Origin of the sequence: Caballeronia sp. Lep1P3, assembly GCF_022879595.1 — a bacterium.
Classification (GTDB): Bacteria; Pseudomonadota; Gammaproteobacteria; order Burkholderiales; family Burkholderiaceae; genus Caballeronia.
The window spans coordinates 626556-680409 of record NZ_CP084265.1; the positions used below are offsets into that span (position 1 = coordinate 626556).

The following is a 53854-nucleotide window of genomic DNA, read 5'->3' on the forward strand; positions in this document are numbered from 1 at the left end:
CCGCGCAATCGCAGATCGCGGACATGGCGCTAGACGACGTTTCGTCGTGGCTCGCGCGCCGTGAACACGCGCTGGCTGCGTCGCATACGCTCGACAAGCACAGCGAGGAACTCGCGCGCGAATCCGCCGACGCCGACGCACGCCGCGACGAACTCGCCCGGCAACTCGCGCTCGCGGGCGTTCCCGCCGATGCGCTCGCCGCCGTCGACACGCTATGCGACATCGCGGAAGGCTATATCGGCGGCATCGACGAAGCGGTGGTCACGCGTCGCCATGTGAGCGAGCAACTCGACGCGGCGCGTACCGAGCGCATCGCGCGTCAGGGCGCGGCGAAGGCCGCGCGCGAGGCGTTCGAGCGCTGGCAGCAAGCGTGGTCGGCGGCGGTTGCGAAGGCGAGGCTCGCGGTCGCGGCGGACTCGCAATCGGCGGCGGAAACGGCCATCGGCATCGCGAAGAAAGTCGGCGAGCGGCTCGCGCAGATCGACGCCATTCGCGGCGGCCAGATCGATGTCATGCGCGCGTCGCTGGCATCGCTGGAATCGAACGCGGCGCGGCTCGCCGCGCACATCGACAGCGCGATCTCCGCGCTCGATGCGAGCGGCATTTCGGTCGAATTGTCGTCGCGGCTCGAAAGCGCGTGCGCGGCGCGCGGCGAGGCCGAGCGCATCCGCAAGGAACTGGCGAGCGCGAACGAACAGGCGAGCGCCGCGAAAGCCGCAGTCGAGGAAGCGCGCGCGAGCTTGCAGCCGCTTTATGAACTCGCGCGCGTCGATACGCCGGATGCGCTCGCGGCACGCATCGCGCAGTCGCAGAAGAAGCGCGAGCTGAACGCGGCCGTGAACGAGGCGCGCGACGCGTTCATCAAGGGCGGCGACGGACTCGCACTCGACGCGCTCATCGCGGAAGTGGACGGCGCGGACATCGCGGGCGTGCAGGCAGAGCTTTCGCTGCTGAGCGGCGCGCTCAACGATTCCGTGCATGCGTCGACCGCGCTCGCCGCCGAACTCGATGCGGCGCGCCGCGAACTCGACGCCATTTCCGGCGAGGCCAACGCCGCGCGCGCCGAAGCGAGGCGTCAGGAAGCGCTGTCCGTCATGGCCGATGCCGCCGAGCGCTTCGTCAAAGTGGAGACGGCATCGACGCTGCTGAAATGGGCGATCGACCGTTATCGCGAACGCCGCCAGGGACCGATGCTCTCACGCGCGAGCACGATCTTCTCGGAACTGACGCTCGGCGCGTTCTCGCGGCTCGTCGTGGATTACGACCGTCAGCCGATGGCGCTCGCGGCCGTTCGCGCGGCGAGCGGCGAGCATGTGGAAATCGGCGGCATGAGCGAGGGCACGCGCGATCAGCTCTATCTCGCGCTGCGGCTCGCGGCGCTCGAGGAGCACGGCGAGAAGGCCTCGACGCTGCCGTTCGTCGCGGACGATCTCTTCATCAATTTCGACGATGGCCGCGCCCGCGCCGGCCTGCGCGTGCTTGCGCACGTCGCGAAGCGCACGCAAGTCATCTTCCTGAGCCACCACGACCATCTCGTCGGCATGGTGCGCGACGTGTTCGGGCCGCAGGTCAACGTGCGTTACATGGCCTGAAGCGCGCGATCGAGGCGCAGGAGCGTCTCCTTCGCGCCGCTCGCGATGCCGACGCCGGCGTTGGGCGCGATCGCATGCTCGCGCGGATTGATGCGAATGACGCGCGGCCCGTGGCGCTCGCTGAAGCGGCGCACCGTCGGCAAGGCGCGGCCCGCGCCAAGCTCCACGACCACGAGCCGCTGCACGCCGCCGAGCCATGCGGCAAGCGCGCGCTCCTGACGCGCCGAGCGTGTATCGATCCAGTTCCAGTCGCCGAACATGAGGATGTTGGGCCGCGCGATTCGCCCGCAATTCGGGCAGAGCGGCAGGTCGCTCACGAGTTCGCAGCGGCTTTCATCGACGATGGGCTCGAAGCCGTCCGCCGGCCAGATGTCGTTCGTGCAGGCGTCGGTGCATTGGATCGCGCCAATTGCGCCGTGGCATTCCGCGACGCCGCCGGGCGCGAACCCCGCGCGCTGGAACTGGCCGTCGACGTTGCTCGTGAACACGAACGCGCCGTGCGGCATGCGCGCGGCCCAGCGCTGCAGCACACGAAAACCTTCGTGCGGCTGTGTCGCCCGGTACAGCGCCAGCCGATGCCCGTAAAAGCCCCACGCGAGCCGCGGATGCGCCACGAAGCCTTGCGGATTGGCCATGTCCTCGAACGAAAAGCCGAGATGCCGCAGCGCCGGGTACGCGCGCCAGAAGCCTTCCGGTCGGCGAAAATCCGGCAGGCCGGAATCGACGCCCATGCCCGCGCCCGCCGTGACGAGCAGGCCGTCGGCGTCGCGCAGCCACGCGGCGGCCTGTTCGACGAAGGCTTCGTCGTTCATGCGGCGTCTCCCGTCTTGCGATAGCGGTTCGCGAGCTTCAGATAATCCTGCGCGAATTCGTCGCGCAACGCTTGCGGCGCGAGAATTTCGACGCCCGCGCCCAGCGCGCGCAGCCACCAGCGCAGCTTGAGACTCGGCGTGACGGTGCCCGAGACTTTCATGCGGCCGTCGGGCAGCGTGCCGATTTGCTGATCCTTCGACATCGGCGATTCGCGCAACTGATTGCCCGCGCTGCCTTCGAACGCGAGTTCCAGGCGCACGGCGGGTTCCGGCAGGAAGTCGAACGCCTGCTGCGTTTCGATGTACTTGCGCAGCTTGAAATCGTCCGGATACGTGAAGGACTCGCCGGATTCCGTCACCGAACGAATCCGGTCCAGCCGATACAGCGCGCGCGCCGACTGCGCCGACTCGCTTTCGCCTTCGCCGGCGCCCGCACGCGGTGCGCGGCGCGGGTCCTGCGCGACCATATACATGACGCCCGCCGATTCCACGAGCGCGAGCGGCCAGAGGCGCTTCGGCTCCTTGCGCTCGCCGCTTTCCGTCTTGTAGGCCGCGCGGTATTGCACGAGCAGCTCGCGCTCGAAAAACGTCGCGGTGGCGACGGTCTGGAATATGTCCGGGCGCAGCTTCGGGCGGATGAGCGTGAACGCGCCATCGACGGAATCGATCTTGTCGGCCCACGCGCGATAGATGCGGCTGTCCGCCTTCTCCTGCGACAGCCGCGCTTCGGCGGCCTTGAAAAGCGGATCGATGTCCTTCGTCACCGCGTTGGGCAGTTTATTGCCCGCGAACCGCTGGAGAATGTGAAACGCGACCGCCTCCGACGCGCTCATCAGCCCGACGCCTTCCTGCAGGCCGTGCAGCCACGGCTTGCGCTGCCAGAGCAGTTCACGTCCGTTGATCGTCGAGATGACGCGCGAATCGGCTTCGAGCGCGCTCAAGTGGCGCTGCACCTTTTTCGTATAGCCGACGCGATGCCCGCGCTCTTCCAGCCGCCGGCGCACTTCGGGCGTGGAGAGCCACGCGACGGCGTCGCGTTCGGTGGGCAGCACGCGGAGAATGGCTTCGTCGAGGCTGGAGGTCATGGCATCGGAGCGGGCGGGAATACGCGCCGATTATACGGACGACCCGGACATAATCTGTCCTGGTGGCGCATTGCGGGTGCGGGCAAGGCATCGCGCGCGGGACCGATCGCACGATGTATCGTCATATGGACGCGCGGCGCCCGCCCCCTAGAAACGAGGGGTGTGACCGGGGGGGGGGCGTGCCTATGATGGTCCGGTGCCGATTCGCACGGCGTGGTGACGACAACCCAAGGAGAACATATGACGCGCAAAGTGGTGGTGGCGGGCGTGGGCATGGTGCCGTTCAGAAAGCCCGGCGCCAGCGAGACTTACGACGTGATGGGCGCGCAGGCCGCGCGCCTCGCGCTCGACGACGCGCGCGTCGCTTACGAGGCGGTCCAGCAGGCATACGCCTGTTTCGTCTACGGCGATTCCACGGCGGGCCAGCGCGCGCTCTATCACGTCGGCATGACCGGCCTGCCGATCTTCAACGTGAACAACAACTGTTCCACCGGCTCGACGGGGCTGTTCCTCGCGCGGCAAGCCATCGAATCCGGCGCGATCGACGTCGCGCTCGTCGTCGGCTTCGAGCAGATGAACCCCGGCGCGCTCGGCAGCTACTTCAACGACCGGCCGCTGCCATCGGAGCTTTTTCTCGCGCAGTGCGACAGGCTCGGCGTGCCGGTGGACATTCCGCCCGCGCTGCGCATCTTCGGCGGGGCCGGGTTGGAGCACATGAAACGCTTCGACACGCCGGTCGAATCGTTCGCGAAGATCCGCGCGAAAGCGAGCCGGCACGCGGCGAACAACCCGCTCGCGGTGTTCCGCAAAGTGGTGAGCGCCGAAGAGGTGATGGCGGACCAGCTTCTGTGGCCTGGCGTGATGACGCGCCTGATGGCATGCCCGCCGACCTGCGGCGCGGCGGCGGCCGTCCTCTGCAGCGACGACTACGCCCGGCGCCACGGCCTCGACACGCGCGTGTGGATTGCCGCGCAGGCGCTCACGACCGACCGCCCGGAATCGCTTTCCGGCGACGACATGCGCTACGTCGCGGGTTACGGCATGTCGCGGGATGCGGCGCGTCAGGTGTACGAAGCATCGGGGATCGGCGCGGAAGACGTCGACGTGATCGAACTGCACGACTGCTTCGCGCACAACGAACTCATCACCTACGAGGCGCTCGGCCTGTGTCCGGAAGGCGGCGCGGCGAAGTTCATCGACGACGGCGACAACACCTACGGCGGGCGCTACGTGGTGAATCCGTCGGGCGGGCTGCTGTCGAAGGGGCATCCGCTCGGCGCAACGGGACTCGCACAATGCACCGAGCTCGTTCAGCAATTGCGCGGCGCGGCCGGCGAACGTCAGGTGCCCGATGCGCGTGTCGCGCTTCAGCACAACGTCGGGATCGGCGGCGCGTGTGTCGTCACGATGTATCGCAACTAAGCGGAGCGTTCGATGGATTTTCGACCCGATGCGGACCTGGCCGCGTTCCGCGCGCAAGTCCGTGCATTCCTGCGCGAAAGCCTGCCGGCCGATCTCGCGAACAAGCCCGTCGGCAGCGTGCGTTCGATGCGCGCCGATCTCGTGCGCTGGCAGCGCATCCTGAACCAGCGAGGCTGGGGCGCGCCGTACTGGGCGAAGGAGCACGGCGGCACCGGCTGGTCGGTGATGCAGCGCCTCGTTTTCGACGAGGAATGCGTGGCCGCCGGCGCGCCGACGCAGGACGGCTTCGCGCAGAAGCTGCTCGGGCCGGTACTCAATGCATTCGGTTCGGTGCGGCAGCAGGCCGAACACCGGCCGCTCATCCTCAACGGCGAGCGTCTGTGGTGCCAGGGGTTTTCCGAACCGGGCTCAGGTTCGGATCTGGCGTCGCTCTCCACGCGCGCGGAGCGCGACGGCGATCACTACGTCGTGAACGGCCAGAAGATCTGGACGAGCTACGCGCATGAATCCGACTGGATCTTCCTGCTCGTGCGCACCGACGCGGGCGCGAAGAAGCAGGCGGGCATCAGCTTTCTGCTCGTCGACATGGCGACGCCCGGCATCACCGTGCGCCCGATCCGCAGCATCGACGATTGCCATCACCTCAACGAGACGTTCTTCGACAACGTGCGCGTGCCGGTCGCGAACCGCGTCGGCGAGGAAGGCGAGGGCTGGAAGATCACCAAGTTTCTGCTCAACAACGAGCACGCGTCGGCGGCGGAATTGCCGCTGCTCAGGCGCTTCATCGCGCAGATCAGGACGCTGGCTTCGAGCGAACGCGCGGGCGGCAAGGCGCTGATCGAGCTGCCCGAGTTCGCGATGAAGCTCGCGCGCTTCGAGGCCGAAGTGAGCGCGATCGCCGCGATGGTCCAGCGCGTCGCCGCCCTGGAACACGACCATAGCCCCGCCGCGCACGCGCTCGGATCGATCCTCAAGGTGCGCGGGACCGAGTTGCAGCAGCGCCTGTCGGAATTCATCGTCGATGCGCTCGGCGATTACGGCGCGGTCGCGTATCCGGAGCCGCACGACGCCGGGTTCGGCCAGCCGATGCCGCATCAGGACATCGCGCGCGGCATGGCCAACGAGATGTTCTTCCGGCGCGCGTCCACGATCTACGGCGGAACGAGCGAAGTGCAGCGCGGCATCATCGCGAAGATGCTGTTCCAACTCTGAGTGGCCTGACATGAACTTCAAACTGGATTCGGAGCAGCAACTGCTGCAGGACAGCGTGCGCCGCTTCGTCGACAAGGAATGCGCCTTCGAAACGCGCGCGGCGCAGCTCGAAAGCGGTCCGTCCTGCGAGCCGAAGCACTGGCGGACCTTCGCGGACAACGGCTGGCTCGCCGCCGCGTTGCCCGAAGCGGTTGGCGGACTCGGCGGCTCGGTGATCGACACGGCGCTGATCGCGCAGGCATTCGGCCGTGCGCTCGTGCTCGATCCTTTCCTCGGCTGCGCGGTGCTGGGCGCGCAGACGCTCGTGGCGGCCGCGACGCCCGCGCAGCTCGATCATTACGTGCCGCAACTCGCCGACGGCTCGCTGCGCCTCGCGCTCGCGTACAGCGAAGCGCAATCGCGCGGCTTTCCCGAGCCGGTCGGAACGCGCGCGACGCGCACCGCCGACGGCTATCGGCTGCGCGGCACGAAAACGCTCGCCATCGGCGCGGCGGGCGCGAACGCGTTCATCGTGTCGGCGCTTACGGGCGATGACGAGCCGCTCACGCTCTTTCTCGTCGGCGCGTCGAGCGCGGGCGTGACGTGCCGCGACCTGCCGTTGCACGACGGAAGCCGGGCGGCGGAAATCGTGCTCGACAACGTTCTCGTGCGCGAAGACGCCGTGCTCGGCGCGGAAGGCCACGGACTGCCCGCGCTGCGGCATGGACTCGCGCACGGCACCGCCGCGCTGTGCGCCGAACTGGTCGGCGGGATGGAGAAGGCCATCGAGTTGTCCGCCGACTATCTGAAGATGCGCAAGCAGTTCGGCGTGCCGATCGGCAGCTTTCAGGCGTTGCAGCATCGCATGGCGGACATGGCGGCTGAAATGGAAATCGCCCGGTCGATGCTTTACGCGCTCTTCGCGTCGCTCGAAAACGACGACGCCCGCACACGCGAGCGCGCGGTATCGCAGGCGAAATCGCTGATTGGCCGCGCGGCGAAGTTCGTCTGCGCGCAGGCGATTCAGCTTCACGGCGGCATCGGCATGACCGAGGAGTACGCGGTCGGCCATTACTACAAGCGCGCGGTCGTCGCGGACGTCCTGTTCGGCAGCAGCGACCGTCACGATGCGGCCTGCGCCGCGCAACTGCAACAGGACCTGCTGCAAGGAGACACGACAGCATGAGAACTTTCGACAGAATCGCGGAACTGGAAGCGCTCGTGGGCGAAGGCATCGGCACGAGCGACTGGCTCACGATCGACCAGTCGCGCGTGAATCTGTTCGCGGACGCGACGGGCGACCATCAATGGATCCACGTCGACGTCGAGCGCGCGAAGGCCGGCCCGTTCGGCGGCACCATCGCGCATGGCTTCCTGACGCTGAGCCTCATGCCCGCGTTTCTCGCGACGGCCTTTCAGATTCGCGAGACGAAAAGCGGCCTCAACTACGGCCTCGACAAGGTGCGGTTCATCGCGCCCGTGAAGGTCGGCACGCGCGTGCGGGCGCATTTCAGGCTGCTTGCGTGGGACGCCATCGGCAAGGGCGGCGCGCAGCTGAAAGTGGAAATGACCGTGGAATGCGAAGGATCGGACAAGCCCGCGTGCCTCGCGGAATCGATCATCCGGCTCTTTCCCTGAGTTTGCTTTCTCGACAATTGAACTGGAGTGTGAAGCATGAGTATTCGTTTCGATGGCAAAGTCGCGATCGTCACCGGCGCGGGCGCGGGCCTTGGCCGCGCGCATGCGCTTGCGTTCGCGGCACGCGGCGCGAAAGTGGTCGTCAATGACTTCGGCGGCGCGCGCGACGGCAGCGGCGGTTCGTCGGACGCGGCCCTCGCCGTGGTCGACGAAATTCGCAAGGCGGGCGGCGCGGCCATTGCCGATGGTGCGAACGTCGCGGACTTCGCCCAGGTACAGGCGATGGTGCGCCGCGCCGTGGCCGAGTTCGGGCGCGTGGACATCCTCGTGAACAACGCGGGCATACTGCGCGACAAGAGCTTCGCGAAGCTGGAAATGGCCGATATCGAAGCCGTTCTCGACGTTCACCTGATGGGCGCGATCAACTGCTCGAAGGCCGTGTGGGACATCATGCGCGAACAGGGTTACGGGCGCATCGTGATGACGACTTCGTCGTCGGGCATGTACGGCAACTTCGGCCAGGCCAACTACGGCGCGGCGAAGATGGCGGTGATCGGCCTGATGAACGCGCTGACGACCGAAGGCAAGAAGAACAACATCAAGGTCAACACGATCGCGCCCGTCGCCGCGACGCGCATGACCGCCGACATCCTTCCCGAGGCCATGCTCGCGCGCATTCAGCCGGAGCGCGTCACGCCGGCCGTGCTGTTCCTCGCGAGCGACGACGCGCCGTCGAAGACGATCATCGCGGCAGGCGGCGGCGCGTTCGCTGCGGCGACCGTGGTGGAAACCGCGCCGGTGTTGCTGCCCGAAGCCGACGTGACGCCCGAAGGCGTGGCGGCGCACTTCGGCGAGATCGCGAACTGGAGCACGGCGCAGGCTTACGAGGAGTCGGGCCATCAGGTCGGCGCATTCCTGAAGCTGGTCTGCGGCTGATCCGGCTGATCCTGCTGATCCTGCTGATCCCGCTGATCCCAATAGCGCGAGACAGAGACCAAAAGAGCGCGCCCGGCAGAACCGGGCGCGCTTTTTCGTTTCCGCGATTGAAAGCTGCGGTCTAGCCGAGACTGCGCGCGATGATGAGCTTCTGAATATGGCTCGTCCCTTCGTAGATCTTGCAGATTCGCACGTCGCGCAGATAGCGCTCGACCGGGAAGTCGGTGAGATAGCCGTAGCCGCCGTGAATCTGCAGCGCGTCCGAGCAGACCTTTTCGGCCATCTCGCTTGCATGGAGCTTCGCGATGGACGCTTCCTTCACGCAGTCAATGGCCGCATCGCGCAGACGGGCGGCGTGCAGGCAGTACTGGTACGTGATATCGACCTGGGCGGCCATGTCCGCGAGATCGAACGCCACGCCTTGCAACCTGGCGATGGGCGCGCCGTAGGCTTCGCGCTCGTTCGCGTAGCGAATCGCGGCGTCGAGCGCCGCGCGCGCCACGCCCGCCGCGATGAACGCAATGCCGATGCGCCCATCCGACAAACCGCCCATGACGGTGCGATACCCGTCGCCTTCGCCGCCGAGCAGGTTCCCCGCCGGCACGCGGTAATTGTCCAGCGTGATCTGCGCGGTGTGCGCCGTGTGCTGGCCGAGCTTGCTCTCGATGCGCGTGATCTCGTAGCCGGGCTGTCGCGGATCGACGATGAACGTGCTCGCGCCGCGCTTGCCCGCGCGCTTGTCGGTCATCGCATAGACGACGCCCACGCCCGCTTCGCTGCCGTTCGAGATGAACTGCTTCGCGCCGTTGAGCACGTAGTGGTCGCCGTCGCGGTGCGCAGTGGCGCGCAAGGCGGCGGTGTCCGAGCCGGCTTGCGGTTCCGTGAGCAGGAATGCGCCAATCGATTCGCCGCGCGCCATCGCGGGAAGAAAGCGGCGTTTCTGCTCCTCGGTGCCGTTCTCCGCAATCGTGAGCGCCGTGAAATTGTGGACGTGGTTGATGGTCGCGAGGCCGGCATCGGCGGCGGCGATCTCGTGTTGAGCGAGGCAGAAGTCGAGCACGCCGGCTCCGGTGCCGCCGTATTCCTCCGGAATGAGCATGCCGAGATAGCCGAGGTCCGCGAGCGCCCTCAATTCGTCGCGCGGCCACGCCGATTCGCGGTCGCGCGCGGCTGCCGTCGGCGCGACGATCTCGCTCGTGACGCGGCGCGCGGAGTCGCGAATCAGACGCTGCTCTTCGGTCAGGAAAAAGTCGGATGAAGCGGTCATCGTGCGTGTCCCTTGTTTGCGGTGATGGAGTTGGGGCAGGGCGCCCAGTCGCGCAGCACCGCTTCCGTGTGTTCGCCGCGGCGAGGAATCGCGCCGGGCGCCTGTGCGGGCGTTGCGGAAAAGCGCGGCGCGGCAGTCGGCTGCAAGATGCCGTGTTCGCGCGAATAGACGCCGCGCGCGCGCATGTGCGGGTGTGACGCCGCTTCGTCCGGGGTCAGCACCGGGGCGAAACAGACATCGGTGCCTTCGAGCAGGCGGCACCACTCGTCGCGGCTGCGGGTCGCGAAGATGCCCGCAAGACGCTCGCGCAGCGCGGGCCAGTTTTCCGGGTCGTAGGGGCGGTCGAAGGCGGGATCGTCGGCGAGGCCGAGCTTTTCGCGCAATAGCCGGTAGAACTTGGGTTCGAGCGCGCCGACCGAGACATACGCGCCGTCCGCGCAGCGATACGTGTGGTACCAGTGCGGGCCGTCGAGCAGGCTCTTGCCGCGCGCGGCCACCATCTGCTGCGACGCCTGCAACGCGAGCAGCAGGCTCGTCATGTGCGCGCTTCCATCGACGATGGCGGCGTCGATCACCTGTCCCTCGCCGGTGGCGCACGCGTGCACGACACCCGCGAGAATGCCGACGGCGAGATACATCGCGCCGCCGCCCACGTCGCCGACGAGACTCGGCGGGCTGACCGGCGCGCTGCCGGGCTCGCCCGCGTACCAGAGCGCGCCCGAGAGCGCGACGTAGTTCAGATCGTGCCCGGCTGCGTGAGCGAGCGGTCCGTGCTGGCCCCAGCCGGTCATGCGTCCGTAGACGAGGCGCCGGTTGCGCGCGAGGCATACGTCGGGGCCGAGGCCGAGCCGCTCCATCACGCCGGGGCGCATGCCTTCGATGAGCGCGTCGCAACGCTCGACGAGCCCGAGCACGGTCGCGACGCCCTCGGGCGATTTGAGATCGACGGCGATCGATCGCTTGCCGCGATTGGCAATCTGCGCATCGCCGAGATCGAGCGCGTCGGCGGCGGCCTCGACGCGATCGACCACGACGACATCCGCGCCGAGGTCCGCGAGCAGCATGCCGCAGAACGGCCCCGGCCCGATGCCGGCGATCTCCAGCACGCGCAGTCCCGCGAGCGGCCCGCGCCTTTTCGCCGTGATAGCGGTCGTCGCTGTCATGGCTGTCTCCCTGTGATTGTCTGCGGGCCATGATAGTGAGCGGCCCGCGCACGCACGCCCCCTCGTCGAGAGGGGGCGCGTGTGCCCGCGCCGGCGCGCTGGCCGCCCAACGGGCGTCCCCCCGTTTACGAGGGGGCGGCGTTCGTCCGGATCGCGAATATTCTGGGTGACGTGCCCGCAAAGCCGGCCGCAGGCGGACGAGGACATCGGCGAGATCGGCGCGCTCAACGAGGAGACAAGCATGAAACTGGAGAACAAGGTTGCGATCGTGACGGGGGCCGCCTCCGGCCTCGGGCTCGCGACGTGCCACGCGCTCGCGGCGGCCGGCGCGAAAGTCGTCGGGTTCGATCTCGACGGCGACAAGCTCAAGGAAGCGCTCGGTCGAGACATCGCGTCGATCGCCGTGGATGTCGCCGACGAAGCGAGCGTCGCCGATGCGGTCCGCGAGGTTGTCGCGCGGCACGGCGGCGTGCACATCGCGGTGAATTGCGCCGGCATTCTCGGGCCGTGCAAGACGATATTCAAGGGTCAGCTCTTTCCCGGCGAATTGTGGAACCGCGTGCTGGCCGTCAATCTCACCGGCACGTTCAACGTGGTCCGTCACGCCGCGCTCGCCATGACGCGGAACGAACCCGAAGACACCGGCGAGCGCGGCGTCATCATCAATACGGCATCGGGCGCGGCGAAGGGCGGGCAGATGGGCCAGGCCGCGTACAGCGCGAGCAAGGCCGGCGTGATCGGCATGACGGTTCCCGTCGCGCGCGATCTCGCGGAACACGGCATTCGCGTGCTCGCCATCGCGCCGGGGCTTTTCGAGTCCGGCATGTCGGCCGGAATGCCGCAGAAGGTGTCGGACGGCCTCATCGAGAAGATGCTGTTTCCGCGCCGCATGGGCCGCGCGAGCGAGTTCGCGCAGCTCGTGCTCGATCTCATCGGCAACGCATACATGAACGCGACCACCGTCGACATCGACTGCGGCACGCGCTAGGCATTGCTTCACGAAAAGCCAATTCAGAGGACTTCAGCATGACAGCGATGTATCACCTTGAGCACGACGTGGCCGTCATCACGCTCGACCATCCTCCCGTCAACGGTCTCTGCCACGCCACCCGCATCGGCATCATGAATGCGCTGAACCGCGCGCTCGACGACGCCTCCGTGAAGGCGATCGTCGTCACCGGCGCCGGCAACGCGTTTTCGGGCGGCGCGGACATCCGCGAGTTCGGCACGCCCGCCGCGTTCGCGGAGCCGAGTCTCGCGACGGTGATCGGCGCGATCGAGGCATCGGCGAAACCGGTTGTCGCCGCCATTCACTCGGTCGCGATGGGCGGCGGCCTGGAACTCGCGCTCGGCTGTCACTATCGGCTCGCCACGCGAGACGCGAAGATCGCGCTGCCCGAAGTGAACCTCGGTCTATTGCCCGGCGCGGGCGGCACGCAGCGCCTGCCGCGCGCGATCGGCCTCGAAGCGGCTCTGAACATGATCGTCTCGGGCAAGACCCGGCTCGCGGGGCAGTTCGCGGGCGCGGGGCTTTTCGACGAGATCGTCGCGGGCGCCGCGCTCGCCGCCGCCGTGAGCTTCGCGCGCGCCGCAGCCGAAAGCGGCGGGACGCATCCGCGTTTGCGCGACATCGACGTGCGCCATGAGAACGCCGAGGCGTATCTAGGTTTCGCGCGCAGCACTGTCGCGGCGAGCGCGGGACCGTATCCGGCGCCGCTCGCGTGCGTGGATGCGGTCGCGGCATCGCTCAAGCCGTTCGACGCCGGTATCGACGCGGAGCGCGACGGCTTTTTCTTCCTGATGAACACGCCCGAATCGCGCGCGCTGCGGCACGCGTTTCTCGGCGAGCGCGCGGCGAGCCGCATTCCCGACGTTCCCGCCGATACGCCGGTGCGCAACATCGCGCGCGTCGCGGTGGTCGGCGCGGGCACGATGGGCGGCGGCATCGCCATGTGCTTTCTGAATGCGGGATTGCCGGTCACGATGCTGGAGACGAAAGCGGACGCGCTCGAACGCGGCGTGAGCGCCATTCGCCGCAACTACGAGAACTCGGCGAAGAAAGGCAAGCTCACGCAAGCACAACTCGACGCCCGCATGGCGCTCTTGCGAACCACGCTTTCCTACGACGACATTCGCGACGCCGACCTCGTCGTCGAAGCCGTGTTCGAGGACATGGCCGTGAAAAAGGCCGTCTTTCAGCGTCTCGACGAAGTGATGAAGCCCGGCGCGATCCTCGCCTCGAATACCTCGACGCTCGACGTGAACGCGATCGCATCGTTCACGCGGCGTCCGCAAGACGTGGTCGGCACGCACTTCTTCAGCCCCGCGAACGTCATGCGGCTGCTCGAAGTCGTGCGTGGCGCGCGCACCGCGAACGACGTGCTCGCAACCGTGATGCGGCTCGCGAAGAAGATCGGCAAGGTCGCGGTAGTCTCGGGCGTGTGCGACGGGTTCATCGGCAACCGGATGGTGGAGCAGTACAGCCGTCAGGCGGGCTTTCTGCTCGACGAGGGCGCGCTGCCGCAGCAAGTCGATCGCGCGATCGAGCGCTTCGGCTTCGCGATGGGTCCGTTCCGCATGATCGACATGGCGGGCAACGACATCAGCTGGGCCATCCGAAAGCGCCGCGCGGTCGAGCAGCCCGAGTTCAACTACTCGAAGACGGGCGACCTCTTGTGCGAGATGGGGCGCTTCGGCCAGAAGGTCGGAGCCGGCTGGTACGACTACAAGCCGGGCGAGCGCAAGGCGCATCCGAGCCCGCTCGTCGACGAGATGATCGTGCGGCACTCGAAGGCGCTCGGCGTGACGCGCCGCGCGATCAGCGACGAAGAGATCGTCGAGCGGCTCGTCTTCGCGCTCGTGAACGAAGGCGCGATGATTCTCGCGGAAGGCATCGCGTCGAAGGCGTCGGACATCGACATGGTCTATCTCAACGGCTATGGCTTTCCGAAGTTCCGTGGCGGCCCGATGCACTACGCGGACGAAGTCGGCCTCTACAACGTCGTGCAGGCGATCTCCCGCTACGCGAAGGGCTATCAGGGACACGCGTGGCACGTTGCGCCGATGCTGCAAAAGCTCGCCGACGCGGGCAAGACCTTCAACCACTGACGCGCATCCATTCAGCCAACGGGGACAACATGAACGAAGCAGTGATCGTATCTACCGCGCGCACCGCACTGGCGAAGAGCTGGAAGGGCGCGTTCAACATGACCCACGGCGCGACGCTCGGCGGCCACGCGGTCGGCCACGCGATCGCGCGCGCCGGCATCGAGGCGGGCGAAGTCGAGGACGTGCTGATCGGCTGCGCGAATCCGGAGGGCGCTACGGGCGGCAACATCGGCCGGCAGATCGCGTTGCGCGCGGGCTGTCCGGTGACGGTGCCGGGCGCGACCATCAACCGCTTCTGTTCGTCCGGATTGCAGAGCATTGCGATGGCCGCGCAACGCGTGATCGCGGGCGAGGGCGAAATCTTCCTCGCGGGCGGCGTCGAGAGCATCTCGTGGACGCAGCGTCAGATGAACCTGCAGTTCGCGAACGATCCGTGGCTCGCCGAGCACAAGCCCGAAATCTACTGGAGCATGCTGCAGACCGCCGAACAGGTCGCGAAGCGCTACGGCATCTCGCGCGAGCGCCAGGACGAATACGGCGTCGCCAGCCAGCAGCGCGCCGCCGCCGCGCGCGAGGCCGGCCGTTTCGACGATGAAATCGTGCCGATGACCGTGAGGGCGGGCGTCGTCGATCAGGCGAGCGGCGAGATCGTGACGCGCGAAGTGACGATTGCGTCGGACGAAGGCATCCGCGCCGACACGACGCTGGAAGGCGTCGCGAAGATTCGCACGGCGTTTCCCGGCGGCGTCATTTCGGCGGGCAACGCGTCGCAATTTTCCGATGGCGCATCGGCGTGCGTCGTCATGGATGCGCGCGTGGCCGAGGCGCGCGGGCTGCGTCCGCTCGGCGCGTTCCGGGGCTTTGCGGTGACGGGCTGCGAGCCCGATGAAATGGGCATCGGTCCGGTGTTCGCCGTGCCCAAGCTGCTGAAAAAAGCGGGCCTCACCGTTGACGACATCGGCCTGTGGGAGCTGAATGAGGCCTTCGCCGTGCAGGTTCTCTATTGCGCCGACACGCTCGGCATCCCGATGGAGCGCCTCAACGTGGACGGCGGCGCGATTGCGGTGGGGCATCCCTTCGGCGTGTCGGGCGCGCGGCTCGTCGGGCACGCGCTCATCGAAGGCAAACGCCGCGGCGTGAAGTACGCAGTGGTGACGATGTGCATCGGCGGCGGACAAGGCGCCGCCGGCCTGTTCGAGCTCTTTTGACGAGGACGCTGACATGTCGTTGATCCTTTCCCGCCGCGACCTGAACTTCATGCTGTACGAGTGGCTGAAGGTCGAGGCGCTGACCGCGATTCCGCGTTACGCGGATCATTCGCGCGAGACCTTCGACGCCGCGCTCGATACTTGCGAGAAGATCGCCACCGACCTCTTCGCGACGCACAACAAGAAGAACGATCAGCACGAACCGCATTTCGACGGCAAGACGGTGCACGTCATTCCCGAAGTGAAGGCGGCGCTCGCGGCGTTCTGCGAGGCGGGGCTGATGGCGGCGGGGCAGGATGACGAACTCGGCGGCATGCAGTTGCCGGTGGTCGTCGAGAAAGCCGGCTTCGCGTACTTTCTCGCGGCGAACATCGGCACGGCGGCGTATCCGTTTCTCACCATCGGCAATGCGAATCTCCTGCTCGCCTATGGTTCGCGCAGGCAGATCGACGCGTTCGTCCGGCCGCAAATGCAAGGGCGCTTCTTCGGGACGATGTGCCTGTCGGAGCCGCAGGCGGGATCATCGCTGTCGGACATCACGACGCGCGCCGAGTACGAGGGCGAGTCGGCGTTCGGCGCGCAATATCGGCTGCGCGGCAACAAGATGTGGATTTCCGGCGGCGAGCATGAGCTATCCGACAACATCGTGCATCTGGTGCTCGCCAAGATTCCCGGTCCGGACGGCAAGCTCGTGCCGGGCGTCAAAGGCATTTCGCTTTTCATCGTACCCAAGTTTCTCGTCGATGAAAATGGCGCGCCCGGCGAACACAACGACGTCGTGCTCGCGGGCCTCAATCACAAGATGGGCTATCGCGGCACGACCAACTGTCTGCTCAACTTCGGCGAAGGCATGCAGCACCGTCCGCGCGGCGAGGCGGGCGCGATAGGCTATCTCGTCGGCGAGGCGGGCGCGGGCCTCGCGTGCATGTTCCACATGATGAACGAGGCGCGCATCGGCGTGGGGCTGGGCGCGGCGGCGCTCGGCTACACCGGCTATCTGCATGCGCTCGACTACGCGCGCAACCGCCCGCAGGGACGCACGGCGGGCGCGGGCGGCAAGAATCCGGCAAGCCCGCAGGTGAAGCTGGTCGAGCATGCCGACGTGCGCCGCATGCTGCTCGCGCAGAAGAGCTATGTGGAGGGCGGTCTCGCGCTGACGCTGTACTGCGCGAAACTCGTCGATGAAGCGCGCGCCGCCCGCGTCGCCGACGACATTGCGCAACACGAACGTCTCACGCTGCTGCTGGACATCCTGACGCCGATCGCGAAGAGTTGGCCGTCGCAATGGTGTCTCAAAGCGAACGATCTCGCGATTCAGGTGCACGGCGGTTACGGCTACACGCGCGAGTACAACGTCGAACAGTTTTATCGCGACAACCGGTTGAACCCGATCCACGAAGGCACGCACGGCATTCAGGGGCTGGACCTGCTCGGGCGCAAGGTGACGATGCAGGGCGGCGCGGCGCTTCGGCTGCTCGTCGACCGGATGCACGCAAGCGCGGCGCGCGCGTCGGCCACGCGGGTGACGGCGCTCGCAGCGCATGCCTCGTTGCTCGACGACGCGGTCACGCGCCTGCTGCACGTCACGCGCATGCTGTGGACGGCGGACGATGCGACAGTGACGCTCGCGAATTCATCCGTCTATCTCGAAGCGTTCGGCCATGTGGTGATGGCGTGGATGTGGCTCGAGCAGGCGCTCGCGGCAGACTCGGGGCTCGCGCGCGCACGCAGCGACGAGGACGCGGCTTTCTATCGCGGCAAGTTGGCGGCGGCGGCGTATTTCTTTCGATGGGAGTTGCCGCGAGTCGGTCCGCAACTCGATTTGCTGGCGTCGTTCGATCGCACGACGCTGGATGTGCAGGACGCGTGGTTTTGAAGGAGCGGGGCGCTCGATAGCATCAACGCTTCAGAAGCCAAAAGAGCGCAACTGGCGCCGCGCCGCGTATCGTTCGCGAATTTCGCATAGCGGTGCGAAGGATTGCGGTGCGCGGACGCTCACGCGAAAGCCGAGCCGCAAAGCAAAAAGCCCAGTCACGAAGACTGGGCTTTTTGTTTGATTCTTGGTAGGCCGTGCGGGATTCGAACCTGCGACCAACGGATTAAAAGTCCGCTGCTCTACCAGCTGAGCTAACGACCCGAAAGAGGCGAAATTATAAGCGGCGACTTCTGATGCTGTCAACCAATGTAACCGTCACATCGCAGAGAAGATGCCTGCGGCAGGCAGGCCCGCCGGCATTTCCACGACAGGCGCCGCTTACTTCACCTGCGACATCTTGCTTTGCGCGCTCTGCGCGACTTCGGTGCCCGAATACTGCGAGATGATCTGCTGCAGCGTCTGCTTTGCAGCCGCCTTCTGGCCTTGCTCGATCTGGTTGTTCGCGATTGCGAGCAACGCTTCGGGCGCTCGCGGATGCGTCGGGTAGGTCTTCACCAGGTTTTGCCAGATGGCGGTCGAGCCCTTGTAGTCGCGCTGCGCGTACAGCGCATTGCCGAGCCAATACTGCGCGGTCGGCTGATACGGGCTTTGCGGATACTTCGCCACGAACGCCTTGAACGACGCTGCGGCGTTCTTGTAGTCGCCGTTACGGAACTGAGTCGACGCTGCGTTGAACGCTTCGGTCTCGCCGGGCTGCACCGAACCGGTTACGCCGTCGATCGTCTCTTGCTGCGGCTCGAATTTCTTCAGGCGCGTGTCGAGATCGGCGTAATAGTCCTTCTGCTGCTTTTGCAGCGTCGCGACCTGGTTCGCCAGATCCTCGTTCTGGCCGCGAAGCGTGGCGACCTGCTGATTCAGCTGGTCGATACGATTCGACTGATCGAGGATCGTGCGCTGCGCAGCCGACAACTGGCTGGCGAGGCCATCCGTTTTCGTGCGCAGATCGAGCACGGCCTTGCGCGCTTCGTTGTCGTCGAAGACGCCGGCGTGCGCGGGCACGCAAAGCATCGTCGAGCCGGCGAAGCATGCGGCTGCGGCGAGCCGCAGCAAGGAGAAGCGATACGACATAGGGCGACTCACCCGTGACTGGTTACGTGACTATTACTGTTGGTAGACGAGATCGGCGCGGCGGTTCTGCGCATACGACGATTCGTCGTGACCCGTCGCCATCGGCTTTTCCTTGCCGAGGCTCACGGCTTCCATCTGCGAATCCGCAACGCCCATCAGCGACATCGCGCGGCGCACCGCTTCCGCACGCTTCTGGCCGAGCGCGAGGTTGTACTCGCTCGTGCCGCGCTCGTCCGTGTTGCCCTGAATCAGGACGTGACGCTCCGGATGGCCCTTCAGATACGACGAGTGCTGCTGCAGCAGCGGCTGATAGTCGTCCTTCACGGCATAGCTGTCGAAGTCGAAATAGATGCTGCGCTTCGCGAGCGGGCTGTTCGGGTCGTTCAGCGGGTCGATATTGACCTGCTTCACGTCCGTCGGGTTGGGCTGCGTGCCCACCGCACCCTTGTTCGCGCCTTCGTCGAGCTTCACGCCCGAGTGACACGCCGCCAATGCGCCGACCATCGCAACTGCCAGGCCGATACGAAGTTTCGACATCATGGTACCTCTCCTTGTGTTGTAGCTGAACGTTGTCTGTGAAACGTTATTGCTGGACTTATTGCATGAACGGACCCCAGGACGGCTCGCGCACCGCACCGCCCTGAACTGACAAGACTTGCCGCGTGCGACCATCGGTCGACACGGCTGCCAACACGCCACGTCCGTTCACTTGGGTGGCGTAGAGGATGTACTGACCATTCGCCGCGAAGCTCGGCGATTCGTCATGCGTCGTGTCGGTCAGCCCCGTAGCCGTGCCGGACGAAAGGTCCTGCAAATACAGCTTGAAGCCGCCGCCAGTGCGCGAAATGTACGCGAGTTGCTTGCCGTCCGGACTCACGCGCGGGCTCGTGTTGTAGCTGCCCGTGAACGTGACCCGCTGGGCCGCGCCGGCGCTTTCCCCCGACGCCGGCATCTTGTAGATCTGCGGTTGGCCGCCGCGATCGCTCGTGAAATAGATGGAGTTGCCATCGGGCGAGAACGACGGCTCGGTATCGATGGAACTGCCTTGCGTCAGACGGCGCAGGCCGGTACCGTCCGCGTTGACTTCGAAAATCTGCGTATTGCCGGTGCGCGAGAGCGCGACCGCGAGCTTGCGGCCGTCAGGCGACCACGCCGGCGCACTGTTGTTGCCTTTCTGGTTGGAGACGACCACGCGCCGGCCCGTCGGCAGGTCGTGAATGTAGACCACCGGCTTCTTCTTCTCGAAGGACACGTAGGCGACCTTCGTGCCGTCCGGCGACCACGCCGGGGAAATGATCGGTTCCGGGCTGGAGAGGGCGATCTTCGCGTCCTGACCGTCGGAGTCGGAAATCTGCAACTGGTAGCGCCCGCCCGTCTGGATGACGTAGGACAGGCGCGTCGCGAACACGCCGCGGCCGCCGAGCAGCTTCGCGTAGATGTAATCCGCGATCTTGTGCGCGCTCATGCGCAAGCCGCTTTCCGCGCTCACGAGCGAAAGACCGCCGAGATTCTGCTGCTTCACCGTGTCATAGAGACGGAAGCGCACTTCGTACTGACCGTTCGACAGGCGCGTGACGCTGCCCGACACGAACGCGTCGGCGCCTTTCGCCTTCCACGCGCCGAGATCCACGGAGTCGGTTTCCGAAACCGGCGTGCCGCCCGCGTCGATGTTCGTGAACTTGCCGCTTCTCTGCAGATCCTGACGAATGATCGCGCTCACTTGCTGCGGCGAGTTCGCCTCGTTCGCGAAATTGGCCGTCGCGATGGGGAACTGCGTAGAACCGACGCCGGTGACGAGCACGTTCAACTGGGCGTGTGCGGCGGTGCCGGCTGCGATCAGGCAGGATGCGACCAGCGTTCTCAGGCCAAGCTTCGTCATCAAACTCATGCTGTATAGGTTCCGAAAAAAGCGTTTCAAGTGTCTGGGGAATGCAGAGCAGACCCCCGTTTGCACAATTCGTTCCCGCGTGACGGCAGCGTCAGCCGCCCGCCGGGCGCAGCGTGATGGTGAAGTGATCGGGCGCCTTGCCGTCGGTGTCGACGGGCATCGGGTCCGAACGCTGCACCGCCCGTAGCGCGGCCTGATCCCACTGCTCATTGCCGCTCGAACGGCTGATGCTGGCCGAAAGCAGCGTGCCCGACGACGAGCAGCGCACCGACACGACCGTTTCGAGGCCAGCGGTTTCGCCTGCCCACACGATGTTCGGCCGCACGCGCCGCTGCACCTTCTCGGCATAACCCGGCGACGTCGCGTTGCCGCCCGCACCGCGGCCCGTGCCGCTCTTGGCGAGCCCTTCGCCGCTCGAACTCGTACCGCCGCCCAACTGACCTTGCAGGGCCGCGAGACGCGCCTTGCGCTCGGCGTCGACCTTGGCTTTCGCTTCGGCGTCGGCCTTCGCCTTCGCCTGCGCCGCAGCCTTCGCTTTTGCCTCGGCCTCGGCTTTCGCCTTCGCCTGCGCATCGGCCTTCGCCTTGGCTTCCTTCTGTTCCTGAAGCTGTTCGGCCTTCTGCGCATCGGCCTGCTGCTGGCGTTCCTTTTCCTGCTGCGCCTTGGCTTGCTGCTGCTGCTGTTGTTGCTTCTGCAACTCGGCCTGGCGCTGCTTCTCGATTTGCTTCTGCTTCTCCTGCATCGCCTTTTGCGTGACGGCAGCGGCGGCGGCCTGCGCGGCCAGTTGCTGCTGACGCTTCGCTTCGGCTTCCTCGCGTGCCTCCTGCTGACGGCGCTGTTCGGCAAGCTGCGCTTCGCGCGCGGCGGCTTCCTGCTGCTTGCGTTTTTTCTCCTGCAACGCGATGTCGGCTTCTTCGTCCTTCGCGGGCGGCGGCGCGGGTTGCGCTTTCACCGGCGCGGGCGGCGGCGGGGCGGGGCGCGGCGTCGGCGCGGACATGTCGGGAATGTCGGTCCAGATTTCGGCTTCCGCGCCGGCCGGCGTGTTGTTCTGCCAGTTGATGCCGTGATAGAGCAGCCAGCCGAGCAGCAGATGCATGACCGCCGCGAGCGCGAACGCCTTGCCCGTGCCGCGCTCGCGCGGCGGGCGCACGGGCCGCGCGATGTGCACGCGCGCCTCTCGGGGCTGGGCGGTGTGACGATCGATCATTGCGATTTGACGAGCAATCCCACGCGCTTCACGCCGCGCGCCTTCATATCGGACATCACGTTCATGACGACTTCGTACTTCACCGTCTTGTCAGCCGCAATGACGACGGGCTGATCCGGATGCGATTCCTGCCGGTTGAGCACGAACGCGTTGAGGTCGTCCTTGGTCATGCGCTGCTCTTGCGTCGCGCCGCCTTCTTCCTTGTAGCGCACGTTCATGCTGCCGTCCGCCTTGATGTTGATGACGAGCGGCGGCTGCTGCTCCTGCGGCTGCGCGTTGCCGACGGTCGGCAGATTGATGATGGACGGGGACACGAGCGGCGCCGTCACCATGAAGATGACGAGCAGCACGAGCATCACGTCGATATACGGCACGACGTTGATGTCGGCCATCGCGCGGCGCGAGCTGCCGCGCATGCTGGAACGAATCGGGCCTGCCATCGCGAACTCCTGTTAGTGCGCCTGACGCTGCAAGATGTTCGAGAACTCTTCGATAAAGGTCTCGAAGCGGATCGCCAGACGGTCGATGTCATGCGCGTAGCGGTTGTACGCGACCACGGCGGGAATGGCGGCGAAGAGGCCGATCGCCGTCGCGACGAGGGCTTCCGCGATGCCCGGCGCGACGTTCGCGAGCGTTGCCTGCTGCACGTTGGCGAGACCGCGGAACGAATTCATGATGCCCCACACGGTGCCGAAAAGACCGATATACGGACTCACCGAGCCGACCGACGCGAGAAACGCGAGATTCGCTTCGAGGACGTCCATTTCACGCTGAAACGCGGCGCGCATTGCGCGGCGCGAGCCATCCAGAATCGCGCCCGGATCGGTGATACGGCGCTCCTTGCCTTTCAGGAATTCGCGCATGCCGGATTCGAAGATACGCTCCAGCGCGCCGATGGTGTGGCGGTTGTTCGCCGCGCTCTGATAGAGCGCCTGAAGGTCGCCGCCCGACCAGAAGTCCCGTTCGAAGCGCTCGGTCTGCGCGCGCGCGCGGCGAATGGCGAACCACTTGCGGAAAATGAAAGTCCAGGACAGAAGCGACAGAATCAGGAGCAGCGCCATCACGGCCTGCGCGAGCAGGCTCGCGTGAATGACGAGAGATACGATCGACAGGTCTTGTGTGTTGTTCATAAAGGTCTGCTGTTACGCCCGGAAAGTCCCGGAAAAATGGGCCTCCGGTCAGGAGCGCGTCAGGCTTTCGTGATTGGAGTGTGAATAAAACGAAAGCCGCGCCACGGCCGGCTTTTATCGGTTGTCGTTTCGCTATTCACGGCTTGGTCCGCCATGAGGCGCAAAGGGTTCATCGGCGGACTGATTCGCATGCGTTGCACGGGGGCTGCGTTCTGGGCCGCGTCTGAGTCCGTCGAGAACCGGCTGCGGAATGCCCACGGGACGGATCGAGGCGCGCTCGACGGATGCCACGCGGATATCGCCGCTCGCGAGCAGCACGCCGTCGCGCCATGCTTCCTGGTGAAAGTCCACCGACGCGCGGCCAAGCCGCTCGATACGGCTCTTGACCTGAATGACGTCGTCGAGGCGCGCGGGCGCCGAATAGTCGACCGATGTCTTTTTCACCACGAACACGATGCCGTCCGACTGCGCGAGCCGCTGCTGGTCGATGCCGCACGCGCGCAGCCATTCCGTGCGCGCCCGCTCGAAGAACTTCAGGTAGTTCGCGTAGAACACGATGCCGCCTGCGTCGGTGTCCTCGTAATACACGCGAACCGGCCATTCGAAAAGCAGGGGATTGCTCACCTTCGCGCCGTCCCGCCTGCGCCGGACACGATCAGCCCGCTTCGGCTCGCTTTTTGACAAATATTCATCCGCGGCATTTTACCGGAACCCGTTGCACGCTCGCCAAATCCTCAGGCAGTTGATTAAGAGCCGCGGTGAATTTGCAACGGTCCGAACGTCTGCGCAACCGGCATCAGTTCGATGGCGTTGATGTTGACGTGCGCGGGCCGCGTGGCGATCCAGTAGATCGCGTCCGCGATGTCCTCGGGTGTGAGCGGCTGCACGTCCTTGTAGACGCCAGCCGCCTTGTCGTCGTCGCCCTTGAAGCGCACGTTGGAGAATTCGGTTCCGCCGCACAGCCCCGGTTCGATGTCGGTCACGCGCAGCGCGGTGCCGGCGAGGTCCGCGCGCAGGTTCAGGCTGAACTGCCGCACGAATGCCTTGGTCGCGCCGTAGACGTTGCCGCCGGGATACGGATAGCTGCCCGCCACCGACCCGAGATTGAACACATGTCCGCGATTGCGCTCGACCATGCCCGGCAGGATCGCATGCGTGACCGCGACGAGGCCCGCGCAATTCGTGTCGATCATGTTCTTCCAGTCGTCGAGGTTCGCGCGCTGCGCAGGCTCGAGACCGAGCGCGAGGCCCGCGTTGTTGACGAGCACGTCGATCTGCGAGAACGCGGCGGGCAGCGAAGCGATGGCGTTCCTCACGGCGTTGTCGTCGCGCACGTCGAGCTCGATGGGCAACAGCGCGTCGCCGAGTTCGTTCGAGAGCGCAACGAGCCGATCCTTGCGGCGCGCCGTCGCGATGACGCGATGCCCGCCCTTGACGAAAGAGCGCGCGATGGCAGCGCCGAAGCCGGCGGACGCGCCGGTGACGAAGACGATCATGTTCCAACTCCGGGTCGATTGGGCCGATATGCGGAACCGGGCGGCGCTGGCATGCGCGTCCGGCAACGGCGCAAAGGGTACTTCCATTGATGCGGCGCGGCAAGTAAGCGCGGGCGCGAACGGTCGTGCTTGCGGCGCTTGCCGCAGGGTGGCGAAATCGCGGGGGAATCGGCCCGCGAAATGGCCCAAGAAACCGCCCCCGAAACCGCCCGCAGCTCGGTTGCCTAAAGCCCGGCCGCCCATTAAACTACAACGCTCAAACCCCGCGTGACTGGCGATAGAATCTTCGGATTCAAGGTGGAACGACCCACTAGGAAGCGCGGAGCGTCGCTTTGCCGTTCGCCTGGGCAGCTGAGATCCGCGCGCCGTCGCTGCGTTGCCGGTGGCTGTCCGTTCCGCGAAACCGGAGTCTTCCCCCATCCGTCGCGTCATGGCCCAGTCGCTGTCAAGCGTCTTGCGCGCCTGCGTGAAGCACGCATCTGCACGCGCGATCCAGTCAACCTGTTTTGATCTCACGGAAAACGTATGTTCGACAGAGCCCAAAGTACCCTTGCCAACGTCGATCCCGAATTGCTCAAGGCCATCGAGCAGGAAAACGGCCGGCAGGAAGAGCACATCGAGCTGATCGCCTCGGAAAACTACACGTCGCCCGCGGTGATGGCGGCGCAAGGTTCCCAACTCACGAACAAGTACGCGGAAGGCTATCCCGGCAAGCGCTACTACGGCGGCTGCGAGTACGTGGATATCGTCGAGCAGCTCGCCATCGACCGCGTGAAGCAGCTCTTCGGCGCCGAAGCCGCCAACGTGCAGCCGAACTCCGGCTCGCAGGCGAATCAGGGCGTGTTCTTCGCCGTGCTGAAGCCGGGCGACACCATCATGGGCATGAGCCTCGCCGAAGGCGGCCACCTGACGCACGGCTCGCCCGTGAACATGTCGGGCAAGTGGTTCAACGTGGTGAGCTACGGCCTGAACGAAGCGGAAGACATCGACTACGAAAAGACCGAAGCGCTTGCGAAGGAACACAAGCCGAAGCTGATCGTCGCGGGTGCGTCGGCGTTTGCGCTGCGCATCGACTTCGAGCGTCTGTCGCAGATCGCGAAGAGCGTCGGCGCGTACTTCATGGTCGACATGGCGCACTACGCCGGTCTCGTCGCGGCGGGCGTGTATCCGAACCCCGTGCCGCATGCGGATTTCGTCACCACGACCACGCACAAGAGCCTGCGCGGGCCGCGCGGCGGCGTCATCCTGATGAAGGCGGAGTTCGAGAAGCAGATCAACTCGGCCATTTTCCCCGGCATTCAGGGCGGCCCGCTGATGCACGTGATTGCGGCGAAGGCCGTCGCGTTCAAGGAAGCGCTGTCGCCGGAATTCAAGACGTATCAGCAGGCTGTCGTCGAGAACGCGCGCGTGCTGGCGGAAACGCTCGTCAAGCGCGGTTTGCGCATCGTGTCGGGCCGCACGGAAAGCCATGTGATGCTCGTCGACCTGCGCGCGAAGAAGATCACCGGCAAGGCTGCGGAAGCCGCGCTCGGCGCCGCGCACATCACGGTGAACAAGAACGCGATTCCGAACGATCCGGAAAAGCCGTTCGTCACGAGCGGCGTGCGTCTCGGCTCGCCCGCCATGACCACGCGCGGCTTCGGCGTGAAGGAAGCGGAGATCGTCGGCAACCTGATCGCGGACGTGCTCGACAATCCGGAAGACCAGGCGAACCTCGAGCGCGTGCGCGCGCAAGTGGCCGATCTCACCAAGCGTTTCCCGGTCTACCGTTAACCTTCGAGTCACACGCCAATGCACTGCCCGTTCTGCCGACACGAAGACACCCAGGTTGTCGATTCCCGCGTGTCGGAGGACGGCGCGGCCATTCGGCGGCGCAGGCGCTGTCCCGCGTGCGACAAGCGTTTCACCACGTATGAACGCGTCGAACTCGCGCTGCCGTCGGTCGTGAAGAAAGACGGCAGCCGCACCGAGTTCGATCGCCGCAAGATCGTCGCGAGCATGAAGCTCGCGCTGCGCAAGCGTCCGGTCGCGGCCGACGCCATCGACGCAGCCGTCGCGCGCATCGAATATCAATTGCTCGGCAGCGGCGAGCGCGAAGTGCGCAGCGAGCGTCTCGGCGAACTCGTGATGAACGAGTTGCGCCAGCTCGACACCATCGCCTACGTGCGTTTCGCTTCGGTCTACAAACGCTTCGAAGACGTCTCCGAGTTCGAAGACGTGCTCGACGAATTCCGCCGCGCCGCGCCCAAAAAGTCGGCGTCGCGCAAACGCTGATTCCTTTCGCATCCTTCCTCCGCAGTCCTTTTCTGCATTCCCGCGCATAGTCTGCCGGCCGAAAAGCGCGCTGAACACTCGGCCATTCGGCTAATGGCGAGGCGCGCTTCTTCCCGCTAGATTCGACGTTCATTCAACTCGAATCGATCAGGGATGCAGATGAATCGCCCGTCCAGATCCGGCTTCACGCTCGTGGAACTTTGCGTCGTGCTCGCCATCATGGCGATCGTCGCGACGTTCGCGACGCCGTCTTTCTTCGCCTGGCAGACGCGCGACCAAATCGATGCACGCGCACGCTCGCTCTTCGCGACGCTCTCGCTTGCACGCGCCGAAGCCGTGCGTCGCGGCGCGCGCGTGACCCTGTGCAGGATCGACGCCGCGCGCCATTGCCTCGCGTCGGGGAAAGCGTGCGACAACGGCGTGACCGACTGGTCGTGCGGCTGGGCGCTTTTCGTCGATCGCGACGGCGTGCCCGCGCTGCTGCGCGTGGAGCCGGCGATATCGTCGATTGCGATAGCAGGCGCGGCGACCGACCTGTTGTTCACGCCGCCCGCCGGACAGGTCATCGGCGGGTTTCGCAGCTTCGACTTCGGCCCGCGCGGTGCGGCAACCACTGCGAATGGCGCGTCGCGGCGCTGCATCCGGCTGGCGGCAGGCGGCCGTCCGCGCATCACGCAAGGCAGTTGCGGAGCCTCGGCATGACGACGCGGCAATCCGGCGATTCACTGCTCGAAGTGATGATTGCGCTTTCGCTCACGGCGATCACGGCGCTCGGGCTGATAGCGGTTCAAAGCGCGCTCGCGCGGGGCGAGCGTCTTGCGCTCGTCCGTGAGCGCGCGGCGTTGGTCGCGGATTCGGTGGCCGAAAGCATCCGCACGGACGCGGATCGAGCCGCCGTGCTGTCGCGCTGGCAGGCGAGCGCGGCGTCGATGTTGCCGGATGGCGACGTGGCCGTGATCGACCGCGCCGACGGCCTGTACGTCGCGACCGTGAGCTGGCATGCCGCCGACCGTTCCGATCCGTGTCCCGAGCCGCAAGTGAGGCCCAGCGCTTCATGCATTTCCGTGGCGTTCGCACGATGAACCCGCGCTCGCCTCGCTCGCGTGTTTCGCGCGGTCACACGCTGCTCGAACTCACGATTTCCCTCGCGCTCGGCATGTTGATCGTCGTGGCCGCGCTTTCGCTGTATCGCGCGCAGCGTGCGGCGTTCGAGCGCGCCGCCGATGTCGCGCGCATCCACGATGCCGGCGTCTCCGCGCTCGAACTCCTCGCGCAGCAAATCCAATTGGCCGGCTTCGGAACGGCGCGCTCGGACGCCCCGTTGTTCGGCTGCACTCAGGGCCGCGTGATCGGCGCCGATACGGCGGCTTCGTGCGAGTCGCTCGCGAGCCGGTCGGACGGCGTGCAGGTTCGCTACGCGGCCGACATCGTCGCGACGTGGCCGACATCGGGCGGCGTGCCGACGGATTGCATCGGCCAGGGCGTCGCCGATGCATTCGTCGGCAACCGCTTCTATGCGAAGCCGAGCACGTCCACCGGCGAGCCCGAACTCTATTGCGAAGGCGGCGGCAAGCAGGCGCAGCCGCTCGTGGAAGGCATCGAGCGAATAGGGCTCGCTTACTGGCTGACCGGCGCATCCAGCGCGGTGGATGCGTCCGCCATTGCGCGCGACAGGTGGCCCGACGTCCACGCCGTCGACATATGCGTCCAGGTGCGCGGCTTCGCGGTTGCGGGCAAACGCCGGACGAACTATGCCGATTGCGCCGGAGCGCCTGTCACGACCGACGATGGACGCACGCATCAGGCGTTCTCGCGCCGCGTCGAAATTCGCAATGTCAGCGCGCCACTCGACAAAGGTGGAGCATGAAACGTCGAATGTACTCACGGGGCATCGCGTTGCCGATCGTCCTGCTGCTTGCCTCGCTGATGCTCGTCACCGCTGGCGCGTGGCTGCAAACGTCGCTCGTCGCCGCGCGCGCGACCGTGGCGGCTCGCGAGCGCGTGCAGGCTTTTCACGCGGCGGACAGCGCGCTCATTCGTTGCAGCCGCATGCTTTCGTCCGCGCTGCCCGCAAGCGGGCCGGTCGATCAGGAGCCGGCGCGCTGGCGGCTCAGGTCGTCGTTCGAGGGAGCGTCGGCGCTTGCGTTGGCGCCGTTCGCATCCTGGCCTTACGCGATGCGAGCGCCGCAATGTCTGATCGAGACATGGCCGCGAGCCGGGCAGTCATCGGCCATTTCGTATCTCGTCACGGCGCGAGGCTTTGGCGCGACGCCGCAGACCGAGGCATGGCTGCAACTGCGCATCGATATGACCGGGCGCACCGTCACGCAGCAGTGGCGACGCGTCGCGGGCAAGCCATTTTGAGGAGCACGACGAATGAACGGATGTGGAAGGCGCGCGGGCTTCAGCCTGCTCGAATTGATGATCGCGCTGGGCGTTGCGGCGATCATCGCGATGTTCGCGCTCCCGGCGTATCGGGCGCATGTGGCGAAGGCGCATCGGCTGGATGCCGCCGCCGCGCTGATCCGGGCCGCGCAGTTTGTCGAGAGCGCGCGTCTTTCTCAGGCGGCGTCGGATGCCGTCGCATTGAGCGCCGGCATGGATCAGGCGCCTGCGGGCGGCGTGCCGGTTTATCGGCTCGCGCTCCTGGCGGAATCCGCGACCAACGGCGGGTATGCGATCGAAGCCGTTCCCGTGTCGCCGGGCGCAATGAAGGACGACGCATGCGGCGTGTTCGTCATCGACGCGACCGGCTTGCGCTCGAATCGGCTTTCAGGCAGCGCCGCCCCGCTCGATGCGGCGAAGTCGTCCGCATGCTGGGCGGGGAAGGGATGATGCGCTTAGAAGACGGTGGGATCGACGGCGTCGGTCGAGGTTTCGACGCTGGTGGTCTTCATCTGTTGCCAGATGCGCCAGCCTTCCCACGCGGCGAGACCGAGTCCGCCCCATTTGACGAGGGGTTTGGCGCTGCGCAGAAGTCCTCTTCGCACGGGCTTCGTGAGCAGCAGCGAAGCGAGCGAGCCGACCACCGGATACTGCTTGAAGAGGAAGCCGAACTTGCCGCCGCGCGCGCCGCCGCTGAAAAGCGAGCTCAGCATGTCGCTAATGCCGCCGCCTGTCGCGCTGCGCCGTCCGAAGCGCCGCCCCGGACGGCTGACGCCCGGCACGAGCATGCCGATGAGCGGCAGATGAGCGACCGAATCGCGGAGGTCGTGCGTGGCTTGCCGCAGTTCCATGCGCTCGACATCCGCGCGCGCGAGCAGCAGTTCCTTGCGCAGCGAGCGCATGTGCGGCTTGCGAAGCTGTTGCTGCACTTCATGCTTGGCTGCCGGCGATGTTGCGTCGTTATGGCTCATGGTCGAACGGGCGAGTGTGGTGCGCGTTTGAAGGAAGGATCGCGTGCAACGGCGGTGCGTCGCGATGCTCAGTTGAAAATGTCGCGATCCTTGCGGAACTGGTCGAGCGTGTCGTCGAAAAGATGCGGTGCATCGCGCAGCTTGCTGCGTGCACGCAGTCCGCACACGATCGCGATGACCGCGTACAGCAGCGTGATGCCGCCGAGCGCTTCCCAACGATACGTGTCCCAGAAGAAGATCGCGATCAGCACGGTCAGGGAGATGAGGGCCATCATCGCGAGCAACATCGCGGCGAGCCCGAGAAACAACACGCCGATGAGCCGTTCCTTCTCTTCCTGCAACTCGATGCCGATGAGTTCGAGCCGCGTCTCGGCGATGGCGAAAACCGAGCTCAGGATTCGGCGCAAGGGTCCGGGGGACGAATCGCGCGGTAGCCGTTCTGTCGTCATGGTTTGGGTGCGAGAGCGCGTTGGGTGCCGCTTTGGATGTTTCCGGCCGATGCACGAGGCAAACGGCCGGCGCGAAAGTCGAGCCGTGCGCCCGGGCAGGGCGCGCGCGACGCGATATTGTTTCGATCCGAACGAACCGGTCGGTCACCGGTCTAGCGAACCGTTTAGCAAACGCCGGGCCATTCTTCGAAATTCTGCTGCCCGAACCAAAAGCCGGGCAGCACGAAGCGCTTACTTCCGATTGATTAGCAGACCGATGACCATGCCGATGCCCGCCGCGATCCCGATCGACGCCCACGGATGTTCGTGGACGTAGTCGTCGGTGGCGCGCGCCGCTTTTCGGCCGCGCTCGATTACGACGACTTGCGCGTCGGCGGCCTTTTCCTTGGCTTGCTTGAGGCGCGACATGGCGGTTTCGCGCAGCTCCGAAGCGCGCTCGCCGGTAGCGGTGGCGGCTTGCCTGAGCAGGTCTTCAGCGTCAGCCAGAACGGTTTTGATATCGGACATGAATCGCTCCTTATGGGTTTCTGACATTAAAGGCTCCATCGGTGAGGCTACGCAGATCGTAACCAAAGATGCCGTCGCTGACGAGGAGGCCGGGATGCCGCGGCGATGCACCGCAGGTTCCGTTCCAGTGCCGGTCCTTGCGCCGCAGCGGGACTCGCAACGCTCGTCATCGAAAGAGGGACACCGTTGACGATGGAGGCGATCTGACCCGTAAAAGTTTCAGCCGCTTATCGAAAGTTACAAACACGCTGCCGTCGTCGCGAAAAAAAGAAGGCCGCTTCGCGAGAAGCGGCCTTCAGATGCGAAAGGCGATTCGTGCCTTCAGAAGAACGCCTGAATGCCCGTCTGCGCGCGGCCCAGAATGAGCGCGTGGACGTCGTGCGTGCCTTCGTAGGTGTTGACCACTTCGAGATTGACGAGATGGCGCGCGACGCCGAATTCATCGGAAATGCCGTTGCCGCCGAGCATGTCGCGCGCGAGCCGGGCGATGTCCAGCGCCTTGCCGCACGAATTGCGCTTCATGATCGACGTGATCTCGACTGCCGCCGTGCCTTCGTCCTTCATGCGGCCGAGGCGCAGCACGCCTTGCAAGCCGAGCGTGATTTCGGTCTGCATGTCGGCGAGCTTCTTCTGGATCAGCTGGTTGGCGGCGAGCGGCCGGCCGAACTGTTTGCGATCGAGCGTGTATTGCCGCGCCGTGTGCCAGCACGCTTCCGCCGCACCGAGCGCGCCCCAGGAAATGCCGTAGCGCGCCGAGTTGAGGCAGGTGAACGGCCCTTTGAGCCCGCGCACATTGGGCAGCAGGTTCTCTTGCGGTACGAAAACTTCGTCCATCACGATCTCGCCGGTGATCGACGCGCGCAAGCCCACTTTGCCGTGGATGGCCGGCGCGGACAGCCCCTTCCAGCCCTTTTCGAGGATAAAGCCACGAATCTCGTCGCGGCCGTCCTCTTCCAGCTTCGCCCAGACGACGAACACATCCGCGATCGGCGAGTTCGAAATCCACATCTTCGAGCCGGACAGCGAATAACCGCCTTCAACTTTCTTCGCGCGCGTCGTCATGCTGGCCGGATCGGAGCCGGCGTTCGGCTCCGTCAGCCCGAAGCAGCCGATCCACTCGCCGCGCGCAAGCTTCGGCAGATATTTTTCCTTCTGTTCGTCGCTGCCGAACGTGTGGATCGGCACCATGACGAGCGAAGATTGCACCGACATCATCGAGCGATAGCCCGAATCCACACGCTCGACCTCGCGCGCGATGAGGCCGTAGCTCACGTAATTCAATCCGGGTCCGCCGTATTGCTCCGGAATCGTCGGGCCGAGCAGTCCGAGTTCGCCCATCTCCCGGAAGATAGCCGGATCGGTTTTTTCCTCGCGGAACGCCTGCATCACACGCGGCTGCAGCTTGTCCTGCGCGTAAGCGTGCGCCGCGTCGCGCACCATGCGTTCTTCTTCCGTCAATTGCTGATCCAGCAGCAGCGGATCTTCCCAGTTGAAGCGTGCGGCGTCGGCCATGTGCGTTCTCCAATGTGAGCGAAAGCGCCTTCGCCGGGCGCTTGACGTGGGTTCCGCTATGCGGAACAATGTTCTGCAAATGAGCGATCAGTTTAGCATTCGATGACACCCGATTCCAGCACGAACGCCGCCGCGAGAACACCGCCCGAGGGCATCGACGAGCGGAGATTCGTCGTCGCGCTCGCACGCGGGTTCGACCTTCTGCGCGCGTTTCGCCCCGGCGAGACGCTGCTCGGCAATCGCGATTTCGTCGAACGCACCGGCCTGCCGAAAGCCACCGTCAACCGTCTCGCCTATACGCTCGCGACGCTCGGCTATCTGCGTTTCGACGAAGCGGCCGGCAAATACGCGCTCGATACCGGCGTGCTGTCGCTCGGCTTCGCGCTTCTGGCCGGCGCGGACACGCTCGAACTCGCGCGGCCGCACATGCGCGCGCTCGCGCGCGAAATCGGCGCGGCGGTGTCGCTCGGTTGCCGCGACGGGCTCGACATGATCTATCTGGAAACGATTCGCAGCGAGACGGCGCTCACGCTCGGCCTCGCACCGGGATCGCGCCTGTCCATGCTCACGAGTTCGATGGGCCGCGCGTATCTCGCGGTCCAGGAACCGGCGGCGCGCGACGTGTTGCTGGAGGAATTGGGGAAAGCGGAGGGCGGGGCGCAGGTGGAAGCCGCGACGCGCGCCATCGAGGATTACGCTCGCGATGGCTGTTGCTACTCGTTTCGCGAATGGCACGACGACGTCAACGCGATCGCCGCGCCTTTTCGGGACGTGCGCAATGGCCGCTGGCTCGTGCTGAGCAGCAGCGGCCCGGCATCGTCGATGGACGAGGCGTATTTCCGCGAGGTCATCGGGCCGAAGCTGAGAGCACTGGCGGCGCGCCTCGCGTAGAACCGGGCAGGCTCAGAGCAGCGTGCGCACCTGCCAAAGCTCCGGAAAGAGCACGACATCGAGCATCTTGCGCAGATACGACGCGCCCGCCGTGCCGCCCGTGCCCTGCTTGAAGCCGATGATGCGCTCGACCGTGGTCACATGCCGGAATCGCCATTGGCGAAACGCGTCTTCGAGATCAACGAGTTCCTCGGCCATTTCATAGAGTTCCCAGTGCTTCGACGGCTCGCGATACACCGCGAGCCACGCCGCTTCGACGGACGCATCGTGCGTGGTCGGCTGCGTCCAGTCGCGCTCGAGCCGCGCCGGATCGATGTCGAAGCCGCGTCGCGCGAGCAGGCGGATCACTTCGTCGTAGAAAGAGGGCGCCTCGAGCGTCTCGCGCACCTGTGCGACGACGTCCGGCCGATGCGCGTGCGGCTTGAGCATCTGCGTATTCTTGTTGCCGAGCAGGAACTCGATCTGCCGATACTGATGCGACTGAAACCCCGACGACGCACCGAGATACGGCCGCATCGCGGTGTATTCGGACGGCGTCATCGTCGCGAGCACGTTCCACGCTTGCACCAGTTGCTCGAAAATGCGCGAGACGCGCGCGAGCATCTTGAACGCGGGCGGCAATTCATCGCGATGAACGGCGGCGAGCGCCGCGCGCAGTTCGTAGAGCGCGAGCTTCATCCACAGTTCGCTGGTCTGATGCTGCACGATGAAAAGCATCTCGTTGTGATCCGGCGAAAGCGGATGCTGCGCCGTGAGAATCGCATCGAGGCCGAGATAATCGCCGTAGCTCATCGAATCGGAGAAATCGAGCTGGGCATCGTGCCAGCCTTTCTCTTCGCCTTGCGCGCCGTGGCCGAACGGACAACCTTTGGTTTCGCTCATGATTCCAGTCCTCACGTCACCGACCCGCGCGCGGCGAATTCCGGCGCGCGCCAGCTTTCTGTCGCGAGCACGTCGCGCAGCAGCTCGACGGCATCCCAGACATCGACGAAACGCGTGTAGAGCGGCGTGAAGCCGAAGCGAAGAATGCCCGGCTCGCGATAATCGCCGATCACGCCGCGCGCGATGAGCGCCTGCATCACTTCATAGCCGTTCGGATGATCGAAGCTCACCTGCGAGCCGCGTTTCGCGTGATCGCGCGGCGTCGCGAGCGTGAGCGGGAATTCGCCGCAACGCGCCTGAACCAGCGCGATGAACAAGTCGCCGAGCGCGAGCGACTTGCGCCGCAGCGCCTGCATGTCGGTTTGCAGAAAGACGTCGAGGCCGCATTCGACGAGCGCCATCGACACGATCGGCTGCGTGCCGCATAGAAAGCGGCCAATGCCGTCGTCCGGCCGGTACACCGGGTTCATCTCGAACGGCTTCCTGTGGCTCCACCACCCGGAAAGCGGCTGCGAAAAGTCGTTCTGGTGGCGCTTGGGCACCCACACGAACGCCGGCGAGCCCGGTCCGCCGTTCAGATATTTGTACGTGCAGCCGACCGCGTAATCCGCGCCGACGCCGTTCAGATCGACCGGCACCGCGCCCGCCGAATGCGCGAGATCCCACACGGCGAGCGCGCCCGCGCGATGAATCGTCTCGGTGAGCGCGGCCATGTCGTGCATTTCGCCGGTGCGGTAGTTGACGTGCGTGATCATCGCGACGGCGGTGTTCTCGTCGATGGCGGCGGGAAGCTCGGCGGCATCGTCGACGAGGCGCAGTTCGTAACCGCGATCCAGTTGCTCGATCAAACCCTGCGCGATGTAGAGATCGCTCGGAAAGTTCGACCGTTCGGAGACGATCACGCGGCGCTTCGGATCGCGCGCGTTCGCGAGCTTGAGCGCGGCCGAGAGCACTTTGAAGAGGTTCGCGGAAATCGTGTCCGTGACGACGACTTCGTCCTCGCCCGCGCCGATCAGCGGAGCCAGCTTGTTGCCGAGGCGCTTGGGCAGCGCGAACCAGCCGGCCGTGTTCCAGCTTCGGATCAACCCTTCGCCCCATTCCTCGCCGATCACGCTTGCGGCGCGCGCGGCGGCGGCTTTCGGCGGCACGCCGAGCGAATTGCCGTCCAGATAGATGACGCCATCCGCGAGCGCGAACTGGTCGCGCAGGCGGGCAAGCGGGTCGTCGCGGTCGAGCAGGGCGGCATCGTCACGATGTTTCATCGAAAAGTCCATTTGTTCGGGGAAGATTCAGGAGAGAGGACGCAGGACGGCGCGCACGGGGCTCGCGTCGAGCGTCGCGAATTTGAGCGGAAGCGCGATCAGTTCGTAATCGCCGGGCGCGGCGGCGTCCAGCACGAGGCCTTCGAGGATCGCCATGCCGTGCGCGCGAATGCGGCGGTGGGCATTCATCGTCTTCGAGTCCTGCGGATCGAGCGAAGGCGTGTCGATGCCGATGAGCTTCACGCCGCTCTTCGCCAGCAAGTCGATGGTTTCGGGCGCGACCGCGCAGAACGCGCTGTCCCACGCGTCGAGCGGCGCGCGGTCATACGTGCGCAGGAGAATGCGCGGCGGCGCGTCGTGGAGTTGCGCGGCGATCATCTCCGGCGTCACGGCCGGCTTGGCGCCGATGCAGTGCACGACCCGGCACGCGCCGATGTACGTCTCCAGCGCGACTTCGCCGATGGGCGCGCCGGCTTCGTCGTAGTGCAGCGGGGCATCGGCATGCGCGCCGGTATGCGGCGAAAGCGTGAGACGCGCGACGTTCACCGGCGAGCCGGCTTCCATTCGCCAGACGCGCTCGATGCCGACGGGCGTGTCGCCCGGCCAAACCGGCGTGCCGGCGGCGATCGGCGGGGAAATGTCGAGGAGCGTCATCGAGCGGCCTAGCAGAGAGCGTGGATATGCGTCAAATCATAGCCGCGTTATCTCGAAAAGTGATTGCAAAATAACCACCCAAAAGGTTTGTGGCTAGAACATAATTCGAGGAAACGGGCTAGGAGACTCAAAAGTGACCGGATTCACGCTCGATGCAACCGATTGCCGAATTCTGGCGGTGCTGCAGGAAGACGGACGGATCAGCAACCTGGACCTGGCGGAGCGTATTTCGCTTTCGCCGTCGGCCTGTTTGCGCCGAATGCGTCTGCTCGAAGAAGAAGGGGTCATCGCGAGTTATCGCGCGTGTCTGGATCGGGAGCGGCTGGGTATCGAACTGGAGGCGTTCGTTCACGTCTCGATGCGCAATGACCAGGAAAACTGGCACGAGAAGTTCGCGGCGGCGGTGCGCGAGTGGCCGGAAGTAGTCGGCGCGTTCGTCGTGACCGGCGACACGCATTACGTGCTGCGCGTGCTGGCGCACAACCTCAAGCACTATTCCGACTTCATTCTGACGAAGCTGTACAAGGCGCCGGGCGTCATCGACATCCGTTCGAACATCGTGCTGCAAACCATGAAGGACGACGCGGGCGTGCCCGTCGCGCTGATCGAGCAGCCAGCGCGCGGCGCGTGAATGCGTGAGCGCGCGGGCGCGTTATTCCAGCGTCCCGAGCGTGTGGAAGGCGCCGGCCTGAAATACGAGCGGCGCGACTCCGTTGGCGTCCTCGCGCACGCCGCAGCGTTCCACTTCGCCGACGAAGATGACGTGATCGCCTTCGTCGTAACGGCTGCGGTTGTGGCACTCGAACCACGCGAGCGCGCCGTCCAGCACGGGCATGCCGCTGTCGCCCGCCGCGTGCGAGACGCCGGCGAAGCGGTCGCCCTTGACGGTTGCGAAGCGCCGGCACAGGTCGATCTGCGAAGCCGCCAGCACGTTGATCACGTAATGACTGTTCGAGCGGAACACCGGCATCGACGCCGAGCGCGTCGCGAGACTCCACAGCACGAGCGGCGGATCGAGGGAAACCGAATTGAACGAACTCGCCGTAATGCCGATCAACTGGCCGGACTCCGTGCGCGTGGTGATGACGGTGACGCCGGTCGCAAACTGGCCGAGCGCGGCGCGAAACGCGGCGGGATCGAAATTCGGGGTTTTTGCGCGTGTCATCGGGCTAGTGGGCGGTCGAAATATGTCTTGCGGAACCGAACGGGCCCCGGGTCGCGCTTGCGTCGGATTGACCTTTTGTGAAGTCATATAAAAGCTGAAGGTTTGTTTCGATTCTAGCGGAATCGGCTGGCGGGAGCCGCCATAAGCCAGTACGAAGAACGTGCGCAACGCCGCTTAGCAAAAGGCCGTAAGCTCTGGAGAAGTTGAGAAAGCAACCTGGCGCATCCATATGGATGGTCCGCGGCGTGGCCGCTGCACTTTGGAGGAGCAGGCATGAATCAGCAGGCGAGACTCGAAACCGCGACGCTCGGCGGCGGTTGTTTCTGGTGCACCGAAGCCGTGTTTCTGGCCGTCGAAGGCGTGCAGTCGGTCGAATCCGGCTACGCGGGCGGGCAGGTGGCGAACCCTTCGTATGAGCAAGTCTGCGACGGCAACACCGGCCACGCGGAAGTCGTGAAGGTCGTGTTCGATCCGGATGTCATCGTGTATCGCGAGATTCTCGAGATCTTCTTCGCGACGCACGATCCGACGCAGTTGAATCGTCAGGGCAACGATGTCGGCACGCAGTATCGGTCGGCGGTGTTCACGCATTCGGACGAGCAGCGCGAAATCGCGCAGGAAGTCATCGACGAACTGCAGCGCGAGGATGTCCACGGCGGCAAGATCGTGACCGAAGTCACCGCGCTACGCGACGACTACTATCCGGCCGAGGCGTATCACCAGAACTTCTTCGCGCAGCATCCGAATCAGGGTTACTGCGCGGTGGTCGTCGGCCCGAAAGTGGCGAAGTTCCGCAAGAAGTTCGCACACCGGCTGAAGGCGTGATGCGGCGCTAACTTGAGTCCGGTCGCGCGCGCTCGCAGATGTCCGCGATGCGGCGCGCGAGTTCGAAGCACGTCAGCGGGGCCGAGCCTTCCGCCTTGTTGTTCACGGCGATCACCACGGGCTGGCCCGCAATCGCATACTCTGCGGCGAGTTCCGCGAGCGCCTGGCGCGTCTCGCGGTCTTCATCGACGATTCTGTCGAACGGCTCGTATTTCGCCTTCGCCTGTTCGTAGCGCGCGCCGCTTCGCAGACTCCAGCGCACGACGAGCGGCCCCCGTTCATCCTGATCCAGCAGCGCGAGCGCCTTCGCCTGACGGCGCACGTCCGGCATGCGCGCATGCACGCCGATGCAGTAGCGCACCTTCGCGTCCCGCAGCGCGCGGACAAAGCGCGGCGTGAGCATCACGGCATCGCGCAACTCGACCGCATAGCAGGCTTCGCCTTCGAGCGGCGGCAGCGCGGCGAGGAACACCGAAAGGCGATCGACGAAGCGCGACGGCTCCACGATCATCGCGTCGGAGAGCGGCGGGAACTGGAACACGAACGCGCCGGCCTTCGCCCCGAGTCCGCCGATGCACGGCGCCACGAATTCGTCGATGGCCACTTGCGCGTTCAGGAACGCGGGGTTGTCGGCATCGGGTGCGCCGCGTTGTCCGCGAATGAACGCGTCGGTGACGGACGCGGGCGCCTTCACGATGAAGCGAAAACGCTCCGGCACCTGCGACGCGTATCGCGCATAGTCCGCGAGCGATACCGGCCCGTAGAACGAACGGTCGATGGACACGCTCCCGAGCAGCGGATGCGCGGCATAGGCGACGAGACCGTCGCGCGCGAGCTTTGTGTTCGGGTAGTCGTCGCCGTAGACGATGCCGCGCCAGCCGGGGAACGACCATGTCGACGTGCCGAGGCGCACGTTCGCCGGCAGCCGCTGCGCAAGTTCCGCGATGTCGCGTTGCAACGGCGCGGGCAGCACGCCGCGCGGCTTCGAAGCGGCAGCATGCGCGGTCTCGCCAAACAGATCGAACTGTTCGTCGTGGTCCGCGCCTGTGTCGATCAGCGACGGCTCCCGGCTCAGAGCGGCTTCTCGTAGATATATCGCCGCGACCACGGCAGCGTCTTTGCGCTGCGTCCCGCCTTGCGGCAGATCACCTGATAGATCGAGACGTCGTCGTTCTCGAACGCATACGCGCAGCCCGCGAGATACACACGCCAGATGCGGAACTTCTCGTCGTCGACGAGCTTCCTCGCTTCTTCGGCATTCGCTTCGAACCGCTCCGCCCAGATGCCGAGCGTATGCGCGTAGTGACGGCGCAGGCTTTCCACGTCGACCGCTTCCAGCCCGCCGCGCTGCATGCTTTCGAGCGCGAGACTGATGTGCGGCAACTCGCCGTCCGGAAACACGTATTTGTCGATGAACTCGCCGCCGCCGAGCGACGTCTCGCCGCTCTCCGCATCCGACGACGTGATGCCGTGATTCATCGCGATGCCGTCATCGACAAGCAGTTCGCGGACTTTCGCGAAGTAATCGGGCAGGTTCTTGCGGCCGACGTGCTCGAACATCCCGACGCTCGTGATGCGGTCGAACTGGCCCGGCACATCGCGGTAATCCTGCAGGCGAATCTCGATCTTGTCCTCGAGACCGGCATCTTTCACGCGCTGCGTGGCGAGCTTGAACTGGTTCTCGGACAGCGTGATGCCCACGCACTGCGCGCCGAACTTCTGCGCGGCGCGAATGACGAGCGCGCCCCAGCCGCAGCCGATGTCCAGCAGACGCTGCCCCGGCTGCACCTGAATCTTGGTCAGGATGTGGTCGATTTTCTTGATCTGCGCCGTGTCGATGTCTTCGTCGCCGTTCTCGAAGTACGCGCACGAATAGACCATGTTCTTGTCGAGCCAGAGCTGGTAGAACTCGTTCGACACGTCGTAGTGGTACTGAATGGCTTTCTTGTCCGACGCCTTCGAGTGATTGAAGTAGCGTCGCACGCGGGCGAGCTTGCCCGCATGCGTGACCGTGCTCTTCGCAAGCGAATAGCTGACATTGATGATGTCCGAGAGCTTGCCCTCGATATCGATCTTGCCTTTGACATACGCCTCGCCCAGATTGTCGAGGCTCGGCTCCAGCAGATACGGCAACGCCGTCGCGCTTTTTACGTGCAGCGTCACGCGGGGCGCTGCAAAACGGCCGAAATCGTGCTGCTGCCCGTCCCACAGTACGAGGCGCGCGGGCAGGTTGGCCTCCTCGCGCACTTCCTCGACCCACTGCGTCAGCTTCTTCTCCCAGAACATGCTTGTTTCTCCGCGCTAAGAAAATCAAGATCGAAGGCCGGGGCCTTCATGTTCGTTGCCGTTTGCTGCGCCGGCTTGTCATTTGCGCGCCGCGTGCCGCGGCGGTCTTTGCATTCTGCGTTGCGTCAGGGGGCGAGCCTCGCGATGCGCCACGGCGCCTGCGCGCCCTCGCGCGTATAGACGATGCGATCGTGCAGCCGCGACGGACGTCCTTGCCAAAACTCGATGGTCCCCGGCACGAGCCGGTAGCCGCCCCAGTGCGGCGGTCGCGGCGGCGCGTCGCCGTACTTCTCGATCATGTCGCGCTCGCGTGCTTCGAGCGCCTCGCGGCTTTCGAGCGGCTGGCTCTGATCCGACGCCCACGCGCCGATGCGCGATCCGACCGGCCGCGATGCGTAATACGCGTCGCTTTCTTCGTCGCTCGTCTTGACGATCGTGCCCTCCACGCGCACCTGGCGCTCGAGTTCGATCCAGTGAAAGAGCAGGCTCGCATGCGGATTGGCGGCGAGTTCGCGACCCTTGCGGCTTCCGTAGTTGGTGAAGAACACGAACCCGCGGTCATCGACGCCCTTGATGAGGACGATCCGCGCGGACGGGCGTCCTTGCGCGTCGACGGTTGCGAGCGTCATGGCATTTGGTTCGGGCAACTTGGCATCGAGCGCCTGGGCGAACCAGGTCTGGAATTGCCGCACCGGGTTCGGATCGACATCAGCGGCGTCGAGCGCGCCGCGCGAATAGTTTTTACGAAGGTCTGCGAGGGTCGTCATTTATATGCGAACGCTACAGTCGCGTCAGTATAGCCAAGGTGATACGTTCTTGCCCTGATTACGAAAATCTTGCAATGACGAACGTCAAGCACGGCACACGCGCCGATGCGCTGCCTATCACGCCGTGACATTCGATAAGGCAGAATACGCAATTCAGCCGGATTTTGCATGAAGGGACTGCCAAGTTTTTCGCGCCCGACAGCCGCCCGTAAGCCTTCTCCATGGGCACGCCGGTCCGTTTTTCACATTGCCGCCCGCAAGCCATGACCTCATCCGATGCCACCGTCACGCCTCCCGTTGAAGACACCGTCGATCGCGCGCGGCGCTTCGGGGGCGTCGCGCGTCTGTACGGTCCGGGCGCGCTGGCGGCGTTCGAGCGCGCGCATGTCGCGGTGATCGGCATCGGCGGCGTGGGATCGTGGGTCGCGGAGGCGCTGGCGCGCAGCGCGGTCGGCACGCTCACGCTCATCGACCTCGACAACGTCGCCGAGAGCAACACGAACCGGCAGGTTCACGCGCTCGATGGCAACTACGGCAAGGCCAAGGTCGCGGCGATGGCCGAGCGCATCGCGCTCATCGATCCCGCGTGCGACGTGCGGCAGGTCGAAGACTTCGTCGAGCCGGGCAATTTCGACGCGACGCTCGGCGCAGGCTTCGACTTCGTCGTCGATGCGATCGACAGCGTCCGCACGAAGACCGCGCTAATCGCATGGTGCGTCGCGCGCAAGCAGCCGATGATTACCGTGGGCGGCGCGGGCGGGCAACTGGACCCGACGCGCATCCGCATCGACGATCTCGCGCTCACGATTCAAGACCCGCTGCTCTCGAAGGTGCGCGGCCAGTTGCGCAAGCAGCATGGATTTCCGCGCGGCCCGAAGGCGCGCTTCAAGGTGAGCGCCGTGTATTCCGACGAGCCGCTCATCTATCCGGAAGCGCCGTCGTGCGACATCAGCGAGGGCGCGGAGCATCTGGAAACGGGCGCGAACTACGCGGGTCCGGTCGGGCTGAATTGCGCGGGATTCGGATCGAGCGTGTGCGTGACGGCCAGCTTCGGGTTTGCTGCGGCGGCGTTCGTGCTGCGGGAACTCGCGAAGCGCGCGGCGTAGCTTCCGGCGTTCGCGCAACGAAAAACGGCCAGCGTTCGTCGCTGGCCGTTGTCGTTCGTGCGCTCCTGCAAGCGCGCGATCAGTTCATCGCCGCGCTCAATCTGCGTCGCCAGAACGACACGAGATCCGGCTGATTCGACGCCAGTTCGAACACCGACAGCATCGTCTTGCGGCCGACATCGTCCATGAAACCGCGATCGCGCTCGACGATGGCAAGCAGATGCTCGAGCGCGCCCGCATAGTCGCGGCCCGCGATCAGGCGGTTCGCGAGCGCAAAGCGCGCGTCGAGATCGTCGGGGTTGGCGTTCACGGCGTCGATGAGCGCGTCGGCGGGCGGCAGCGCGGCGGCGGCATCGGCGGCGTCGATTTCGGTCTTCAGCGCGTTGTAGCGCGCGTCGATGCCTTGCGTCGTCTTCGGCGAGAGCAGTTTTTCTTCTTCCTTCGCCTCGTCCACGCGCCGTTGCGCGAGCAGCCACTCGATCAGATCGAGGCGCGCGTCGTCATAGCCCGGATCGAGCGCGAGCGCGGCCTCGATGCGGTTGATCGCTTCATCGCGATTGCCGAGCGCCCACGCGTTGTGCGCCGCGCGGCGCTCCGCATCGGCGCCATCGGGCACGAGCTTGTCGAGGAACGCGCGCAACTGGCTCTCCGGCAGCACGCCGATGAACTGGTCGATCGGCTGTCCGTCCGCGAACGCGATCACGTGCGGAATGCTGCGCACCTGAAAGTGCTGCGCGAGTTCCTGATTCTCGTCGACGTTCACCTTGACGAGCTTCCATTTGCCGCCGGCTTCGGCTTCGAGCCGTTCGAGCATCGGGCCGAGCGTCTTGCAGGGGCCGCACCAGGGCGCCCAGAAATCGACGAGGACGGGCGCGAGCATCGACGCCGTGATGACGTCGTTCTCGAATGTGGCGAGGGTCGTATCCATGCGTTTCTCCTAATGCTTGCGAGCTATCTCGAAATGTCAGATGGGGACGAACCGCGTGGGTCTCAATGTCTGCGTCCGCTGCGTCGCGCACGCCTCATGCCTCGGGCGCGCGTGTTTCGCGGCGCGGCGGCGGCAGTGGAATGAATTCGGTTTCGCCCGGCACATGGCCCATGCGCTGCTCGCTCCACGCGTGTTTCGCGGCTTCTATCTTGTCGCGCGAACTGGACACGAAGTTCCATTCGATGAAACGCGCGCCGTCGAGCGGCGCGCCGCCGAGCAGCATCGCGGTTGCGCCTTGCCTGCTCGCGAGACGCACCGTCGCGCCGGGCGAAAGCACGGCCATCTGCTGCGGCGGGAGCGCTTCGCCATCGATGCTGAGGTCGCCATCGACGAGATATACGCCGCGTTCCTCGTGTTCGGCATCCAGCGCCAGTGCGCTGGCCGCCGCGAAGTGCGCGGCCACGTAGAGCGTCGGCGAAAACGTGCGCGTGGGAGCCGTCGCGCCGAACGCCGTGCCCGCGATCACGCGCAAGGTCACGCCGTCGCGCTCGATCTGCGGCAGCGTCGCGGCGGCGTGATGCTCGAACGATGGCTCGACGTCCTCGCTCGCCACCGGCAGCGCGACCCACGTCTGGACGCCGTGCATCGACTGACCGGCGGCGCGCTCCTCGTCCGGCGTGCGCTCGGAATGCACGATGCCCCGGCCCGCCGTCATCCAGTTGACATCGCCGGGCACGATCTTCTGCACCGAGCCGACGCTGTCGCGGTGCATGATCGCGCCGTCGAAGAGATACGTGACCGTCGCGAGCCCGATATGCGGATGCGGCCGCACGTCGAGGCCGTTGCCAGGCATGAGGGTTGCGGGACCGATATGGTCGAAAAAGATGAAGGGTCCGACAGTGCGCGCAGCGAGAGCGGGCAGGACGCGCCTCACCGTGAGGCCGCCGACGTCGTGCTGATGAGGCTTCAACTGCGCGTGGATCGTCGAGGACATGGCGGTCACCGAAGCATGGCGGGCGCCGGAATGGCGCACCAGAACCGCCGATTCTACCGGTGGCCGCAGACAGGCGCATGGCAGGCAGTCCGGGCGTGCGCCGCGCCCTTCACAGTTCCGTGCGGTCGCGACCGGCCGCGCTTTTTGAAGCATGCGTGCAGCTTCGCGCAACCTTGATAGGAGTGGGAAAAATGAGCAAGAACAAGCTTTTGATCGCCCTCACCGCAGGCCTTTTTGCAGCGACGGGCGCGCTCGCGCAGACCTCGTCCGGCAATTCGTCGGCCGCGATGGGCGGCGACACGGGCGGCGCGACGGCCACGCAAGGCGATGCGTCCGCGGGCACGGGGTCGACGATGACCAAGAAGCACCGCGCGCGCAGGCACACCGCGCATCCGTCGGCGGGCAAGAAGACGCCCGATGTCGAAACCGGCAACAATCCGGCTGCGGAATCCGGCCAGAGCAAGTAACTCGCGGTTTCCCGCATCACACGAAGCGCCCGCGCCTTGAAACGCGCGGGCGCTTTGCGTCGTTTCGACCCGTCCACGTCGAGCGCAGCTTTTAACAATCCTTCCCTCGCGCGCTTCGCTACACTCGCCGGATTGCAAGCCATTCGCACCGAACGAGGGGAGCGGCGATGTCGCCTAAGGATTTGCTGATTGCAACGGTCGTCATTTTTGCGTGGGGCGTGAACTTCGTCGTCATCAAGCTGGGGCTGCATGGCGTGCCGCCGATGCTGCTCGGCGCGCTGCGTTTCGCGCTCGCCGCCGTCCCGGTGTTCTTCGTCAAGCGCCCGCAGATTCCGCTGCGATGGCTCTTCGCCTACGGCCTCACCATTTCGCTCGGGCAATTCGCGCTGCTCTTCTATGGCATGTATGTCGGCATGCCGGCGGGCCTCGCGTCGCTCGTGCTTCAGGCGCAGGCGTTCTTCACGCTGATATTCGCCGCGATGTTCCTCGGCGAACGCATCCGCGCGGCCAATGTGATCGGCCTCGTGATCGCGGCGGCGGGACTCGCGCTGATCGGCATGCACGGCGGCCAGGCGATGACGCTCACGGGCTTTCTGTTCACGCTCGGCGCATCCGCGATGTGGGCGCTCGGCAATGTCGTGACCAAGCGCATGGGCAAGGTCGATCTGCTGTCGCTCGTCGTGTGGGCGAGCCTGATTCCGCCACTTCCGTTTCTCGCGCTCTCGCTGATCTTCGAAGGCCCGGCGCGCATTCAATCCAGTCTCGCCGCGATTCCGCTCGTTTCGGTGCTCGCGGTCGTGTATCTGTCGTTCGTCGCGACCATCGTCGGATACAGCTTGTGGGGCAAGCTGCTCGCGCGCTATCCGGCGGCGCAGGTCGCGCCGTTCTCGCTGCTGGTGCCGGTGATCGGCCTCGCGTCGGCGGCGGTCTTTCTCGGGGAAGGCCTGAGCGCTATCGAGGTGGCGGGCGCCGCGCTCGTCATGGCGGGACTCGCGGTGAACGTGTTCGGCGGGCGGCTCGTGCAGCGCTTTTTGCCTGCGACGCGCTGAAGCGAGCCGTGCCGCTTACGTCATGCGGCTCTTGGCCAGCGGCGGATTCGCGGCGAAGTAGCGCTTGATGCCCTTCAGAATGGCGTTCGCCATCTTGTCGCGATAGGCGTCGTCGTTCAGGCGCGTTTCCTCGTCCGGATTGCTGATGAACGCCGTTTCGACGAGGATCGATGGAATGTCCGGCGCCTTCAGCACGGCGAATCCCGCCTGCTCGACCGATCCCTTGTGCAGCTTGTTGATGCCGCCGATTTCGTTCAGCACGAAGTTGCCGTAGCGCATCGAATCGCGGATTTGCGCGGTCGTCGACATGTCGAAGAGCGCGCGGCTCACGGCTGCGTCCTGCGTCTTGACGTTGATGCCGCCGACCTGATCCGACGAGTTTTCCTTGTTCGCCATCCAGCGCGCGGCCGCGCTCGACGCGCCGTGCTCCGACAACGCGAAGACCGACGAGCCGCGCGCATCGGGCGAGGTGAAGGCGTCGGCGTGAATCGAGACGAAGAGGTCGGCGGAAACGCGCTGCGCCTTTTGCACGCGCACGTTGAGCGGCACGAAGAAGTCGGCGTCGCGGGTCATCATCGCGCGCATGTTCGGCTGCGCGTCGATCTTCGCGCGCAGTTTCTTCGCGATGTCGAGCGCGATGTGCTTCTCGTACGTGCCCGCGCCGCCGATCGCGCCGGGATCTTCGCCCCCGTGACCGGGATCGATCGCGACGGTCAGAAGGCGTGTGGTTCCGGCGCGATCCTGCTTCGGCGACGAGAACGCGTAGTGGTCGTCGTCATCGTCGTCTTTCTTCTTCGCGATGACCGGCGGCACCGCGACGGGCGGCACGCGCGGCTTGACGGCGGGCGCGGGCGCGGCTTTCGGGGCGGGCGCGGCGGTGTCGTCGGAAAGATCGTTTTGCGCGTACTTCTGGAAAAACTCGTCGGTCGAATCCTGCGCGAGCGGCTTTTGCGCGGTGGCCGGGCCGGAAAGCGTCGCGGGCGGCGGCGCGGCCGGATTCGGATTCGCGCGGTCGAACGCTTCCTGCTTGTGCTCGGTCTGCGCGAGCAGTTCCATCAGCGGATCGGGCGCGACGGCGGGATAGAGGTCGAACACGAGCCGGTACTTGTAGCTGCCGATCGGCCCGAGCGTGAACACCTGCGGCTTCACCGAGCCCTTGAGGTCGAACACCATCCGCACGACATGCGGCTGATATTGCCCGACGCGCACCGCCTGAATCTGCGGATCGTTCGGCGTGATCTTCGAGACGAGATCCCGCAACGCCTGATCGAGATCGATGCCGTTCAGATCGACGACGAGCCGGTCCGGTCCCTGCAAAAGCTGATTGTTGTTCGTGAGCGGCTGGTCGGATTCGATCGTCACGCGCGTGTAATCGCGCGCCGGCCACACGCGCACGCCGAGCACGGAGCTGGCATGCGCGAGCTTCGGCCCGACGAGCGCGAGCACGAGCGTCGATGCGCCCGCGCGCAGCACCTGGCGCCGGCGCCAGTTGTGCGGCGCGCCCGCGCTCGATTCGATCGAATGGAACGGCTTGATCAGCATCTTTCGAGACATGACTTTCCTGTTTCGCTGAACGCCCGCGCGGTCAGCACGCGGCCTTCTTCTTCGTTCGTTTGCGTTGATTCTCTTGCGGGCGCGCCGGCTTGCGGCAGCGTCAGCACGAACACGAGGTCCGGCACGCCGAGCAAGCCGCCCGCTTGCTGCGGCCATTCGACGAGACAGATCGCGCCCCGGTCGAAATATTCGCGAAAGCCGGCATCGGCCCATTCGGCCGGATCGGCGAAGCGGTAGAGATCGAAGTGATAGACATCGAGCGGGCCGCCCGGCGCGTCGATCGAATACGGCTCGACGAGCGTGTAAGTCGGGCTTTTCACGCGGCCAACGTGCCCGAGCGCGCGCAATGTCGCGCGCACCAGCGTGGTCTTGCCCGCGCCGAGGTCTCCGAACAACTGGACTTGCAGTCCGTGGAATGGTTCAGACGATGCCTGCGCGCGCGTCTCGCCGATAGCGCGTGCAAAGCGCTCGCCGAAGGCGAGCGTCGCGGCTTCGTCGCGCAGATCGAAGCGGCGTTCGATGAGCGCGGCGGGGAGATCGGGCGTCGATGGTGCGAGGCTTTCGGGCATTGCTCGTAAAATGTCGTGATGAACCGATTGCCGGAACACTCCGTTGAAGTCACGACCGCGGCGAGCGACGCCGCCGTCGACTCGCGCGCCTTGCATCGCATCGAGAGCGACGAGGCCGCGCTGGCGGAACTCGCGCAGCGCATCAGGACGTGGGGGCGCGAGCTGGGATTCGGTGCGGTCGGCATCAGCGATATCGACCTGACGGATGCCGAGGAGGGCCTTGCTAGTTGGCTCGAAGCAGGCTATCACGGCGAAATGGATTATATGGCCAAACATGGGATGAAACGCGCAAGGCCGGCCGAGCTTGTGGCCGGAACGCGACGGGTCATCACGGCGCGCATGGCTTATCTTCCGGCTGCGACGCTCGCGCAAAAGGGCGATGAAAGTGTCGCGACAGCGGACGGTCAGAAGAACGACTGGCGCGCGGTCGAATGGACGCGGCTCGCCGATCCAGCGCAAGCCGTCGTGTCGATCTACGCGCGTGGCCGCGACTATCACAAGGTCATGCGCAACCGCTTGCAGCAGCTTGCCGAGCGGATAGAAGGCGAGGTCGGGCAGTTCGGGCATCGCGCGTTCACGGACTCGGCGCCGGTGCTGGAAGTCGCGCTCGCGCAGAAAGCGGGCAACGGCTGGCGCGGCAAGCACACGCTGCTGCTCGATCGGGATGCCGGGTCGCTGTTCTTTCTCGGCGAGATTTACGTCGATCTGCCGTTGCCGGTCGATCCGCAACCCGAAGAGGACGGCGCGCATTGCGGACAATGCACGCGCTGCGTCGGCGCGTGTCCGACGGGCGCGATCGTCGGGCCGTATCGCGTGGACGCGCGGCGCTGCATCTCCTATCTGACGATCGAACTGCACGGTAGCATTCCGGAAGCGATGCGCCCGCTCATCGGCAATCGCGTGTACGGCTGCGACGATTGCCAGCTCGCGTGTCCGTGGAACAAGTTCGCGCAGGCCGCGCCGGTCGCGGATTTCGACGTGCGGCACGGGCTGGACCGTGCGACGCTCGTCGAACTCTTCGCGTGGAGCGCCGAGGATTTCGACACGCGCATGCAGGGCAGCGCGATCCGGCGCATCGGACACGAGCGATGGCTGCGCAATATCGCCGTCGCGATGGGCAACGCGCTGCGCTCGCCGCTGCCGCGCGATGAACGCGCGGCCATCGTCGACGCGTTGCGCGCGCGCGCCGGCGATTCGTCGGCGCTGGTGCGCGAACACGTCGAATGGGCGCTGAAGCAAGGGGAAACGCATGAAAAGCATGCTGTCTGAAGGCGTTTTCGATGCCGCGCGCCACGCACCGCGCCACACACCGAGTTCTGCGCCGTTCGATGCGATCATCGACGCGCCGTTCGGCAAGGTCGGCATCCGCGCCGGCGAGCACACGGTGCGCGAGATCGTCTATCTTCCGGCAGACGTGGAAGCTGTCGACCCGGCTTCACCGCTCGCGCAAGAAGCCGCAGCGCAGATTCGCCGCTACTTCGATACGCCGTCGATGCGCTTCGACTTGCCGCTCGCCGTTCGCGGCACCGCGTTTCAGCAGCGCGTGTGGCGCGGCATCGGCGGCATCGCGGCGGGGCAGGTCTGGACGTATGGGCAACTCGCGCGCGAAATCGGCAGTGTGCCGCGCGCGGTCGGGCAGGCGTGCGGCTCCAATCCGCTGCCTATCGTGATACCGTGCCACCGCGTTGTCGCGTCGGGCGGAATCGGCGGCTTCGCACATCATCCCGGCGATGGCTTTTTTCGCGACGTGAAGCGCTGGCTGCTGGCGCATGAAGGTGTATCGATCGCATGACGAGCATGACGAGCGCAACGACTGAAGAACTGGAAACGCCCGAACTCACGGCGAGCAGCGACGCCATCGACCTCTTTTGCGACGCGCTGTGGCTCGAACACGGACTCGCCAAGAATTCGCTCGATGCGTATCGCCGCGATCTGAAGCTCTTCGCCGAATGGCTCGCGAAGCAGCGGGGCGCGTCCATCGACTTCGCCACCGAAGCCGACATGAACGGCTACATGGCCGCGCGCCGCGGCGACAAGGCGACCTCCGCAAACCGGCGTCTTTCCGTCTTTCGCCGCTATTACGCGTGGGCGCTGCGGGAGCATCGCGCCACCGCCGATCCGACGCTCAAGCTGCGCTCGGCGAAGCAGGCGCCGCGTTTCCCGTCGACGTTGAACGAAGCGCAAGTCGAGGCGCTGTTGCACGCGCCCGATATCGAGACGCCGCTCGGCTTGCGCGACCGCACGATGCTCGAACTGATGTACGCGAGCGGGCTTCGCGTGACCGAACTCGTCACGCTGAAGACCGTGGAAGTCGGGCTGAACGAGGGCGTCGTGCGCGTGATGGGCAAGGGCTCGAAGGAGCGGCTCGTGCCGTTCGGCGAGGCGGCGCACGAGTGGATCACGCGCTATCTGCGCGAATCGCGCCCGGCGCTGCTCGGCGCGCGCGCCGCCGATGCGCTTTTCGTCACCGCGCGCGGCGAAGGCATGACGCGCCAGCAGTTCTGGAACATCATCAAGCGCCACGCGCTGAACGGCGGCGTGCACGCGCCGCTTTCGCCGCACACGCTGCGTCACGCGTTCGCGACGCATCTGCTGAACCACGGCGCCGACTTGCGCGTCGTGCAATTGCTGCTCGGCCACTCCGACATCTCGACGACGCAAATCTACACGCACGTCGCGCGCGAACGTCTGCAGAAGCTGCATCGCGAACATCATCCGCGCGGCTAGATGTCCGCGCCGCGCATGAGTCCTCGCGCGATGATCACCTGCTGAATCTGCGACGTGCCTTCGTAGAGCCTGAAGAGCCGCACGTCGCGATAGAAACGCTCGATGCCGTACTCCGCGACATAGCCCGCGCCGCCATGCACCTGCACCGCGCGATCCGCGACGCGCCCGCACATTTCCGTTGCGAAGTACTTCGCAGCGGACGCTTCGATGGACACGTCGCGGCCTTCGTCGCGGCGGCGCGCGGCGTCGAGCACCATGCATTCGGCGGCATACAGTTCGGTCTTGCTGTCCGCGAGCATGCCCTGAACGAGCTGGAATTCCGCGATTGGCTGGCCGAACTGGCGGCGTTCCATCGCGTAGGCGAGGGCGTCGCGCAACATGCGCTTCGCCGCGCCGACCGCGATTGCCGCGATATGAATGCGCCCTTTGTCGAGCGTTTTCATCGCCGTCTTGAAGCCGACGCCTTCCACGCCGCCGATCAGTTGCCGCGCCGGCACGCGGCAGTTCTCGAAGATGACGTCGCTCGTATGCGCGCCGCGCTGGCCCATCTTGCGATCCGGCTTGCCGAGCGACAGCCCCGGCGTATCGCGCTCGACGATGAACGCGGAAATGGCGCTCGCGCCTTTCGCGTCGCCGGTGCGGGCCATGACCGTATAGATGCCCGCTTCGGGCGCGTTCGTGATGAAGCGCTTAGTCCCGTTGAGCACGTAGGCGTCGCCGTCTTTTCGCGCCGTTGTCTTGAGCGAGGCGGCATCCGATCCGGAATCCGGCTCCGTGAGACAGAACGAGCCGATCAGTTCGCCCGACGCGAGCTTCGGCAGATAGTGCGCCTTTTGCTCCTCGGTGCCGTCGAGCAGAATGCCGATCGACCCGATGCCGTTGTTCGTGCCGATGACCGAGCGAAACGCGGGCGACGTCTGCCCGAGCTCGAACGCAATGCGAACTTCCTCTTCCATCGTCAGACCGAGTCCGCCATACGCCTCCGGAATCGTGAGTCCGAACATGCCGATTTCGCGCATCGCCGCGATGAGATCGGCGGGAATGGCGTCGGTTTCGTCGACTTCGGCTTCGCGCGGCACGAGCTTCTCGCGCACGAATCGGCGGATGGTGTCCTCAAGCAGCGTTTGAGTTTCGGCGTCGCGGATCATGGCTATTTCCTTGTCAGGCGAACGATCGTCTCATAGCCGGGCGTCGCCGTACACTCGGCCGAATGGCCGATGGTGAGCCGGGTTGGGCGCCGCTACAATGCGTGCATGTCGAAATCCAAACACGTCTCCGAAACGCCCGCGACGCAATTCCTGCGCCGTCACAACGTCGCGTTCGGCGAGCATCCCTATGAGTACGTCGAGCATGGCGGCACCGAGGAATCGGCGCGGCAACTGGGCGTGGACGAGCATCGCGTCGTCAAGACGCTCGTGATGGAAGACGAGCACGCGAAGCCGCTCATCGTGCTCATGCACGGCGATCGCACGGTGTCGACGAAAAACCTTGCGCGGCAGACGGGCGCAAAGCGCATCGAGCCGTGCAAGCCCGACGTGGCGAACCGGCATTCGGGCTATCTCGTCGGCGGCACGTCGCCCTTCGGCACGAAGAAGGCCATGCCCGTGTATGTCGAATCGACCATTCTCGATCTCGACACCATCTACCTGAACGGCGGGCGGCGCGGCTACCTCGTGAGCCTGAACCCTGCCGTGTTGACGGAACTGCTCGACGCGAAGCCGGTTCAGTGCGCGAGCGTCGATTAGAATGCTGACCGCGAATTTTTCCAAGACTTCCTAAGCCGAAAGAGAACTCATGATCTATCTGATCGTCGCCGTCGTGTCCTATCTGATCGGCTCGATTTCATTCGCCGTCGTCGTCAGTTCGGCGATGGGACTCGCCGATCCGCGTTCCTACGGCTCGGGCAACCCCGGCGCGACCAACGTGCTGCGCACCGGCAACAAGCGCGCGGCCATCCTCACGCTTATCGGCGATGCCTTCAAGGGCTGGCTGCCGGTGTGGATCGTCGCGCATTTCGGCGCGCGCTTCGGACTCGACGCGACCGGCCTTGCAACAGCCGTCGCGCTATCGGCCATCGCTGTTTTTCTCGGGCATCTGTACCCGATCTTCTTCAAGTTTCAGGGCGGAAAGGGCGTCGCGACGGCGGCGGGCGTGCTGCTCGCCATTCATCCGGTGCTCGGGCTCGCGACGCTGCTGACGTGGGTCATCATCGCGTTCTTCTTTCGTTATTCGTCGCTCGCGGCGCTCGTCGCGGCGGTGTTCGCGCCGTTCTTCCAGGTGTTTTTGTTCGGGCCGAGCCGCGTCTCGCTTGCCGTGCTCGCGATGAGCGCGCTGCTCGTCTGGCGGCATCGCGCCAATATTTCGAAGCTGCTCGCGGGGCAGGAGAGCCGCATCGGGGAGAAGAAAAAAGCGGCGCAGTGAGGCACGAAAAAAGCCGTTCCGCAGGGCGCGAAACGGCTTCGGTACAGCGCGCAGCGAGCGCGTTCAGTCGCGGAAATTGTTGAAGTCGAGCGGCGTATCCGTCACTTCTTTCTTCAGAAGCGCGATGGTGCTCTGCAGATCGTCACGCTTGGTGCCCTGCACGCGTACCGCGTCGCCCTGAATGCTCGCCTGCACCTTGATCTTGCTGTCCTTCACGATCTTGACGACCTTCTTCGCCAGATCGCCGGACACGCCTTTCTTGATCGTGACGACCTGCTTGAGCCTGTCGCCGCCAATCTTCTCCTGCTTGCCGTAGTCCAGAAAGCGCACGTCGACACCGCGTTTCGCGAGCTTGCCGAGCAGCACGTCCTTCACCTGGCCGAGCTTGAAATCGTCGTCGGCATAGAGCGTCAGTTCGCGCTCCTTCTGCTCGACGCGTGAATCCGAACCCTTGAAGTCGAAACGCGTCGAGATTTCCTTGTTGGACTGCTCGATGGCGTTCTTCACTTCGATCATGTTTGCTTCGCTGACGACGTCAAACGATGGCATCTGTCTTCCCCTTCGTTGAGGCGAGCGCGCGGGCGCGGCTCGCGCAATCGCTATAATCACGGACCTGACGTCATTCTACCGACGCGCTTTGGTTTTCCCCAAGGCCGCTTCCATTCCAGCATTCGCCACGCGGTTTCCCATGTCCGACGCTTCCTCTCTCGCGCCCGCGCTGCTCGCGGACTATTCGCTGCGTGAGCACAACACTTTCGGCTTCGACGTGCGCGCGCGCCACGCGATGCGCGTCGGGAGCGCGGACGCGGCCGCCGCGCTCGCCCGCGACGCGCGCATCGCGAACATGCCGAAACTCGTGCTGGGCGGCGGAAGCAACGTCGTGCTGACACGCGATTTCGACGGCGTCGCGCTGATCGTCGGCATCGAAGGCAAGCGCGTGATCGGCGAGGACGACGAAGCGTATCTCGTCGAAGCCGGCGCGGGCGAGAACTGGCACGCGTTCGTCGCCTGGACGCTTGCACACGGCATGCCGGGCCTCGAAAACCTCGCGCTGATTCCCGG

Annotated in this window: 58 protein-coding genes, 1 tRNA gene and 1 riboswitch (2 of these 60 only partly in view); of the genes, 29 read left to right on the plus strand and 30 right to left on the minus strand. The window is 65.5% G+C overall.

Going from position 1 to position 53854, the window contains the following annotated elements; genetic code table 11:
* Positions 1 to 1592 carry the 3' end of a YhaN family protein gene (locus LDZ27_RS02935; protein WP_244815252.1) on the plus strand. Its footprint begins 1891 nt before the window's first position, so 1592 of the gene's 3483 nt are visible here — the last part of the coding sequence; its start codon lies beyond the left edge, outside the window; it ends in the stop codon at positions 1590 to 1592.
* Here the strand turns inward: LDZ27_RS02935 and LDZ27_RS02940 are convergent.
* Both LDZ27_RS02940 and LDZ27_RS02945 read right to left on the minus strand, forming a co-directional pair.
* Entirely contained in the window at positions 1580 to 2404 is an 825-nt protein-coding gene (locus LDZ27_RS02940; protein ID WP_244815253.1) for a Sir2 family NAD-dependent protein deacetylase, read from the minus strand. The genes LDZ27_RS02935 and LDZ27_RS02940 overlap by 13 nt on opposite strands.
* Positions 2401 to 3489 (minus strand): YafY family protein, encoded by a 1089-nt coding sequence (locus LDZ27_RS02945; RefSeq protein WP_244815254.1) that lies wholly within the window; start codon positions 3487 to 3489, stop codon positions 2401 to 2403. The genes LDZ27_RS02940 and LDZ27_RS02945 overlap by 4 nt, the downstream gene beginning before the upstream one ends.
* A gap of 240 nt (positions 3490 to 3729) precedes the next feature.
* Here LDZ27_RS02945 and LDZ27_RS02950 point away from each other — a divergent pair, with 240 nt between their 5' ends.
* The 5 genes from LDZ27_RS02950 to LDZ27_RS02970 are packed head-to-tail and all read left to right on the plus strand — an operon-like array spanning position 3730 to position 8676.
* On the plus strand, positions 3730 to 4911 hold the full coding sequence (locus LDZ27_RS02950; RefSeq protein ID WP_244815255.1) for a lipid-transfer protein: 1182 nt from the start codon (positions 3730 to 3732) through the stop codon (positions 4909 to 4911).
* 12 nt (positions 4912 to 4923) lie between these two features.
* The gene (locus tag LDZ27_RS02955) at positions 4924 to 6123 is read left to right on the plus strand and encodes an acyl-CoA dehydrogenase family protein (RefSeq protein WP_244815256.1); all 1200 of its coding nucleotides are present in this window, start codon (positions 4924 to 4926) and stop codon (positions 6121 to 6123) included.
* 10 nt (positions 6124 to 6133) lie between these two features.
* Complete coding sequence (locus LDZ27_RS02960) at positions 6134 to 7288, plus strand: acyl-CoA dehydrogenase family protein (protein ID WP_244815257.1); 1155 nt, start codon at positions 6134 to 6136, stop codon at positions 7286 to 7288.
* Positions 7285 to 7740 (plus strand): MaoC family dehydratase, encoded by a 456-nt coding sequence (locus LDZ27_RS02965; protein WP_244815258.1) that lies wholly within the window; start codon positions 7285 to 7287, stop codon positions 7738 to 7740. Before LDZ27_RS02960 ends, LDZ27_RS02965 begins: the two co-directional genes overlap by 4 nt.
* A 36-nt stretch (positions 7741 to 7776) precedes the next feature.
* Positions 7777 to 8676 (plus strand): SDR family NAD(P)-dependent oxidoreductase, encoded by a 900-nt coding sequence (locus tag LDZ27_RS02970; RefSeq protein ID WP_244815259.1) that lies wholly within the window; start codon positions 7777 to 7779, stop codon positions 8674 to 8676.
* A 121-nt stretch (positions 8677 to 8797) separates the two neighbouring features.
* On the opposite strand, the gene LDZ27_RS02975 is transcribed toward LDZ27_RS02970, so the two are convergent.
* Together LDZ27_RS02975 and LDZ27_RS02980 are read right to left on the minus strand one after the other, a co-directional pair.
* Entirely contained in the window at positions 8798 to 9943 is a 1146-nt protein-coding gene (locus tag LDZ27_RS02975) for an acyl-CoA dehydrogenase family protein (protein ID WP_244815260.1), read from the minus strand.
* The gene (locus LDZ27_RS02980) at positions 9940 to 11106 is read right to left on the minus strand and encodes a CaiB/BaiF CoA-transferase family protein (protein ID WP_244815261.1); all 1167 of its coding nucleotides are present in this window, start codon (positions 11104 to 11106) and stop codon (positions 9940 to 9942) included. The genes LDZ27_RS02975 and LDZ27_RS02980 overlap by 4 nt, the downstream gene beginning before the upstream one ends.
* Positions 11107 to 11272: 166 nt before the next feature.
* Between LDZ27_RS02980 and LDZ27_RS02985 the strand changes: the two genes are divergently transcribed.
* From LDZ27_RS02985 to LDZ27_RS03000, 4 genes are read left to right on the plus strand one after another with little or no spacing between them, the layout of a single operon-like run.
* A complete protein-coding gene (locus tag LDZ27_RS02985; protein WP_370653353.1) occupies positions 11273 to 12094 on the plus strand; it encodes an SDR family NAD(P)-dependent oxidoreductase in 822 nt (273 codons plus the stop codon).
* A gap of 38 nt (positions 12095 to 12132) precedes the next feature.
* A complete protein-coding gene (locus tag LDZ27_RS02990; protein WP_244815262.1) occupies positions 12133 to 14214 on the plus strand; it encodes a 3-hydroxyacyl-CoA dehydrogenase NAD-binding domain-containing protein in 2082 nt (693 codons plus the stop codon).
* Positions 14215 to 14243: 29 nt separating this feature from the next.
* Complete coding sequence (locus LDZ27_RS02995) at positions 14244 to 15422, plus strand: acetyl-CoA C-acyltransferase (protein ID WP_244815263.1); 1179 nt, start codon at positions 14244 to 14246, stop codon at positions 15420 to 15422.
* A 13-nt stretch (positions 15423 to 15435) separates the two neighbouring features.
* On the plus strand, positions 15436 to 17298 hold the full coding sequence (locus LDZ27_RS03000) for an acyl-CoA dehydrogenase (protein ID WP_244815264.1): 1863 nt from the start codon (positions 15436 to 15438) through the stop codon (positions 17296 to 17298).
* 185 nt (positions 17299 to 17483) lie between these two features.
* Here the strand turns inward: LDZ27_RS03000 and LDZ27_RS03005 are convergent.
* The 9 genes from LDZ27_RS03005 to ydfG form a co-directional block, all read right to left on the minus strand.
* A tRNA-Lys gene (locus tag LDZ27_RS03005) sits at positions 17484 to 17559 on the minus strand.
* A gap of 117 nt (positions 17560 to 17676) precedes the next feature.
* Positions 17677 to 18426, minus strand: a complete 750-nt coding sequence (gene ybgF, locus LDZ27_RS03010) for a tol-pal system protein YbgF (protein WP_244816019.1) — start codon at positions 18424 to 18426, stop codon at positions 17677 to 17679.
* A gap of 33 nt (positions 18427 to 18459) precedes the next feature.
* Positions 18460 to 18966, minus strand: a complete 507-nt coding sequence (gene pal / locus LDZ27_RS03015; protein WP_244815265.1) for a peptidoglycan-associated lipoprotein Pal — start codon at positions 18964 to 18966, stop codon at positions 18460 to 18462.
* Positions 18967 to 19021: 55 nt separating this feature from the next.
* The gene (gene tolB, locus LDZ27_RS03020; RefSeq protein WP_244815266.1) at positions 19022 to 20314 is read right to left on the minus strand and encodes a Tol-Pal system beta propeller repeat protein TolB; all 1293 of its coding nucleotides are present in this window, start codon (positions 20312 to 20314) and stop codon (positions 19022 to 19024) included.
* A gap of 91 nt (positions 20315 to 20405) precedes the next feature.
* Positions 20406 to 21521: a cell envelope integrity protein TolA gene (tolA, locus tag LDZ27_RS03025; RefSeq protein WP_244815267.1), complete on the minus strand. Its 1116-nt coding sequence runs from the start codon at positions 21519 to 21521 to the stop codon at positions 20406 to 20408.
* Positions 21518 to 21961, minus strand: a complete 444-nt coding sequence (gene tolR, locus LDZ27_RS03030; RefSeq protein ID WP_244815268.1) for a protein TolR — start codon at positions 21959 to 21961, stop codon at positions 21518 to 21520. The genes tolA and tolR overlap by 4 nt, the downstream gene beginning before the upstream one ends.
* Before the next feature lie 12 nt (positions 21962 to 21973).
* Positions 21974 to 22651, minus strand: a complete 678-nt coding sequence (gene tolQ, locus LDZ27_RS03035; protein WP_062632685.1) for a protein TolQ — start codon at positions 22649 to 22651, stop codon at positions 21974 to 21976.
* 132 nt (positions 22652 to 22783) lie between these two features.
* Positions 22784 to 23275, minus strand: a complete 492-nt coding sequence (ybgC, locus tag LDZ27_RS03040; RefSeq protein WP_244815269.1) for a tol-pal system-associated acyl-CoA thioesterase — start codon at positions 23273 to 23275, stop codon at positions 22784 to 22786.
* 122 nt (positions 23276 to 23397) lie between these two features.
* On the minus strand, positions 23398 to 24147 hold the full coding sequence (gene ydfG, locus LDZ27_RS03045) for a bifunctional NADP-dependent 3-hydroxy acid dehydrogenase/3-hydroxypropionate dehydrogenase YdfG (RefSeq protein WP_244815270.1): 750 nt from the start codon (positions 24145 to 24147) through the stop codon (positions 23398 to 23400).
* Between the two features lie 257 nt (positions 24148 to 24404).
* Positions 24405 to 24503, plus strand: a riboswitch (ZMP/ZTP riboswitch).
* Positions 24504 to 24672: 169 nt separating this feature from the next.
* Here ydfG and glyA point away from each other — a divergent pair.
* From glyA to LDZ27_RS03080, 7 genes are all read left to right on the plus strand, one after another.
* On the plus strand, positions 24673 to 25920 hold the full coding sequence (glyA, locus tag LDZ27_RS03050) for a serine hydroxymethyltransferase (protein WP_244815271.1): 1248 nt from the start codon (positions 24673 to 24675) through the stop codon (positions 25918 to 25920).
* Between the two features lie 18 nt (positions 25921 to 25938).
* A complete protein-coding gene (nrdR, locus tag LDZ27_RS03055) occupies positions 25939 to 26421 on the plus strand; it encodes a transcriptional regulator NrdR (RefSeq protein ID WP_244815272.1) in 483 nt (160 codons plus the stop codon).
* Between the two features lie 153 nt (positions 26422 to 26574).
* A complete protein-coding gene (locus LDZ27_RS03060) occupies positions 26575 to 27123 on the plus strand; it encodes a GspH/FimT family pseudopilin (RefSeq protein ID WP_244815273.1) in 549 nt (182 codons plus the stop codon).
* The gene (locus tag LDZ27_RS03065; RefSeq protein WP_244815274.1) at positions 27120 to 27503 is read left to right on the plus strand and encodes a prepilin-type cleavage/methylation domain-containing protein; all 384 of its coding nucleotides are present in this window, start codon (positions 27120 to 27122) and stop codon (positions 27501 to 27503) included. Before LDZ27_RS03060 ends, LDZ27_RS03065 begins: the two co-directional genes overlap by 4 nt.
* On the plus strand, positions 27500 to 28288 hold the full coding sequence (locus tag LDZ27_RS03070; RefSeq protein ID WP_244815275.1) for a PilW family protein: 789 nt from the start codon (positions 27500 to 27502) through the stop codon (positions 28286 to 28288). The genes LDZ27_RS03065 and LDZ27_RS03070 overlap by 4 nt, the downstream gene beginning before the upstream one ends.
* Before the next feature lie 8 nt (positions 28289 to 28296).
* A complete protein-coding gene (locus tag LDZ27_RS03075; RefSeq protein WP_244815276.1) occupies positions 28297 to 28785 on the plus strand; it encodes a pilus assembly protein in 489 nt (162 codons plus the stop codon).
* A 12-nt stretch (positions 28786 to 28797) separates the two neighbouring features.
* Positions 28798 to 29256 carry a type IV pilin protein gene (locus LDZ27_RS03080; protein WP_244815277.1) on the plus strand — a complete coding sequence of 153 codons (459 nt, stop codon included), beginning with the start codon at positions 28798 to 28800 and terminating at the stop codon, positions 29254 to 29256.
* 5 nt (positions 29257 to 29261) lie between these two features.
* On the opposite strand, the gene LDZ27_RS03085 is transcribed toward LDZ27_RS03080, so the two are convergent.
* The 4 genes from LDZ27_RS03085 to LDZ27_RS03100 all read right to left on the minus strand — a co-directional run bounded on the left by LDZ27_RS03085 (position 29262) and on the right by LDZ27_RS03100 (position 32245).
* Positions 29262 to 29777, minus strand: coding sequence for a DUF3318 domain-containing protein (locus tag LDZ27_RS03085; protein WP_244815278.1), 516 nt, complete (start codon positions 29775 to 29777; stop codon positions 29262 to 29264).
* A 68-nt stretch (positions 29778 to 29845) separates the two neighbouring features.
* Positions 29846 to 30226, minus strand: coding sequence for a phage holin family protein (locus LDZ27_RS03090; protein ID WP_244815279.1), 381 nt, complete (start codon positions 30224 to 30226; stop codon positions 29846 to 29848).
* Between the two features lie 231 nt (positions 30227 to 30457).
* Positions 30458 to 30760, minus strand: coding sequence for a YqjD family protein (locus LDZ27_RS03095; protein ID WP_244815280.1), 303 nt, complete (start codon positions 30758 to 30760; stop codon positions 30458 to 30460).
* A gap of 294 nt (positions 30761 to 31054) precedes the next feature.
* Positions 31055 to 32245, minus strand: coding sequence for an acyl-CoA dehydrogenase (locus LDZ27_RS03100; protein ID WP_244815281.1), 1191 nt, complete (start codon positions 32243 to 32245; stop codon positions 31055 to 31057).
* A gap of 102 nt (positions 32246 to 32347) precedes the next feature.
* On the opposite strand from LDZ27_RS03100, the gene LDZ27_RS03105 reads away from it, so the two are divergent.
* Positions 32348 to 33136: an IclR family transcriptional regulator gene (locus LDZ27_RS03105; RefSeq protein WP_244815282.1), complete on the plus strand. Its 789-nt coding sequence runs from the start codon at positions 32348 to 32350 to the stop codon at positions 33134 to 33136.
* Between the two features lie 12 nt (positions 33137 to 33148).
* On the opposite strand, the gene kynA is transcribed toward LDZ27_RS03105, so the two are convergent.
* Genes kynA through kynB form a run of 3 tightly spaced genes read right to left on the minus strand, consistent with a single transcriptional unit; the run spans position 33149 to position 35934 of the window.
* Positions 33149 to 34018 (minus strand): tryptophan 2,3-dioxygenase, encoded by an 870-nt coding sequence (gene kynA / locus LDZ27_RS03110; protein WP_244815283.1) that lies wholly within the window; start codon positions 34016 to 34018, stop codon positions 33149 to 33151.
* 11 nt (positions 34019 to 34029) lie between these two features.
* On the minus strand, positions 34030 to 35280 hold the full coding sequence (gene kynU / locus LDZ27_RS03115) for a kynureninase (RefSeq protein ID WP_244815284.1): 1251 nt from the start codon (positions 35278 to 35280) through the stop codon (positions 34030 to 34032).
* A gap of 27 nt (positions 35281 to 35307) precedes the next feature.
* A complete protein-coding gene (gene kynB / locus LDZ27_RS03120; RefSeq protein WP_244815285.1) occupies positions 35308 to 35934 on the minus strand; it encodes an arylformamidase in 627 nt (208 codons plus the stop codon).
* 133 nt (positions 35935 to 36067) lie between these two features.
* Here kynB and LDZ27_RS03125 point away from each other — a divergent pair, with 133 nt between their 5' ends.
* A complete protein-coding gene (locus tag LDZ27_RS03125; protein ID WP_175944902.1) occupies positions 36068 to 36565 on the plus strand; it encodes an Lrp/AsnC family transcriptional regulator in 498 nt (165 codons plus the stop codon).
* A gap of 21 nt (positions 36566 to 36586) precedes the next feature.
* Here the strand turns inward: LDZ27_RS03125 and LDZ27_RS03130 are convergent, their stop codons facing one another.
* Positions 36587 to 37099, minus strand: coding sequence for a flavin reductase family protein (locus tag LDZ27_RS03130; protein WP_244815286.1), 513 nt, complete (start codon positions 37097 to 37099; stop codon positions 36587 to 36589).
* A gap of 273 nt (positions 37100 to 37372) precedes the next feature.
* On the opposite strand from LDZ27_RS03130, the gene msrA reads away from it, so the two are divergent.
* Positions 37373 to 37924 (plus strand): peptide-methionine (S)-S-oxide reductase MsrA, encoded by a 552-nt coding sequence (msrA, locus tag LDZ27_RS03135; protein ID WP_244815287.1) that lies wholly within the window; start codon positions 37373 to 37375, stop codon positions 37922 to 37924.
* 7 nt (positions 37925 to 37931) lie between these two features.
* Here msrA and LDZ27_RS03140 read toward each other — a convergent pair whose 3' ends face one another.
* From LDZ27_RS03140 to pdxH, 3 genes are all read right to left on the minus strand, one after another.
* Positions 37932 to 39068 (minus strand): DUF72 domain-containing protein, encoded by a 1137-nt coding sequence (locus LDZ27_RS03140; protein WP_370653386.1) that lies wholly within the window; start codon positions 39066 to 39068, stop codon positions 37932 to 37934.
* The gene (locus LDZ27_RS03145; protein ID WP_244815288.1) at positions 38996 to 40210 is read right to left on the minus strand and encodes a cyclopropane-fatty-acyl-phospholipid synthase family protein; all 1215 of its coding nucleotides are present in this window, start codon (positions 40208 to 40210) and stop codon (positions 38996 to 38998) included. The genes LDZ27_RS03140 and LDZ27_RS03145 overlap by 73 nt, the downstream gene beginning before the upstream one ends.
* 125 nt (positions 40211 to 40335) lie before the next feature.
* Complete coding sequence (pdxH, locus tag LDZ27_RS03150; protein WP_244815289.1) at positions 40336 to 40977, minus strand: pyridoxamine 5'-phosphate oxidase; 642 nt, start codon at positions 40975 to 40977, stop codon at positions 40336 to 40338.
* Between the two features lie 263 nt (positions 40978 to 41240).
* On the opposite strand from pdxH, the gene LDZ27_RS03155 reads away from it, so the two are divergent.
* Positions 41241 to 42083 carry a ThiF family adenylyltransferase gene (locus tag LDZ27_RS03155; protein ID WP_244815290.1) on the plus strand — a complete coding sequence of 281 codons (843 nt, stop codon included), beginning with the start codon at positions 41241 to 41243 and terminating at the stop codon, positions 42081 to 42083.
* Between the two features lie 79 nt (positions 42084 to 42162).
* On the opposite strand, the gene trxA is transcribed toward LDZ27_RS03155, so the two are convergent.
* Together trxA and LDZ27_RS03165 are read right to left on the minus strand one after the other, a co-directional pair.
* Positions 42163 to 43011, minus strand: coding sequence for a thioredoxin (gene trxA, locus LDZ27_RS03160; protein ID WP_244815291.1), 849 nt, complete (start codon positions 43009 to 43011; stop codon positions 42163 to 42165).
* Positions 43012 to 43105: 94 nt separating this feature from the next.
* A complete protein-coding gene (locus tag LDZ27_RS03165) occupies positions 43106 to 44005 on the minus strand; it encodes a pirin family protein (protein WP_244815292.1) in 900 nt (299 codons plus the stop codon).
* A gap of 191 nt (positions 44006 to 44196) precedes the next feature.
* Here LDZ27_RS03165 and LDZ27_RS03170 point away from each other — a divergent pair, with 191 nt between their 5' ends.
* Both LDZ27_RS03170 and LDZ27_RS03175 read left to right on the plus strand, forming a co-directional pair.
* The gene (locus tag LDZ27_RS03170) at positions 44197 to 44472 is read left to right on the plus strand and encodes a hypothetical protein (protein WP_244815293.1); all 276 of its coding nucleotides are present in this window, start codon (positions 44197 to 44199) and stop codon (positions 44470 to 44472) included.
* Between the two features lie 167 nt (positions 44473 to 44639).
* Positions 44640 to 45521, plus strand: a complete 882-nt coding sequence (locus tag LDZ27_RS03175; protein ID WP_244815294.1) for an EamA family transporter — start codon at positions 44640 to 44642, stop codon at positions 45519 to 45521.
* A gap of 15 nt (positions 45522 to 45536) precedes the next feature.
* Here the strand turns inward: LDZ27_RS03175 and LDZ27_RS03180 are convergent, their stop codons facing one another.
* Both LDZ27_RS03180 and tsaE read right to left on the minus strand, forming a co-directional pair.
* Positions 45537 to 47075 (minus strand): N-acetylmuramoyl-L-alanine amidase, encoded by a 1539-nt coding sequence (locus LDZ27_RS03180; protein WP_244815295.1) that lies wholly within the window; start codon positions 47073 to 47075, stop codon positions 45537 to 45539.
* Positions 47057 to 47644, minus strand: a complete 588-nt coding sequence (tsaE, locus tag LDZ27_RS03185) for a tRNA (adenosine(37)-N6)-threonylcarbamoyltransferase complex ATPase subunit type 1 TsaE (protein ID WP_244815296.1) — start codon at positions 47642 to 47644, stop codon at positions 47057 to 47059. The genes LDZ27_RS03180 and tsaE overlap by 19 nt, the downstream gene beginning before the upstream one ends.
* 18 nt (positions 47645 to 47662) lie before the next feature.
* Between tsaE and queG the strand changes: the two genes are divergently transcribed.
* Genes queG through xerD form a run of 3 tightly spaced genes read left to right on the plus strand, consistent with a single transcriptional unit; the run spans position 47663 to position 50371 of the window.
* A complete protein-coding gene (gene queG, locus LDZ27_RS03190; RefSeq protein ID WP_244815297.1) occupies positions 47663 to 48913 on the plus strand; it encodes a tRNA epoxyqueuosine(34) reductase QueG in 1251 nt (416 codons plus the stop codon).
* Positions 48903 to 49436: a methylated-DNA--[protein]-cysteine S-methyltransferase gene (locus tag LDZ27_RS03195; protein ID WP_244816021.1), complete on the plus strand. Its 534-nt coding sequence runs from the start codon at positions 48903 to 48905 to the stop codon at positions 49434 to 49436. The genes queG and LDZ27_RS03195 overlap by 11 nt, the downstream gene beginning before the upstream one ends.
* A 5-nt stretch (positions 49437 to 49441) precedes the next feature.
* Positions 49442 to 50371: a site-specific tyrosine recombinase XerD gene (xerD, locus tag LDZ27_RS03200; RefSeq protein WP_244816022.1), complete on the plus strand. Its 930-nt coding sequence runs from the start codon at positions 49442 to 49444 to the stop codon at positions 50369 to 50371.
* Here the strand turns inward: xerD and LDZ27_RS03205 are convergent.
* Positions 50368 to 51519 (minus strand): acyl-CoA dehydrogenase family protein, encoded by a 1152-nt coding sequence (locus LDZ27_RS03205; protein WP_244815298.1) that lies wholly within the window; start codon positions 51517 to 51519, stop codon positions 50368 to 50370. The two genes, xerD and LDZ27_RS03205, sit on opposite strands and share 4 nt — an antisense overlap.
* Before the next feature lie 105 nt (positions 51520 to 51624).
* Here LDZ27_RS03205 and ybaK point away from each other — a divergent pair, with 105 nt between their 5' ends.
* Positions 51625 to 52116 carry a Cys-tRNA(Pro) deacylase gene (gene ybaK, locus LDZ27_RS03210; protein ID WP_244815299.1) on the plus strand — a complete coding sequence of 164 codons (492 nt, stop codon included), beginning with the start codon at positions 51625 to 51627 and terminating at the stop codon, positions 52114 to 52116.
* Positions 52117 to 52165: 49 nt separating this feature from the next.
* A complete protein-coding gene (gene plsY / locus LDZ27_RS03215) occupies positions 52166 to 52792 on the plus strand; it encodes a glycerol-3-phosphate 1-O-acyltransferase PlsY (protein WP_244815300.1) in 627 nt (208 codons plus the stop codon).
* 63 nt (positions 52793 to 52855) lie between these two features.
* Here plsY and LDZ27_RS03220 read toward each other — a convergent pair whose 3' ends face one another.
* The gene (locus tag LDZ27_RS03220; protein ID WP_244815301.1) at positions 52856 to 53341 is read right to left on the minus strand and encodes a YajQ family cyclic di-GMP-binding protein; all 486 of its coding nucleotides are present in this window, start codon (positions 53339 to 53341) and stop codon (positions 52856 to 52858) included.
* A 139-nt stretch (positions 53342 to 53480) separates the two neighbouring features.
* Between LDZ27_RS03220 and murB the strand changes: the two genes are divergently transcribed.
* Positions 53481 to 53854: the 5' portion of a UDP-N-acetylmuramate dehydrogenase gene (gene murB / locus LDZ27_RS03225; protein WP_244815302.1), read on the plus strand. The gene runs 661 nt beyond the window's last position; only the first 374 of its 1035 coding nucleotides appear in the window; its start codon is at positions 53481 to 53483; its stop codon lies off the right edge, out of view.

Coding starts and splice junctions, on each gene's coding strand:
- LDZ27_RS02940 (WP_244815253.1), bottom strand. CDS start 2,404: ATGAACGACGAAGCCTTCGTCGAACAGGCCGCCGCGTGGCTGCGCGAC.
- LDZ27_RS02945 (WP_244815254.1), bottom strand. CDS start 3,489: ATGACCTCCAGCCTCGACGAAGCCATTCTCCGCGTGCTGCCCACCGAA.
- LDZ27_RS02950 (WP_244815255.1), top strand. CDS start 3,730: ATGACGCGCAAAGTGGTGGTGGCGGGCGTGGGCATGGTGCCGTTCAGA.
- LDZ27_RS02955 (WP_244815256.1), top strand. CDS start 4,924: ATGGATTTTCGACCCGATGCGGACCTGGCCGCGTTCCGCGCGCAAGTC.
- LDZ27_RS02960 (WP_244815257.1), top strand. CDS start 6,134: ATGAACTTCAAACTGGATTCGGAGCAGCAACTGCTGCAGGACAGCGTG.
- LDZ27_RS02965 (WP_244815258.1), top strand. CDS start 7,285: ATGAGAACTTTCGACAGAATCGCGGAACTGGAAGCGCTCGTGGGCGAA.
- LDZ27_RS02970 (WP_244815259.1), top strand. CDS start 7,777: ATGAGTATTCGTTTCGATGGCAAAGTCGCGATCGTCACCGGCGCGGGC.
- LDZ27_RS02975 (WP_244815260.1), bottom strand. CDS start 9,943: ATGACCGCTTCATCCGACTTTTTCCTGACCGAAGAGCAGCGTCTGATT.
- LDZ27_RS02980 (WP_244815261.1), bottom strand. CDS start 11,106: ATGACAGCGACGACCGCTATCACGGCGAAAAGGCGCGGGCCGCTCGCG.
- LDZ27_RS02990 (WP_244815262.1), top strand. CDS start 12,133: ATGACAGCGATGTATCACCTTGAGCACGACGTGGCCGTCATCACGCTC.
- LDZ27_RS02995 (WP_244815263.1), top strand. CDS start 14,244: ATGAACGAAGCAGTGATCGTATCTACCGCGCGCACCGCACTGGCGAAG.
- LDZ27_RS03000 (WP_244815264.1), top strand. CDS start 15,436: ATGTCGTTGATCCTTTCCCGCCGCGACCTGAACTTCATGCTGTACGAG.
- ybgF (WP_244816019.1), bottom strand. CDS start 18,426: ATGTCGTATCGCTTCTCCTTGCTGCGGCTCGCCGCAGCCGCATGCTTC.
- pal (WP_244815265.1), bottom strand. CDS start 18,966: ATGATGTCGAAACTTCGTATCGGCCTGGCAGTTGCGATGGTCGGCGCA.
- tolB (WP_244815266.1), bottom strand. CDS start 20,314: ATGAGTTTGATGACGAAGCTTGGCCTGAGAACGCTGGTCGCATCCTGC.
- tolA (WP_244815267.1), bottom strand. CDS start 21,521: ATGATCGATCGTCACACCGCCCAGCCCCGAGAGGCGCGCGTGCACATC.
- tolR (WP_244815268.1), bottom strand. CDS start 21,961: ATGGCAGGCCCGATTCGTTCCAGCATGCGCGGCAGCTCGCGCCGCGCG.
- tolQ (WP_062632685.1), bottom strand. CDS start 22,651: ATGAACAACACACAAGACCTGTCGATCGTATCTCTCGTCATTCACGCG.
- ydfG (WP_244815270.1), bottom strand. CDS start 24,147: ATGATCGTCTTCGTCACCGGCGCGTCCGCCGGCTTCGGCGCTGCCATC.
- glyA (WP_244815271.1), top strand. CDS start 24,673: ATGTTCGACAGAGCCCAAAGTACCCTTGCCAACGTCGATCCCGAATTG.
- nrdR (WP_244815272.1), top strand. CDS start 25,939: ATGCACTGCCCGTTCTGCCGACACGAAGACACCCAGGTTGTCGATTCC.
- LDZ27_RS03060 (WP_244815273.1), top strand. CDS start 26,575: ATGCAGATGAATCGCCCGTCCAGATCCGGCTTCACGCTCGTGGAACTT.
- LDZ27_RS03065 (WP_244815274.1), top strand. CDS start 27,120: ATGACGACGCGGCAATCCGGCGATTCACTGCTCGAAGTGATGATTGCG.
- LDZ27_RS03070 (WP_244815275.1), top strand. CDS start 27,500: ATGAACCCGCGCTCGCCTCGCTCGCGTGTTTCGCGCGGTCACACGCTG.
- LDZ27_RS03075 (WP_244815276.1), top strand. CDS start 28,297: ATGTACTCACGGGGCATCGCGTTGCCGATCGTCCTGCTGCTTGCCTCG.
- LDZ27_RS03080 (WP_244815277.1), top strand. CDS start 28,798: ATGAACGGATGTGGAAGGCGCGCGGGCTTCAGCCTGCTCGAATTGATG.
- LDZ27_RS03085 (WP_244815278.1), bottom strand. CDS start 29,777: ATGAGCCATAACGACGCAACATCGCCGGCAGCCAAGCATGAAGTGCAG.
- LDZ27_RS03090 (WP_244815279.1), bottom strand. CDS start 30,226: ATGACGACAGAACGGCTACCGCGCGATTCGTCCCCCGGACCCTTGCGC.
- LDZ27_RS03095 (WP_244815280.1), bottom strand. CDS start 30,760: ATGTCAGAAACCCATAAGGAGCGATTCATGTCCGATATCAAAACCGTT.
- LDZ27_RS03100 (WP_244815281.1), bottom strand. CDS start 32,245: ATGGCCGACGCCGCACGCTTCAACTGGGAAGATCCGCTGCTGCTGGAT.
- LDZ27_RS03105 (WP_244815282.1), top strand. CDS start 32,348: ATGACACCCGATTCCAGCACGAACGCCGCCGCGAGAACACCGCCCGAG.
- kynA (WP_244815283.1), bottom strand. CDS start 34,018: ATGAGCGAAACCAAAGGTTGTCCGTTCGGCCACGGCGCGCAAGGCGAA.
- kynU (WP_244815284.1), bottom strand. CDS start 35,280: ATGAAACATCGTGACGATGCCGCCCTGCTCGACCGCGACGACCCGCTT.
- kynB (WP_244815285.1), bottom strand. CDS start 35,934: ATGACGCTCCTCGACATTTCCCCGCCGATCGCCGCCGGCACGCCGGTT.
- LDZ27_RS03130 (WP_244815286.1), bottom strand. CDS start 37,099: ATGACACGCGCAAAAACCCCGAATTTCGATCCCGCCGCGTTTCGCGCC.
- msrA (WP_244815287.1), top strand. CDS start 37,373: ATGAATCAGCAGGCGAGACTCGAAACCGCGACGCTCGGCGGCGGTTGT.
- LDZ27_RS03145 (WP_244815288.1), bottom strand. CDS start 40,210: ATGTTCTGGGAGAAGAAGCTGACGCAGTGGGTCGAGGAAGTGCGCGAG.
- pdxH (WP_244815289.1), bottom strand. CDS start 40,977: ATGACGACCCTCGCAGACCTTCGTAAAAACTATTCGCGCGGCGCGCTC.
- LDZ27_RS03155 (WP_244815290.1), top strand. CDS start 41,241: ATGACCTCATCCGATGCCACCGTCACGCCTCCCGTTGAAGACACCGTC.
- trxA (WP_244815291.1), bottom strand. CDS start 43,011: ATGGATACGACCCTCGCCACATTCGAGAACGACGTCATCACGGCGTCG.
- LDZ27_RS03165 (WP_244815292.1), bottom strand. CDS start 44,005: ATGTCCTCGACGATCCACGCGCAGTTGAAGCCTCATCAGCACGACGTC.
- LDZ27_RS03170 (WP_244815293.1), top strand. CDS start 44,197: ATGAGCAAGAACAAGCTTTTGATCGCCCTCACCGCAGGCCTTTTTGCA.
- LDZ27_RS03175 (WP_244815294.1), top strand. CDS start 44,640: ATGTCGCCTAAGGATTTGCTGATTGCAACGGTCGTCATTTTTGCGTGG.
- LDZ27_RS03180 (WP_244815295.1), bottom strand. CDS start 47,075: ATGTCTCGAAAGATGCTGATCAAGCCGTTCCATTCGATCGAATCGAGC.
- tsaE (WP_244815296.1), bottom strand. CDS start 47,644: ATGCCCGAAAGCCTCGCACCATCGACGCCCGATCTCCCCGCCGCGCTC.
- queG (WP_244815297.1), top strand. CDS start 47,663: ATGAACCGATTGCCGGAACACTCCGTTGAAGTCACGACCGCGGCGAGC.
- LDZ27_RS03195 (WP_244816021.1), top strand. CDS start 48,903: ATGCTGTCTGAAGGCGTTTTCGATGCCGCGCGCCACGCACCGCGCCAC.
- xerD (WP_244816022.1), top strand. CDS start 49,442: ATGACGAGCGCAACGACTGAAGAACTGGAAACGCCCGAACTCACGGCG.
- LDZ27_RS03205 (WP_244815298.1), bottom strand. CDS start 51,519: ATGATCCGCGACGCCGAAACTCAAACGCTGCTTGAGGACACCATCCGC.
- ybaK (WP_244815299.1), top strand. CDS start 51,625: ATGTCGAAATCCAAACACGTCTCCGAAACGCCCGCGACGCAATTCCTG.
- plsY (WP_244815300.1), top strand. CDS start 52,166: ATGATCTATCTGATCGTCGCCGTCGTGTCCTATCTGATCGGCTCGATT.
- LDZ27_RS03220 (WP_244815301.1), bottom strand. CDS start 53,341: ATGCCATCGTTTGACGTCGTCAGCGAAGCAAACATGATCGAAGTGAAG.